54 protein-coding genes, 5 pseudogenes and 1 riboswitch (1 of these 60 running past the window's edge) are annotated in these 56,348 nt (G+C 69.7%); of the genes and pseudogenes, 30 read left to right on the forward strand and 29 right to left on the reverse strand.

All coding sequences use genetic code 11. The features are described from left to right. The 3 genes and pseudogenes from M2271_RS38515 to M2271_RS38525 form a co-directional block, all read left to right on the forward strand. Positions 1 to 95 (forward strand): annotated as a pseudogene (locus M2271_RS38515) (undecaprenyl-diphosphatase); the annotation flags it as partial. 252 nt (positions 96 to 347) lie between these two features. Beyond that, positions 348 to 502: pseudogene (rocD, locus tag M2271_RS38520) on the forward strand (ornithine--oxo-acid transaminase); the annotation flags it as partial. 29 nt (positions 503 to 531) lie between these two features. Then, on the forward strand, positions 532 to 981 hold the full coding sequence (locus M2271_RS38525; RefSeq protein ID WP_280892117.1) for a group II truncated hemoglobin: 450 nt from the start codon (positions 532 to 534) through the stop codon (positions 979 to 981). Positions 982 to 1,566: 585 nt separating this feature from the next. Here M2271_RS38525 and M2271_RS38530 read toward each other — a convergent pair. Continuing rightward, on the reverse strand, positions 1,567 to 2,517 hold the full coding sequence (locus tag M2271_RS38530) for an SDR family NAD(P)-dependent oxidoreductase (protein ID WP_280892118.1): 951 nt from the start codon (positions 2,515 to 2,517) through the stop codon (positions 1,567 to 1,569). A gap of 399 nt (positions 2,518 to 2,916) precedes the next feature. Between M2271_RS38530 and M2271_RS38535 the strand changes: the two genes are divergently transcribed. Next, positions 2,917 to 3,096 (forward strand): hypothetical protein, encoded by a 180-nt coding sequence (locus M2271_RS38535; RefSeq protein WP_280892119.1) that lies wholly within the window; start codon positions 2,917 to 2,919, stop codon positions 3,094 to 3,096. Between the two features lie 116 nt (positions 3,097 to 3,212). Here M2271_RS38535 and M2271_RS38540 read toward each other — a convergent pair. Next, a pseudogene (locus M2271_RS38540) lies at positions 3,213 to 3,943 on the reverse strand (SDR family oxidoreductase). A gap of 182 nt (positions 3,944 to 4,125) precedes the next feature. Here M2271_RS38540 and M2271_RS38545 point away from each other — a divergent pair. Continuing rightward, entirely contained in the window at positions 4,126 to 4,629 is a 504-nt protein-coding gene (locus tag M2271_RS38545) for a nuclear transport factor 2 family protein (protein WP_280892120.1), read from the forward strand. Between the two features lie 70 nt (positions 4,630 to 4,699). Next, positions 4,700 to 6,286 carry an apolipoprotein N-acyltransferase gene (gene lnt, locus M2271_RS38550; protein ID WP_280892121.1) on the forward strand — a complete coding sequence of 529 codons (1,587 nt, stop codon included), beginning with the start codon at positions 4,700 to 4,702 and terminating at the stop codon, positions 6,284 to 6,286. Here lnt and M2271_RS38555 read toward each other — a convergent pair. Further along, positions 6,210 to 7,115 (reverse strand): Gfo/Idh/MocA family oxidoreductase, encoded by a 906-nt coding sequence (locus M2271_RS38555; protein ID WP_280892122.1) that lies wholly within the window; start codon positions 7,113 to 7,115, stop codon positions 6,210 to 6,212. The two genes, lnt and M2271_RS38555, sit on opposite strands and share 77 nt — an antisense overlap. A gap of 272 nt (positions 7,116 to 7,387) precedes the next feature. Between M2271_RS38555 and M2271_RS38560 the strand changes: the two genes are divergently transcribed. Both M2271_RS38560 and M2271_RS38565 read left to right on the forward strand, forming a co-directional pair. Then, complete coding sequence (locus tag M2271_RS38560) at positions 7,388 to 7,903, forward strand: DinB family protein (protein ID WP_280892123.1); 516 nt, start codon at positions 7,388 to 7,390, stop codon at positions 7,901 to 7,903. A gap of 112 nt (positions 7,904 to 8,015) precedes the next feature. Beyond that, on the forward strand, positions 8,016 to 8,510 hold the full coding sequence (locus M2271_RS38565; RefSeq protein WP_280892124.1) for a hypothetical protein: 495 nt from the start codon (positions 8,016 to 8,018) through the stop codon (positions 8,508 to 8,510). A gap of 75 nt (positions 8,511 to 8,585) precedes the next feature. Here the strand turns inward: M2271_RS38565 and M2271_RS38570 are convergent, their stop codons facing one another. The 7 genes from M2271_RS38570 to M2271_RS38600 all read right to left on the reverse strand — a co-directional run bounded on the left by M2271_RS38570 (position 8,586) and on the right by M2271_RS38600 (position 14,953). After that, positions 8,586 to 9,122 (reverse strand): hypothetical protein, encoded by a 537-nt coding sequence (locus M2271_RS38570; RefSeq protein WP_280892125.1) that lies wholly within the window; start codon positions 9,120 to 9,122, stop codon positions 8,586 to 8,588. A gap of 192 nt (positions 9,123 to 9,314) precedes the next feature. Next, positions 9,315 to 10,007 carry a uracil-DNA glycosylase gene (locus M2271_RS38575; protein ID WP_280892126.1) on the reverse strand — a complete coding sequence of 231 codons (693 nt, stop codon included), beginning with the start codon at positions 10,005 to 10,007 and terminating at the stop codon, positions 9,315 to 9,317. 119 nt (positions 10,008 to 10,126) lie between these two features. Next, a complete protein-coding gene (locus tag M2271_RS38580; RefSeq protein WP_280892127.1) occupies positions 10,127 to 11,716 on the reverse strand; it encodes an ABC transporter substrate-binding protein in 1,590 nt (529 codons plus the stop codon). A 219-nt stretch (positions 11,717 to 11,935) separates the two neighbouring features. Next, positions 11,936 to 12,703, reverse strand: a complete 768-nt coding sequence (locus M2271_RS38585) for an SDR family oxidoreductase (RefSeq protein ID WP_280892128.1) — start codon at positions 12,701 to 12,703, stop codon at positions 11,936 to 11,938. Between the two features lie 12 nt (positions 12,704 to 12,715). Then, positions 12,716 to 13,477, reverse strand: coding sequence for a 3-oxoacyl-ACP reductase FabG (gene fabG / locus M2271_RS38590; protein ID WP_280892129.1), 762 nt, complete (start codon positions 13,475 to 13,477; stop codon positions 12,716 to 12,718). A gap of 298 nt (positions 13,478 to 13,775) precedes the next feature. Next, the gene (locus tag M2271_RS38595) at positions 13,776 to 14,192 is read right to left on the reverse strand and encodes a DUF3037 domain-containing protein (RefSeq protein WP_280892130.1); all 417 of its coding nucleotides are present in this window, start codon (positions 14,190 to 14,192) and stop codon (positions 13,776 to 13,778) included. Then, positions 14,189 to 14,953, reverse strand: a complete 765-nt coding sequence (locus tag M2271_RS38600; protein WP_280892131.1) for a HipA family kinase — start codon at positions 14,951 to 14,953, stop codon at positions 14,189 to 14,191. The genes M2271_RS38595 and M2271_RS38600 overlap by 4 nt, the downstream gene beginning before the upstream one ends. Positions 14,954 to 15,108: 155 nt before the next feature. Between M2271_RS38600 and M2271_RS38605 the strand changes: the two genes are divergently transcribed. Beyond that, positions 15,109 to 15,606: a Rieske (2Fe-2S) protein gene (locus M2271_RS38605; RefSeq protein ID WP_280892132.1), complete on the forward strand. Its 498-nt coding sequence runs from the start codon at positions 15,109 to 15,111 to the stop codon at positions 15,604 to 15,606. On the opposite strand, the gene M2271_RS38610 is transcribed toward M2271_RS38605, so the two are convergent. Further along, the gene (locus M2271_RS38610) at positions 15,593 to 16,249 is read right to left on the reverse strand and encodes a cysteine hydrolase (RefSeq protein WP_280892133.1); all 657 of its coding nucleotides are present in this window, start codon (positions 16,247 to 16,249) and stop codon (positions 15,593 to 15,595) included. The genes M2271_RS38605 and M2271_RS38610 overlap by 14 nt on opposite strands. Before the next feature lie 135 nt (positions 16,250 to 16,384). On the opposite strand from M2271_RS38610, the gene M2271_RS38615 reads away from it, so the two are divergent. Continuing rightward, entirely contained in the window at positions 16,385 to 16,852 is a 468-nt protein-coding gene (locus tag M2271_RS38615) for a pyridoxamine 5'-phosphate oxidase family protein (protein ID WP_280892134.1), read from the forward strand. Between the two features lie 392 nt (positions 16,853 to 17,244). On the opposite strand, the gene M2271_RS38625 is transcribed toward M2271_RS38615, so the two are convergent. After that, on the reverse strand, positions 17,245 to 18,576 hold the full coding sequence (locus M2271_RS38625) for an aminotransferase class I/II-fold pyridoxal phosphate-dependent enzyme (protein ID WP_280892135.1): 1,332 nt from the start codon (positions 18,574 to 18,576) through the stop codon (positions 17,245 to 17,247). Positions 18,577 to 18,611: 35 nt separating this feature from the next. Between M2271_RS38625 and M2271_RS38630 the strand changes: the two genes are divergently transcribed. Beyond that, positions 18,612 to 19,295 carry a pyridoxamine 5'-phosphate oxidase family protein gene (locus M2271_RS38630; RefSeq protein ID WP_280892136.1) on the forward strand — a complete coding sequence of 228 codons (684 nt, stop codon included), beginning with the start codon at positions 18,612 to 18,614 and terminating at the stop codon, positions 19,293 to 19,295. 42 nt (positions 19,296 to 19,337) lie between these two features. Here M2271_RS38630 and M2271_RS38635 read toward each other — a convergent pair. Then, positions 19,338 to 19,562: pseudogene (locus M2271_RS38635) on the reverse strand (EamA family transporter); the annotation flags it as partial. Positions 19,563 to 19,902: 340 nt separating this feature from the next. Continuing rightward, positions 19,903 to 20,907 (reverse strand): EamA family transporter, encoded by a 1,005-nt coding sequence (locus M2271_RS38640; protein ID WP_280892137.1) that lies wholly within the window; start codon positions 20,905 to 20,907, stop codon positions 19,903 to 19,905. A 308-nt stretch (positions 20,908 to 21,215) separates the two neighbouring features. Here M2271_RS38640 and M2271_RS38645 point away from each other — a divergent pair, with 308 nt between their 5' ends. Continuing rightward, complete coding sequence (locus M2271_RS38645) at positions 21,216 to 21,644, forward strand: SRPBCC family protein (protein ID WP_280892138.1); 429 nt, start codon at positions 21,216 to 21,218, stop codon at positions 21,642 to 21,644. Between the two features lie 147 nt (positions 21,645 to 21,791). Here M2271_RS38645 and M2271_RS38650 read toward each other — a convergent pair whose 3' ends face one another. Continuing rightward, complete coding sequence (locus M2271_RS38650) at positions 21,792 to 22,418, reverse strand: PadR family transcriptional regulator (RefSeq protein WP_280892139.1); 627 nt, start codon at positions 22,416 to 22,418, stop codon at positions 21,792 to 21,794. A 252-nt stretch (positions 22,419 to 22,670) separates the two neighbouring features. Here M2271_RS38650 and M2271_RS38655 point away from each other — a divergent pair, with 252 nt between their 5' ends. Continuing rightward, on the forward strand, positions 22,671 to 23,345 hold the full coding sequence (locus M2271_RS38655; protein WP_280892140.1) for an SUMF1/EgtB/PvdO family nonheme iron enzyme: 675 nt from the start codon (positions 22,671 to 22,673) through the stop codon (positions 23,343 to 23,345). A gap of 57 nt (positions 23,346 to 23,402) precedes the next feature. Further along, a complete protein-coding gene (locus tag M2271_RS38660; protein WP_280892141.1) occupies positions 23,403 to 24,203 on the forward strand; it encodes a phosphotransferase in 801 nt (266 codons plus the stop codon). Positions 24,204 to 25,280: 1,077 nt separating this feature from the next. Here the strand turns inward: M2271_RS38660 and M2271_RS38665 are convergent. After that, positions 25,281 to 26,300, reverse strand: coding sequence for an ATP-binding protein (locus tag M2271_RS38665; protein WP_280892142.1), 1,020 nt, complete (start codon positions 26,298 to 26,300; stop codon positions 25,281 to 25,283). Beyond that, complete coding sequence (locus M2271_RS38670) at positions 26,297 to 27,838, reverse strand: transposase family protein (RefSeq protein ID WP_280892174.1); 1,542 nt, start codon at positions 27,836 to 27,838, stop codon at positions 26,297 to 26,299. Before M2271_RS38670 ends, M2271_RS38665 begins: the two co-directional genes overlap by 4 nt. Before the next feature lie 263 nt (positions 27,839 to 28,101). On the opposite strand from M2271_RS38670, the gene M2271_RS38675 reads away from it, so the two are divergent. Beyond that, entirely contained in the window at positions 28,102 to 28,275 is a 174-nt protein-coding gene (locus tag M2271_RS38675; RefSeq protein WP_280892143.1) for a hypothetical protein, read from the forward strand. 112 nt (positions 28,276 to 28,387) lie between these two features. Here M2271_RS38675 and M2271_RS38680 read toward each other — a convergent pair whose 3' ends face one another. Both M2271_RS38680 and M2271_RS38685 read right to left on the reverse strand, forming a co-directional pair. Then, positions 28,388 to 28,531: a hypothetical protein gene (locus M2271_RS38680; protein WP_280892144.1), complete on the reverse strand. Its 144-nt coding sequence runs from the start codon at positions 28,529 to 28,531 to the stop codon at positions 28,388 to 28,390. A 379-nt stretch (positions 28,532 to 28,910) separates the two neighbouring features. Continuing rightward, positions 28,911 to 29,807: an alpha/beta hydrolase gene (locus tag M2271_RS38685; protein ID WP_280892145.1), complete on the reverse strand. Its 897-nt coding sequence runs from the start codon at positions 29,805 to 29,807 to the stop codon at positions 28,911 to 28,913. A gap of 534 nt (positions 29,808 to 30,341) precedes the next feature. Between M2271_RS38685 and M2271_RS38690 the strand changes: the two are divergent. The 3 genes and pseudogenes from M2271_RS38690 to M2271_RS38700 form a co-directional block, all read left to right on the forward strand. Then, positions 30,342 to 30,607: pseudogene (locus tag M2271_RS38690) on the forward strand (integrase); the annotation flags it as partial. Beyond that, positions 30,576 to 31,622 carry a tyrosine-type recombinase/integrase gene (locus M2271_RS38695; RefSeq protein WP_280892146.1) on the forward strand — a complete coding sequence of 349 codons (1,047 nt, stop codon included), beginning with the start codon at positions 30,576 to 30,578 and terminating at the stop codon, positions 31,620 to 31,622. The pseudogene M2271_RS38690 and the gene M2271_RS38695, both read left to right, overlap by 32 nt. Then, positions 31,622 to 33,490, forward strand: a complete 1,869-nt coding sequence (locus tag M2271_RS38700; RefSeq protein ID WP_280892147.1) for a hypothetical protein — start codon at positions 31,622 to 31,624, stop codon at positions 33,488 to 33,490. Before M2271_RS38695 ends, M2271_RS38700 begins: the two co-directional genes overlap by 1 nt. A gap of 136 nt (positions 33,491 to 33,626) precedes the next feature. On the opposite strand, the gene M2271_RS38705 is transcribed toward M2271_RS38700, so the two are convergent. Further along, complete coding sequence (locus M2271_RS38705; RefSeq protein WP_280892148.1) at positions 33,627 to 33,995, reverse strand: hypothetical protein; 369 nt, start codon at positions 33,993 to 33,995, stop codon at positions 33,627 to 33,629. A gap of 462 nt (positions 33,996 to 34,457) precedes the next feature. Here M2271_RS38705 and M2271_RS38710 point away from each other — a divergent pair, with 462 nt between their 5' ends. Continuing rightward, on the forward strand, positions 34,458 to 35,108 hold the full coding sequence (locus M2271_RS38710; RefSeq protein ID WP_280892149.1) for a hypothetical protein: 651 nt from the start codon (positions 34,458 to 34,460) through the stop codon (positions 35,106 to 35,108). Positions 35,109 to 35,155: 47 nt separating this feature from the next. Here M2271_RS38710 and M2271_RS38715 read toward each other — a convergent pair whose 3' ends face one another. Then, positions 35,156 to 35,722, reverse strand: coding sequence for a TetR family transcriptional regulator (locus M2271_RS38715; protein ID WP_280892150.1), 567 nt, complete (start codon positions 35,720 to 35,722; stop codon positions 35,156 to 35,158). Positions 35,723 to 35,808: 86 nt separating this feature from the next. Here M2271_RS38715 and M2271_RS38720 point away from each other — a divergent pair, with 86 nt between their 5' ends. Beyond that, complete coding sequence (locus tag M2271_RS38720; protein ID WP_280892151.1) at positions 35,809 to 36,234, forward strand: nuclear transport factor 2 family protein; 426 nt, start codon at positions 35,809 to 35,811, stop codon at positions 36,232 to 36,234. 290 nt (positions 36,235 to 36,524) lie between these two features. Then, a complete protein-coding gene (locus M2271_RS38725) occupies positions 36,525 to 37,334 on the forward strand; it encodes a PhzF family phenazine biosynthesis protein (protein ID WP_280892152.1) in 810 nt (269 codons plus the stop codon). A 133-nt stretch (positions 37,335 to 37,467) separates the two neighbouring features. Here the strand turns inward: M2271_RS38725 and M2271_RS38730 are convergent, their stop codons facing one another. Continuing rightward, on the reverse strand, positions 37,468 to 38,268 hold the full coding sequence (locus M2271_RS38730) for a type II CAAX endopeptidase family protein (RefSeq protein WP_280892153.1): 801 nt from the start codon (positions 38,266 to 38,268) through the stop codon (positions 37,468 to 37,470). 196 nt (positions 38,269 to 38,464) lie between these two features. On the opposite strand from M2271_RS38730, the gene M2271_RS38735 reads away from it, so the two are divergent. Then, positions 38,465 to 40,240: a substrate-binding domain-containing protein gene (locus M2271_RS38735; RefSeq protein WP_280892154.1), complete on the forward strand. Its 1,776-nt coding sequence runs from the start codon at positions 38,465 to 38,467 to the stop codon at positions 40,238 to 40,240. Between the two features lie 238 nt (positions 40,241 to 40,478). Here the strand turns inward: M2271_RS38735 and M2271_RS38740 are convergent, their stop codons facing one another. Beyond that, positions 40,479 to 41,996, reverse strand: a complete 1,518-nt coding sequence (locus M2271_RS38740) for a glutamate-cysteine ligase family protein (RefSeq protein ID WP_280892155.1) — start codon at positions 41,994 to 41,996, stop codon at positions 40,479 to 40,481. A 564-nt stretch (positions 41,997 to 42,560) separates the two neighbouring features. On the opposite strand from M2271_RS38740, the gene M2271_RS38745 reads away from it, so the two are divergent. The 7 genes from M2271_RS38745 to M2271_RS38775 all read left to right on the forward strand — a co-directional run bounded on the left by M2271_RS38745 (position 42,561) and on the right by M2271_RS38775 (position 48,492). Then, entirely contained in the window at positions 42,561 to 43,145 is a 585-nt protein-coding gene (locus tag M2271_RS38745) for a hypothetical protein (protein WP_280892156.1), read from the forward strand. Positions 43,146 to 43,584: 439 nt separating this feature from the next. Next, a complete protein-coding gene (locus tag M2271_RS38750; protein WP_280892157.1) occupies positions 43,585 to 43,788 on the forward strand; it encodes a DUF5999 family protein in 204 nt (67 codons plus the stop codon). A 139-nt stretch (positions 43,789 to 43,927) separates the two neighbouring features. Continuing rightward, a complete protein-coding gene (locus M2271_RS38755) occupies positions 43,928 to 44,065 on the forward strand; it encodes a hypothetical protein (RefSeq protein WP_280892158.1) in 138 nt (45 codons plus the stop codon). 317 nt (positions 44,066 to 44,382) lie between these two features. After that, complete coding sequence (locus M2271_RS38760; RefSeq protein WP_280892159.1) at positions 44,383 to 46,338, forward strand: amino acid transporter; 1,956 nt, start codon at positions 44,383 to 44,385, stop codon at positions 46,336 to 46,338. 178 nt (positions 46,339 to 46,516) lie between these two features. Then, complete coding sequence (locus M2271_RS38765; protein WP_280892160.1) at positions 46,517 to 46,912, forward strand: helix-turn-helix transcriptional regulator; 396 nt, start codon at positions 46,517 to 46,519, stop codon at positions 46,910 to 46,912. Positions 46,913 to 46,956: 44 nt separating this feature from the next. Continuing rightward, the gene (locus tag M2271_RS38770) at positions 46,957 to 47,997 is read left to right on the forward strand and encodes an ABC transporter ATP-binding protein (protein WP_280892161.1); all 1,041 of its coding nucleotides are present in this window, start codon (positions 46,957 to 46,959) and stop codon (positions 47,995 to 47,997) included. A gap of 75 nt (positions 47,998 to 48,072) precedes the next feature. Continuing rightward, positions 48,073 to 48,492: a TOBE domain-containing protein gene (locus M2271_RS38775; RefSeq protein WP_280892162.1), complete on the forward strand. Its 420-nt coding sequence runs from the start codon at positions 48,073 to 48,075 to the stop codon at positions 48,490 to 48,492. Positions 48,493 to 48,622: 130 nt separating this feature from the next. Here the strand turns inward: M2271_RS38775 and gcvP are convergent, their stop codons facing one another. Then, complete coding sequence (gcvP, locus tag M2271_RS38780; RefSeq protein WP_280892163.1) at positions 48,623 to 51,508, reverse strand: aminomethyl-transferring glycine dehydrogenase; 2,886 nt, start codon at positions 51,506 to 51,508, stop codon at positions 48,623 to 48,625. Between the two features lie 184 nt (positions 51,509 to 51,692). Beyond that, positions 51,693 to 51,789, reverse strand: a riboswitch (glycine riboswitch). Positions 51,790 to 51,903: 114 nt separating this feature from the next. On the opposite strand from gcvP, the gene M2271_RS38785 reads away from it, so the two are divergent. Continuing rightward, positions 51,904 to 52,275 carry a PRC-barrel domain-containing protein gene (locus tag M2271_RS38785; RefSeq protein ID WP_280892164.1) on the forward strand — a complete coding sequence of 124 codons (372 nt, stop codon included), beginning with the start codon at positions 51,904 to 51,906 and terminating at the stop codon, positions 52,273 to 52,275. Between the two features lie 232 nt (positions 52,276 to 52,507). Here the strand turns inward: M2271_RS38785 and M2271_RS38790 are convergent, their stop codons facing one another. From M2271_RS38790 to M2271_RS38810, 5 genes are all read right to left on the reverse strand, one after another. After that, complete coding sequence (locus tag M2271_RS38790; RefSeq protein ID WP_280892165.1) at positions 52,508 to 53,857, reverse strand: DNA polymerase IV; 1,350 nt, start codon at positions 53,855 to 53,857, stop codon at positions 52,508 to 52,510. Positions 53,858 to 53,914: 57 nt separating this feature from the next. Next, a complete protein-coding gene (locus M2271_RS38795) occupies positions 53,915 to 54,559 on the reverse strand; it encodes a MerR family transcriptional regulator (protein ID WP_280892166.1) in 645 nt (214 codons plus the stop codon). Positions 54,560 to 54,818: 259 nt separating this feature from the next. Continuing rightward, a complete protein-coding gene (locus tag M2271_RS38800; RefSeq protein WP_280892167.1) occupies positions 54,819 to 55,292 on the reverse strand; it encodes a bifunctional nuclease family protein in 474 nt (157 codons plus the stop codon). A gap of 107 nt (positions 55,293 to 55,399) precedes the next feature. Then, positions 55,400 to 56,137: a MerR family transcriptional regulator gene (locus M2271_RS38805; RefSeq protein WP_280892168.1), complete on the reverse strand. Its 738-nt coding sequence runs from the start codon at positions 56,135 to 56,137 to the stop codon at positions 55,400 to 55,402. A 43-nt stretch (positions 56,138 to 56,180) separates the two neighbouring features. After that, positions 56,181 to 56,348, reverse strand: partial view of an FHA domain-containing protein gene (locus M2271_RS38810; RefSeq protein WP_280892169.1) — the end only. 792 nt of this gene lie beyond the right edge of the window; the window shows 168 of its 960 coding nt (coding positions 793-960); its start codon lies beyond the right edge, outside the window; it ends in the stop codon at positions 56,181 to 56,183.

Consider the following 56,348-nt stretch of genomic DNA (forward strand, 5'->3'; position numbering starts at 1 on the left):
CCTTCGTCTGGTACCGCATCGCCCTCGGCATCCTGGTGATCGTGCTGGTCAGCATGGGCGCGCTGAGCCCGCACGCGGCGGAGTCGTCCGGCTGAGGGCTGTTTGATCTCTGGTTACGCCCATCTGTGGCTGGAGGTATCCACAGGAGTTTGTAGGTGTTTCCGGGTCCCTGGGCTTGGTCATCTCCCACTTCTCTCCCGCCCTCCCCCGTTACGGCGACACCGCCCGCAAGTTCATCGACCTGAACTCCATCGCCGACCTGCGCTTCGAGTAGGCCGGCGCCTGCTACTGCGGCTGGGGCACCGCGCCCCGTACAGGCTGTAGACCTTCACCGTGTTGGGAGTGCTGGGCGCGGGCGGCAGCTCTCCGAGAGGCTGATGGGCCGGGGTGTGGTGGTCAAGGACACTTACCTTCGACGATCCGGATCGCTCCACCGTTGGTCATCAGCAAGGAGGACCTGGTCTGGGGACTGGATCAACTCCGGGCAGTACTGTATTCGTGAGTCAGCGGAGACATCCCCGGGGGCAGTTCATGACCAGTCTCTACACGCACGCCGGTGGCGACGACGCACTGCACCGGCTCGAGGAGATCTTCTACACGAAGGCCCTCGCCGATCCGGTGCTGCGATCCTTGTTCCCCGAGCGCCAGCCGCACCATGTCGAACATCTGACCTGGTTCACGGCGGAATCCTTCGGCGGGCCTGATCGTTTCAGTCGCGAGTTGGGCTTCGACCACATCATCCAGGTGCACCGCCACCTGAACATCACCGACGAGCAACGGCAGCGGTTCGTGGCACTCTACGTGGAGGCTCTCGACGAGGCCGGCCTCCCCGGCGATGAGCCGTTCCGCGAGGCGGTGCGCTCCCACGTCGAGTTCGGCTCGCAGGTCGCCCAGCAGAACTCACGTGCCGAGAGCGAGGCCGAGCTGCACCCCCTCCGCGAGGTTCCGCTGTGGACGTGGCCAGGAGCCGTCGAGGACTAGACCAAATGCCGCTGTTCAGGGCTGGACCTTGGGTTTTCGCTTGGTCGGGGCGGTCTTGGAGGCGGGGGTAATGGTGACCGCATCGGCGGGCGGTGCGGCGGGCTGGGGCCAGTTGCGGTGGTGGGGGCCTTTGAGACCCCAGTTGGACATCTTGCGCTTGACGACGCGGGGGAACGTGCGGAGTCCGCGGATCGGTAAGAGGCGGCGGGTGATCTCAGCGAGGGCTCGGTCCCAGGCCGCGGCGAGGCGCTCAGGGGGAAAAAGCCGCCTGGGCGGGGACCTGGCGGCGCACAGCGCGCAAGGAGCGGGTGAAGGACAGCCGGTCGGGATCGGTCCCGGTCTGTACAGCGGCCTGGTGCATGACCTGGCGGACGGCGTGGTGGACGAGGAGGAAGCCGTAGACCTCCTGCTCAACGCCATCGGGGTGCCTGGAGCGCAGGACCACGTCCCGGCCTCCACCTCCGCGCCTCGATGATCTGTATCAACGACCTCCTGCAAGCAACTGGTTGTGACCGAGCATCCCGGTTGGCCGGGCTGAACATGACAGTTGGCCACCGGATGGCCACCCTGGGCGCGGCTCCGCGCCTACAGAAAGCCGAGGTGCGGATCGGCGCCGACCAGCTCACTGCTGGCGGCCCACAGGCGTGCGGCGACGGCCGGGTCGGCCATATGGGAGGGGACGGGTTCCCGCCGTGGTGTGCCACGCAGGCCGAAGACCCTCGGCCCCCACAGCTGCCCTCCCTGCACCTCCGGATCGAGGACGGCACGGACGACGGGCCAGGCTCCGGCGTCCTTGCCCTGCACCAAGAGCCCGGCGGGCAAGGCGCGCAGCCGCTCGCCGGGGGTTGTCACGCGTACCGGCGGGCGGGGCGGGGTGAGGGAGTCCAGTGCGCCGCCGGGGTGGGCCACCACACTGAGCACCGTGCTACCGACGGCACGCAGGCGGCGATCGAGTTCGAAGCCGAAGCACATCTGCGCCAACTTCGACCGGCCGTAGGTACGCTCGGGCCGGTAGTCCTGGGCCGACTGCAGATCGTCCAGGTCCAGTCGCTCGGACCGCGCCGCGAAGCTTCCCACCGTCACGATGCGACCCGCCGACGCCGCGGACAGCAGCGGGGCCAGCCACTGGGTGAGCGCGAAGTGGCCGAGGTGGTTGGTGCCGAACATCAGCTCGTGGCCGTCCCCGGTCTCCCGACGCGGCGGGTCGTCGAGCGCGACCCCTGCGTTGCAGACCACCGCGTCGAGATGATCGAGGTCCAGCCTGTCCACGGCGGTCTTCAGAGACGGCAGGTCGGCGATGTCCAGTTGAAGGTGCCGCACCTGCGCCCCGGAGACGCGCGAGCGGATCGAGGCCATGGCACCGTCGGCCTTCGCGGCGTCCCGGCTACCGAGTACGACAACGGCGCCGGTGGCGGCAAGCTGCTCCGCGGCGAAGTAGCCGATCCCGGCGTTGCCCCCGGTGACCAGGAAGATCCTGCCCTCGGCAGAGGGCAGCCGGTGAACGTCCCACGGTCGGCTCTGGGATGTGGAAGACACGACGACAAGCTCCTTGCGCTGTGGGGCAGCGTGCTCATGGAGAGCACCAATGCGCCCAAGGTGGCAACCTCCACCGACATACCGCCGACAGATCACGGTCACCGCCGACAAATTCCCGACACCGTTCCTGAAGACTGAGTGGAAGTGAGTCCTGTCGCCAGGTCTCGTGCTCAGCCGAACGCCCCGGACGAGGGCCGGCAGGCCCCGTCGGACCGACCAGCCCCGGTACGCCACTCACACCCGGGAAGGCAGCAGCCCCGCTTTTCCCCGACTCCCCCTGCACAGCCGCGAGTTGGAACGTACCGATCGACGATCTCCTGCCCACCCGTGACCCATCACATACGAGTCGGGTAGCCGTCCAGTAGCGCACTGTCAGTGCTTGCCCCTAGGCTTGTACGCATGTCCACCAATTCCCTTGCTCCTGGCTTTGTGCGGTCTGCTGCCGAGGTGAACGAGCAGATCCGGGCACTCTGGATGCGCGCGGGCGGCACCCTCTCGGCCCAGGAGCGCGCGGAGTACGAGCTGTTGGTGGTCGAGTGGGCGGCAGCGATCCGCGGCGAGGTCGTCGAGGCGGCCTGAGCCCGACGAGGCCTCGCATCCTGGCGAATCCCTTCGGGAGCAGCTCCCGAAGGCCCTCCGGGGAAGCCCGGAGGGCTGAGCGCTCAGCCCTCCGGCAGCAGCTCCTCACCGACCTCTCACCGACCGCCCGACACCCGCAACACCGCACCCGTCGCGTACGACGCGTCCGGTGACATCAGCCAGGCGACCGCCGCCGCGATCTCCTCGGCCTGCCCCGGGCGCCGCAGCGGAATCGTGTCGGCCGCGCGCCGGGCCCGGTCCGGGTCGCCCATCGTCGCGTGCATCTCGGTGTCGATCACTCCCGGCGCGATCGCGTTGACCCGGATCCCGTCTCCTTGGCCAGCCCCAGGGTCAGTGCGTCGACGGCGGCCTTGGTCGCCGCGTAGTGCACGTACTCGCCGGGACTTCCGAGGGTCGCGGCGGCCGAGGACACGTTCACGATGACACCGCTCCCCCGGGCCGTCATGAGCTGCGCCGCTCGCCGCGAACACAGCAGTGTGCCCAGCAGGTTGACGTCCACGACCCGGCGCAGGTTTGCGGTGTCCGCGTCGGCCAGCCGCCCCAACGGCCCGGTGACCCCAGCGTTGTTGACCAGCCCCGTCACCGGTCCGAGCCGCTCCTCGGCCACGTCGAAAAGCCGCTCGACGTCCGTCTCGACCGCGGTGTCCACCCGTACGGCGACACTCCGCCGCCCGGCGTTCCGCACCCCCTCCGCCACGGCTTCGGCAGCGCCCGCGTCCCGGACGTACCCCACCACCACGTCGTGCCCGTCCGCGGCGAGCCGCAGACAGGTGGCCGCCCCGATCCCCCTGCTCCCACCGGTGACGACTGTGACGGAACCTGCCATGGAGACCTCCCCGAACGAGACAGCCAATGATCGATCATCGATCAGCTTAGGGTCGTGTCTGACCGGCCGTCGCGGACTTCTCCGGTTTCACCTCCGCGTTCGCGCAGGCCAGGCGGCTGACGGCAGCCGAATATCACCGCGCCCCCCTTGGCGCAGCCCCCGCCATGCCCAACACTGAGCCGATGACGCAGCGTGTGGAGCTTGCCGCCGTGCTGGACCGGCTGGCCGTGGACGGACTGATCACCGACTACGCGGTGGCCGTGGACGACGGTGACTGGGAGGCGTACAAAGGTCTGTTCACCGCCGACGGGCGGGCGGACTACCGCTCGGCCGGAGGTGTCGAGGGGAAGGCAGGGAAGGTCGCCCGGTGGCTCGAGGAGAGCCTGCGGGTGTTCGACATGCGCCAGCATCTGATCGTCAACCGCCGGTTCAGCTTCGGCGTGCTGGAGCACGGCATCGACGACACGGCACGGGTCCAGGCCGACTACCTCAATCCGATGCGCCTCGCCGAGGCCGGCGACGGCGACGGCGACGGCGATGGCTCGGGTCCTCCCGACTTCGTGTGCGGCGGGCGGTACGACTTCGGGCTGCTGCGCACCGACGACGGCTGGCGGCTGCGCGAGGTGATCGTCCGGGAGAAGTGGCGGCGCCTGCCGAGCCGGCCCCCGGCAGCTGTGGTCGACTGAGCCGATGTCCGCTGTCCCCGGGCCGTCGAGAGCACGCACACTGGGGCATCCACGGGGTAGGAGGCGCCCTATGATCTCTTTCGGCCGCTGGCTCGCCTCCCCGTGGCGGCGCTCGACGCTCGCCGTACTGGCCGGCGCCCTGCCCGTACTCGCCTTTCCCGCCCCGTCCCTATGGTGGCTCGCCTACGTCGCCCTCGTCCCCTGGATCACGCTCGCCCGGTCGGCGCCGACCGGGAAACGGGCGGCGTACGACGGCTGGTGCGGCGGGTTCGGCTTCATGCTGACGATGCACCACTGGCTGTTGCCGAGCCTGCACGTGTTCATTTTCGTGCTCGCCGCGCTGCTCGGCGCGCTATGGGCACCCTGGGGCTGGCTGGTACGGCGGTTCCTGGCCGGGACGCCCTCGCGGGGCCGGATCGCGGCCGCCCTCCTCGTTCTGCCGTCCGGCTGGCTCGGCGTCGAACTCGTGCGCTCCTGGCAGGGGCTTGGCGGACCGTGGGGCGTGCTCGGCGCCAGCCAGTGGGAGGTGGAGCCCGCGCTGCGGCTGGCCTCCGTGGGCGGGGTCTGGCTGCTCAGTTTCCTGATCGTGGCCGTGAACGTGGCGGTCGCCGTCCTGGTCGTGGTCCGCGAGTCGCGGATGCCGGCCGTGGCCGGTCTGCTGGCGACGGCCGCCGCGGCCTCGGCGGCCTGGGTCTGGTCGCCGCGCCCCGACACCGACGCCGGCACCGGCGACCGGGCCAGGATCGCGATCGTCCAGCCCGGCGTCGTGGACGGCGCCGACAGCATCGTCCGCCGGTTCGCCGTCGAGGAGCGGCTGACCCGGCAGCTCGTCGGTCAGGACGTCGACCTGATCGTCTGGGGTGAGAGCAGCGTCGGCTTCGACCTGGCCGGCCGGCCCGACCTGGCCCGGCGGATCGCGGCGCTCTCCCGCGACACCGGCGCCGACATCCTGGTCAACGTGGACGCCCGGCGCTCCGACAAACCCGGCATCTACAAGAGTTCGGTCCTGGTCGGCGCCGGCGGCCTCACCGGTGACCGCTACGACAAGATGCGGCTCGTCCCCTTCGGCGAGTACATCCCGGCCCGCTCCCTGCTCGGCTGGGCCACCTCGGTCGGCAAGGCGGCGGGCGAGGACCGCCGGAAGGGGTCCGAGCAGGTGCTGATGAACGTCGGGCACGGCCTGCGGATCGGCCCGATGGTGTGCTTCGAGACGGCCTTCCCCGACATGACCCGCCATCTCACCGAGGACGGCGCCGACCTCCTCGTCGGCCAGTCGTCGACGTCGTCCTTCCAGCACAGCTGGGCCCCGGACCAGCACGCCTCCCTCGCCGCGCTGCGCGCCGCGGAGACGGGCCGCCCCATGGTGCACGCGACGCTGACGGGCGTCTCCGCCGTCTACGACGCGAGCGGCCGACCCGTCGGATCGTGGCTCGGGACCGGCAGCAGCACCGCCCAGGTGTACGACGTACCGCTGGCGCGGGGCGTCACCCCGTACGTCCGCTTCGGCGACTGGCCGGTCCACGCGGCGCTGCTGATCCTCGCCGCGTGGGCCGTCACCGAGGGCGTACGGACGCGGCGGGTCAGGCGGCCCGCTCCTGAACCGCTCGCAGCACCCGCTCGCACAGCTCATGAGTCGCCAGCGCGTCCCGGGCGCTGAGCACGTCGCCCGTGCGCACGGCGTCGAGGAAGGCGAGCACCGCCTGCTCGATGCCGCGCTGCCGGGCCACCGGCACCCAGTCCCCACGCCGCCGGATGGTCGGCTGGCCCTTGTGGTCGATGACCTCGGCGAGGTTGACCACCTGGCGCTTGGTGTCCTGCCCGGACACCTCCAGGATCTCCTCGGCCGAGCCGCTGAGCCGGTTCATCACGCCGAGCGCGGTGAAACCGTCCCCGGCGAGCTGGAGCACGACGTGGTGCAGCAGGCCGCCCTCGACGCGGGCCCGCACGGTGACGTCGTCGACCGGGCCGGGCACCAGGAAGCGGAGCGTGTCGACGACGTGGATGAAGTCGTCGAGGATCATCGTGCGCGGCTCCTCCGGGAGCCCGATCCGGTTCTTCTGCATGAGGATCAGCTCGCGCGGATGATCGGCGCACTGCGTGTACCCGGGGGCGTGGCGCCGGTTGAACCCGACGGCCAGGCTCACGTTCCGCTCCTCCGCGAGGGCCACCAGCCGCTGGGAGTCGGCGAGTTCGTACGCCAGCGGCTTGTCGACGTACGTCGGTACGCCCGCCGCCAGCAGCCGCGTCACGATCTCGGGGTGCACGACGGTCGGCGCGTGCACGAAGGCCGCGTCGAGATCCTGTGCGAGGAGGGAATCCAGGTCGGTGTGGCGCTGGGCCGCGGGGATGTGGAAATTCTCGGCGACCCGGGCGAGCGTCGCGGGGGTACGGGTCTGCAGGTGCAGTTCGACCCCGGGCTGCCCGCCGAGCACCGGCAGGTAGGCCTTCTGTGCGATGTCGCCCAGCCCGATGCAGCCGACTTTCACGGGGACTCCCTCACTGCTTGCCTGCGCCTGCGCCTGCTTCCACGGCAGCATACGGCGGCGAAGGAGGCAGCCGGTCGGCGCTACCCGGTTGATGTTCCGTTGCGGCGCCGGGGCGTTCTGCGTGCGAGCGCCGGGCCTGGAGGAGGTACGGGCGGGGCCGGGGAGCTGCTGGACACTCCCCGGCCGGGGAACTGCTGGACGGAATACCCGGCGGCCGATGGAGGCGCGGAAAACCTGTGGTGGGGTCGGGCAGGTCAGGCGAAGATGCGGGTATGACGACGACCGAGCGCCACGAACCCGCCACCAACGCCGACGAACGCGCCATGCTGGAGGGCTGGCTGGACTACCACCGGCAGACCCTCGCGTGGAAGTGCGAGGGTCTGAGCGACGCCCAGTTGCGGACCCCGTCGGTGGAGCCCTCCGAGCTGTCGCTGATGGGGCTGGTGCGGCACATGGCAGAGGTGGAACGGGGCTGGTTCCGCAAGGTTCTCAAAGACGAGGCCGTGGGCCCGATCTACTACAGCGACGCCGACCCGGACGGCGATTTCCACCTCACGGACGCGGACACCTGGGACGAGGCGTACGCCACCTGGCAGGCCGAGATCGAGACCGCCCGGCGCCACGCGGCCGGGTTCGGCCTGGACGACATGTCCGAGGGCAAGCACCGGCGCAGCGGCGAGCGCTTCAACCTGCGCTGGATCGTCACGCACATGATCGAGGAGTACGCGCGCCACAACGGCCACGCCGACCTGCTCCGGGAGCGCGTCGACGGCGCCACCGGCGACTGACGTCAGCCGCACGGGGCCGGACCCCGCCGTACGGGGTCGGAGATCACCCGTGCGGGGCATTCTGAGCCGGTCCGTCGTCCTGGTGGGCGCCGTGGCCAGCAGAGTTGCGCGCGTGCATCGAACGACGACCACAGTAACCCTCCTGGTGACCGTCGCGGTCTCGGCCCTCTCCGGCTGTGTGACGGTCCAGCGTCCCCCTGAGTCCGGCCCGGCCGGGGCGCCGTCCCGGCCGTCGGACGTCCGGCCCGACAGCCGGGCGAAGCCGCGGATCGTGCAGGCGCCCGCCCGTGAGGCCCTGGGGAAGACCGGCCCGTCCCGCCGCCCGACACCCGCGGCGCCCCCGTCGCACGCAGCCGCCCCGTCGGATCCGGCGCAGACCCGGCACCAGCCGCCCCGCATGAAATCGGACCCTGCGGATCACCCGGCGCGTCCCCGCCCCCGGTACCCCGAGGCCGGTCATCCTCGGCAACCTCGCGTCGAGACCCCGGACGTGACCGGGACGGTCCCCCGGAACCAGCAGGACGTCTGCGCCCTCGGCAGGACGTACGGCGGCTGGCGCGCGGACAGCCCGGAGGCGACGATCTGCGACCAGGCGTATGGGCGTTGAGCGCGCCCGTACGGGCGTGAGCACGACCGTACGGGCATTGAGCGTCACGTTCCGGAGCGGGGGGCCGCGAGACTTTCAGGGCCGTCGGCCCGGCGGCCCCCACGCTCCCCCTCCGCCGGAGTCCCCCTCCCCCAGCCGCGACTCCAGTCGGCTGATCGCCGCCCGCACACCGTCGCCGTACCTGTCGTCCCCCAGCGCGTCGGACGCGCTCCGCGCCCGGCACAGATGGGTGCGGGCGGCCTCGGCGCGGCCGAGCTTCACATAGTCGGCCGCCAGGTTCAGGTGCAGTGTGGGGTACAGCGCCCGCACCGCGAGTACGTCCTCCGGCCGGCCTCCGTGGTACTCGGCGGGCCGGTCCTCCGCCAGCTCCTCCGCGGCCGTCAACGCCCGCAGGTCCCAGGCGAGTTCGTCGCACGGATCGTCGTGGGTGTCGGCCAGGTAGTGGGCCAGGGTGCAGCGGTGCAGGGCGTCGCCGTGCTCGCCGATCTCCGCCCACAGGTCCAGGAAGCGGTGGCGGGCCTCCTCGCGGTCCCCGGCGTGATGCAGCATGACGACCTGCCCGATCCGTGTCATCAGGACATCCGCGGCCGCCTGCCCCTGTCGCTCCGCCACCGCACCCTCCGCACCCTCGCCGGCTGTCCCTCCCGACGCTAACCGCCCCCACCGACAATCCCGGTCAGGCGGCACCGGACCATCCCGTGGGCAACGCCCCGGCGACAGCCGACCCGGGTGTATGCCCGACCAGCCACCACCGCGGCGGCACTCACCCCACCCGAGCCGCCACCCGGCCCCGCTCCGCCGAGGTCAGCCAAGATCAGCGAGATCAGGGATCCGCCAGTCGATGGGCTCGTGCCCCTGCCGCGCCACCGCCTCGTTGATCTGCGTGAACGGGCGGGAGCCGAAGAACCTCTTCGCCGACAGCGGGGAGGGATGCGCGCCCTTGACCACCACATGCCGTGTCTCGTCGATCAGCGGGAGCTTCTTCTGCGCGTAGTTGCCCCACAGCACGAAGACCGCCGGGTCCGGCCGGTCGGCCACCGCGCGGATCACCGCGTCGGTGAATTTCTCCCAGCCCTTGCCCTTGTGCGAGTTGGCCTCGCCACCGCGGACCGTGAGCACCGCGTTGAGCAGCAGTACCCCCTGCTGGGCCCACGGCATCAGATAGCCGTTGTCCGGGACGGGCAGGCCCAGCTCCTCCTTCATCTCCTTGTAGATGTTGCGCAGCGACGGCGGGGTCCGCACACCCGGCCGGACCGAGAAGCACAGGCCGTGCCCCTGCCCCTCGCCGTGGTACGGGTCCTGGCCGAGGACGAGGACCTTCACCCGCTCGTACGGCGTCGCGTCCAACGCGGCGAAGACCTCTTCGCGCGGCGGGTACACGGGACCATGCGCCCGCTCCTCCTCGACGAACTCCGTCAGCTCCTTGAAGTAGGGCTGCTGCAGTTCGTCGCCCAGAATCCCGCGCCAGGACTCGGGCAGCATGGCGATGTCGGTCACGTCGACTTCCTTACGGTGTGCGGTCGCTGCGGAGCGGTCACCGCGACGTGCGGCAGCCCCAGGCCACAGAACCTACCGGCGACCACTGACAATCGCCGCCGAGGACGACGAAACCGCCCCTACCAGCTGGGTTTCCGGTACAGCTGCCACACCGTCATGATCGTCGACGGGTCCAGCGCCCGCTCCGCCCCGGAGATGTCGTCGTTCGCCGCCACGTACTGCCGGCCCTGCCACAGCGGCAGCAACCGCACGTCGTCGACGAGGATCTGCTGGGCTTCCTCGAAGTCTTTCGCCACGTCGGCCCGGTTGCTCTCGCCGCGCGAGCGGGGCAGCAGCACGCCGGTGATCTTGGGCGCCGGGTAGGGCGTGCCGAGCGCGTTCTTGTTCCCGACGAACGGGGCGATGAAGTTCTCCGCATCGGGGAAGTCGGGGAACCAGCCACGCCCGAACACCGGGTACTCGCCCTTCTGGTAGCCCTCGACGTACGTCTTCCAGGGACGGCTCTTCAAGGTGATCGTGAAGAGGCCGGAGCCGTCCAGCTGCCGCTTGAGCTCCTGGAACTGCTGGGCGGTCTCGGAGCCGTAGCGGTCGGTCGTGTACCAGAGGGTCAGCGGAACGCGCTGGGTGATGCCGTCGTCGGTGAGGATCCGGCGGGCCTTGGACGTGCTGGGCTCGCCGTAGTAGTCGAAGAAGCCCGTGGTGTGACCCGTGAGCCCCTTCGGGACCATCGAGTACAGCGGGTCCACGGTGTCCTTGTAGACCTTGTGCGCGATCGCCGCCCGGTCGACGACCTGGGCCACGGCTTTGCGTACGGCGGGCTTGTTCGCCCACGGGTCCTTCGGGTTGAACACCAGGTAGCTGATGTCGGTGCCCGAGCCCTCGACCAGTTGGAGGTTCTCGTCCTTCTTGCTTTCGAGGGAGACGATGTCGTCGGCCGCGAGACCCCGGTAGGTGAGGTCGATCTGCCGGCCCCGCAGCGCCTTGACCATGGACGAGGAGTTGTGGAAGTAACGGATCGTCACCGCGTCGTTCTTGCGCTGCGCGAAGCCCTTGTAGCTCTTGTTCGCGACGAGCTCGGCCTTCTTGCCGTCGTCGTTCGCCCGGAGCGCGTACGGTCCGGACCCGGACACCTTGCCGTCCTTGCGGAGCGAGCGGGCGGGGTAGTCGGCGGGTTCGACGATCGACATGGCCGGGGTGGCGAGCACGAACGGGAAGGTGGCGTCGGGCTGGTTGAGGTGGAAGACCACCTCTCGGTCGCCCACCGCCTGGACCCGGTCCAGGCTGCCGAGGAGCCCGGAGGGGCCGCTCGGTGCCTTGATGGCTCTGATCCGGTCGATCGAGTACTTCACCGCCTGCGCGTCGAGCGCGTGCCCGTCGGAGAACGTCACACCCTCGCGCAGTTCGCAGCGGTACGTCCGGCTGGAGCTGTCGGTGAACGCGCAACGCTCGGCGGCGTCGGGCTGGGGCGTGGTCGCGCCGTTCGGGTAGGCCAGCAGGGTCTGGTAGATGTTGCGGAACAGCTCCCAGGAGCCGTCCCAGGACGCGGCAGGGTCCAGCGTGCTGGGGGCGCTGGTGGTGCCCACCACGATCGGCCGCCCGGCGTCGTCGGAGGAGCCGGACGACAGGACCCCGCATCCGGTGGCCAGGGCCGACAGGGACGCGAAGGCCGCCACGTGTTGCCGGCACCGTTTCCGGTTGAACACGCGCACGCTCCTCGATCTGCCGTACCAAGAGTCGGCAGACCATATCGCAGCGTCCCGCGGGCCGAAACCTCCCAGTGAAAGGCCTTTTGACCGGCCGGTCGATGACGACGTTGTCATCGACCGGCGAGCGTCCCGTGCGTCGACACGGGCGCCGTTTCCGACAACCGGCACCCGTGTCCATGGGCCCAAGCTCAGGCCACGCCGAAGCTCAGGCCACGTCGAAGCTCAGGCCACGCCGGCGTTCAGGAAGATGCCGCCGTCGACGACGAGGGTCTGGCCGGTGATCCAGTCGGACTGCTCCGAGGTGAGGAACGCGGCCGCGCCGCCGATGTCGTCGGGCACCCCGAGCCGGGCCAGCGGGTAGCCCGCGGCGGCCTCCGCCTCCCGGCCCTCGTACAGGGCCTTCGCGAACTCGGTCTTCACCACGGCCGGGGCGATCGCGTTGACCCGAACCCCGGGCGCGTACTCGTGCGCCAGTTGGAGGGTCAGGTTGATCATCGCGGCCTTGCTGATGCCGTACGCGCCGATGAAGGGGGAGGCGGAGACGCCCGCGACGGAGGCGATGTTGACGATCGCGCCGCCGTTGTCCTTCTGCCAGGCGTGCCAGGTCTTCTGGGCGAAGCCGAGCGCCGAGACCACGTTGGTCTCGAAGACCTTGCGGGCGATGTCCAGGTCCAGGTCGGCGATCGGCCCGAACACCGGGTTCGTGCCGGCGTTGTTGACCAGGAAGTCGACGCGGCCGAAGGCCTCGATCGTGCGCTCGACGGCGACGGCCTGATGTTCCTCGTCGTGGGCCTTGCCCGCGACACCGATGACGCGGTCGGCGCCGAGCTGCTCGACGGCCTCCTTCAGCGCGTCCTCGTTGCGTCCGGTGATGCAGACGCGGTCGCCGCGTGCGATCAGTGCCTTGGCGACGCCGAAGCCGATACCGCGGCTGGCGCCCGTGACGAGTGCGGCCTTGCCCGAAGGCTCGGGGAGTTCCACCGAAGTCATGTTCCTGGTCCCCTAGTCGAGCGGTCCGCCGGCGACGTACAGCACCTGACCGGAGACGAAGCCGGCCGCATCGCCCGTGAAGAAGGCGATCGCGTCGGCGACGTCCGCGGGCTCACCGACGCGGGCCACCGGGATCTGGGTGGCGGCGGCGGCCTTGAAGTCCTCGAAGCCCATGCCGACGCGGTCGGCGGTGGCCTTGGTCATCTCGGTGGCGATGAAGCCGGGGGCGACCGCGTTGGCGGTGACGCCGAACTTGCCGAGTTCCTTGGCGAGGGTCTTGGTGAAGCCCTGCAGACCGGCCTTGGCGGCGGAGTAGTTGACCTGGCCGCGGTTACCGAGCGCGGAGGACGAGGAGAGGTTGACGATCCGGCCGAAGCCCGCGTCCACCATGTGCTTCTGGCAGGCCTTGGACATCAGGAAGGCGCCGCGCAGGTGCACGTTCATGACGGTGTCCCAGTCGGCGACGCTCATCTTGAACAGCAGGTTGTCGCGCAGCACGCCCGCGTTGTTCACCAGGATGGTCGGCGCGCCGAGTTCCTGGGCGATCCGCGCGATGGCCGCCTCGACCTGCGTCTCGTCCGAGACGTCACAGCCGACCGCGAGGGCCGTACCGCCGGCCGCGGTGATCTTCTCCACGGTGTCCTTGCAGGCGGCCTCGTCGAGGTCGATCACGGCGACCGCGCGACCCTCGGCGGCGAGTCGTACGGCGGTGGCGGCGCCGATGCCACGCGCTCCGCCGGTGACCACGGCTACCCGCTGCTCAGTGGTGGACATTGCTGGTTCTCCTCGCCCTCGAGAAGGACGCCCATCAAGTGAGCGACCGCTTAGTACCTTCAGCAGACGTGACGCTAGAAGCCCTGGCACCCGGTGTCAACGGCAGGCCGGGGTGTGTGATCCATTACCTGCGGGGCAGCCCTCGGTCCGGACCGGCCCCGTCGTCATCGTCCCCCACCGGCGCCCGTGCGGCCGGCTATGTCGTGAAGCATCGGCGAGCCCGACGACCGGCCCGCGGCGACGCGGGGCACGGAGACGCGGGGCACGGAGACGCGGGGCACGAAGACGCGGGGCACGGTCACCGCACGAGCAGGTCGAGCAGCCGGTCGGCCTCCGCGGCGGGATCGGCCGTCAGACCGGTGTGGACCGGCCCCGGCTGGACGATCGTCGAGCGCGGCGCGATCAGCCAACGGAAGCGGCGGCCGGGATCGTCGGGCGCGGCCTGCCCGGCCGCCTCGCCGCCCGCGCAGACGCCCTCGACGGCCGCCAGGGCCGCCCGTACACCGGGCACGTCCGCGTCGGGGTCGAGGGCGAGCAGCTTCGCCTCGTCGAGGTGGGTGCGGACGCCGACGTAGCTCTTGGCCCGGCAGTACACGAGGACGCCGGCGTTGACGCACTCGCCACGCTCGACGCGGGGCACGACCCGCAGCAGGGCGTACTCGAAGACGTCACGGTCGCTGCGGCGGCCGCCCCTGATGATGTGGCGCTCGCTCACTCGGCTCCCTCGATGCCGTTGACACGGTCATGGACGACGGCGGCCCGGGCGACCAGCGGCCGGGCGTAGGCCCGTCGAAGGTCGTCCGGCGTCTCGAAGCCGGGTTCGTCGGCGAGCCATATGTCCGGGACCAGCGCGGTGACCTCGGCCAGGAGGTCCTCGGTCACCAGCGGCGCCAACGCGGCGGCGGCTGCGGTGATGTCCGGCGAGAAGGACGCGAGGACGTGGTCGGAGGCGTCGTAGGGGCGGGCCGCCGAGGCCTCGGCGCCAGGCCAGTTGTGGTGCCAGATCATGGTCGCGCCCTGGTCGATGAGCCACACCTCGCCCTGCCACCTCAGCAGGTTGGGGTTGCGCCAGGACCGGTCGACGTTGTTGACCAGCGCGTCGAACCAGACGATCCGCCCGGCCTCCTCGGGGCTCACCGCGAAGGCGAGCGGGTCGAATCCGAGGGCGCCGGAGAGGAACTCCATGCCGAGGTTGGTACCGCCGCTGGACTTGAGCAGCCCCTGCACCTGCGGATCGGGTTCACCGAGGCCCAGATCCGGATCGAGGTCGACGGTCACCAGCCCGGGCACGCGGAAGCCGAGCCGCCGGGCGAGTTCCCCGCACACCACCTCGGCGACCAACGTCTTGCGGCCCTGCCCGGCGCCGGTGAACTTCAGGACGTAGATACCGAAGTCGTCGGCCTCGACGAGTCCCGGCAAGGAACCGCCCTCACGCAGTGGTGTGATATAGCGGGTCGCGGTGACTTCCTTGAGCATCGCCCCAGGTTACCGGCCGACGGCGAAGCGACAGCTGTGGCTTACCCTCCTCCGACCTCGAACACGTTTAGATCTCTACAACGCCTGAACAACCGGTGCCCTCAGGCCGTACCCCTGGGTAGATTCACGAAGCTTGCAATGAAGGGAACGTCAGCATGACGACCAGCGAATCGCTTCCCCCCGCCATGGCGCCCGCCCGTCGTACCGTCGTGGCGGCGGTCGGCGCGGCCGGACTCGCCGTCGCGCTGACCGCCTGCGGATCCTCCGACGACAGCTCCTCGTCCGACTCCTCGAACGCCGAGACGGGCGCGAACGCGAGCGGCGGCGACGCGGGGGCGGGCAGCAGCGCCTCGTCCGGCTCCGGCGGCTCCGCCCTGGCGAAGACCTCGGACATCCCCGAGGGCGGCGGCAAGATCTTCAAGGACCAGGGCGTGGTGGTCACGCAGCCGACAGCCGGCACCTACAAGGCGTTCTCATCGAAGTGCACGCACCAGGGCTGCGCGGTGAGCAGCGTCGCCAACGGCGTGATCGTCTGCCCCTGCCACAAGAGCGAGTTCTCCGTGACCGACGGCAGTGTGAAGAAGGGTCCCGCGACGCAGCCGCTGCCCGCCGAGCAGATCAGCGTGAGCGGGGACTCGATCACGCTGGCGTGACGCGTGCGCGCCGAGGCCGCGTGAAGCAGCCCAGCACCTCGTCCGTGGTCGCGACCGTGGCGACCAATGCGAGGGTGTTGCGGATCATCACCGGGGTGTATTCGGAGGGTACCCCGGCGATGGCGTCCGTCGGCACGACGGCCGTGTAGCCGCGGTTGACGGCGTCGAAGACCGTGTTGGGGATCGCCACGTTGGCGGACACGCCGGTCACGACCAGCGTGCGGCAGCCGAGGTTGCGCAGCAGCGCGTCGGCCTCGGTGCCCTGGATCGGCGACAGTCCGTGCAGCCGTCGTACGACGAAGTCCTCCTCGGTGACCTCGATGGGGGCCGCGACTCGGACCGCCGTGGTGCCGGACAGCTGCTGGACGGGCAGCCGTTCGGCGGCGCGGAAGAGTCGGGCGTTGCGGCTGGCGCCCCTGCCGTCCGGGCGGCGCTCGGCGATCGCGTGGATCACCTGGACGCCGTTCTCGTGCGCGCCGGCGACCAGGCGGGCCACGTTGGCGAGGGCGCCCGAGGAGCGCGCCTCCTCGGCGAGTGCGGGCAGAGCGCTGTCGGGTCCGACGACGCCCTGCTGGCACTCGACGGTGAGCAGGACCGTGGTCACGGGATCGAGGAGTTCGCGGAGCTGTTCGTAGGACGGCACGGCTCACCCCTGGCCTTCGACGGTGTGGGCGGCGACACTAGCCAGCGTTGCGTGGGGACGGAAGACTGCTCATCCTTTTCTGACGTGATGTCAGAGGATTTCCTCTGACACGACGTGAGAGAAAGAGGGGGTCGCATGACCGTCACGCAGCGTCGGGGCCGGAAGATCATGATGACGCCGGGCGAGCTGGACGAGTTCCTCACCAGTCAGCGCACCTGCCGGGTCGCCACCGTGTCCGCGAGTGGCGCCCCCCATGTGAGCACTCTCTGGTTCGCCTGGGACGGCACCTCGATGTGGCTCTACTCGGTGGTGCGCAGCAAGCGCTGGACCGATCTGCGGCGCGATCCGCGGGTCGCGATCGTGGTCGACACGGGTGAGGAGTACGACGAACTCATGGGCGTCGAGCTGTCCGGGGCCGTCGACTTCGTGGGCGAGGCCCCGCGCACCGGGGAGCTCTGTGCGGAACTCGATCTTCCGGAGACGCTGTTCGCCCGGAAGAACTTCCGCCTGGAGGAGATGCCGCACGACGGCCGGCACGCGTGGATACGACTGACGCCGGAGAAGATCGTCTCCTGGGACTTCCGGAAGCTGGGCCCCGCGTAGCTCAGCAGGTCCTCAAGGCCGCCTGCAGCAAGGCCGCCACCGGCGGTCGGGTCCAGCGGTCGGGTCCAGCGGTCGGGTCCAGCGGTCGGGTCCGGCGGTCGGGTCCGGCGGTCGGGTCCGGCGGTCGGGTCCGGCGGTCGGCGTCCGCGCACCACACCGCGTACGCGTACCGGCGGTGGACGCGGTGTCGCACCGGCACGGCCCAAGCACGCCCCGGCCGCATCGGATCGCGCCCGAACCGGAACGCCTGCTTCATCCCGGTCGTCGCGAGACCGCCGGTGTCGCGATCCTCGGCGAGTCGCCGCGCCGGCCGACGCCGGTCGGCGCGGCGACTGTGCCGCGGGCGCGGTGCGCCCCCGGGTCAGGCCGAAGGCCGGTCCGCAGCTCACGCCCTAGACGTAGCTGCGGACCGGGGCCGGTCTCACGGCGGAGGCGATCGCGTCCGCGAGCGGACCGGTCTCCTCGGCTGTGAGGGTCGAGACGGTGACCCGGATGCCGGGCGGCGCGCTCATCCGGAAGCGGGCGCCGGGTGCGACGCCCCAGCCGGAGTGCAGGAGACGGGCCACGGCTCCGGTCTCGTCGGGAACGGGGACCCACACGTTCATGCCGCTGCGTCCGTGGGCGGCGACGCCGCGCTCGGCGAGGGCGTCGATCAGCGCCTCCCGCCGGCTCCGGTACGCGGCCGCCACCGCCGGTCCGTCCACGGCACCGTCGGCCCACAGCCGGACCACGGCCCGCTGCGTCAGCAGGCTCACCCAGCCGGGCCCCAGGCGCTGCCGTCCGCGCACCCGGTCGACCGTGACGGTGTCTCCGGTGAGCACGGCGAGCCGCAGGTCGGGGCCGTAGGCCTTGGCGACCGAGCGGACGAAGGCCCAGTGGCGCGTCACGCCCGCCAGCGGGTGCAGCGGCAGGTCGACGATGCCGTGGCCGTGGTCGTCCTCGATCAACAGGGTCTCGGGGTGCTCCCGGACGACGGCCCGCAGTGCCCGAGCCCGCGGGGCGCTCACCGACGCCCCGGTGGGGTTCTGCGCGCGGTCGGTGACCACCACGGCACGCGCGCCCGCCACCAGGGCGGTGCGCAGGTCGTCGGGCAGCGGTCCCTCGTCGTCGACGCCGACGGGGATCGTACGCAGCCCGAGCGCCGGGACGAGATCGAGGGTCCGGCCCCAGCCCGGGTCCTCGACCGCGACGCCGTCGCCCGGTTTGAGGTGCGCCGCGAGGACGCGCTCGACGGCGTCCAGCGATCCGGAGGCCACGGTGAGCGGTCCGGCCGGCACACCGTCCGCGTCGAGGCCGGCCCGGGCGAGCCGCGCCAGCTCCGGCTCCACGGGCTCGGCCCCGTACAGGACCGGCTGCCGGTCGCCCTGCTCGGCCGCCGCCGCGAACGCCCGCGCGAGCGGCGGCAGCAGGGCGGGGTCGGGATTGCCGTCGGCCAGGTCACGCACCCCGGCCGGTACGTCGGCGCGCGTCTTCTCCCGGCCCGTCGTGGCGGGTCTGGGTCGCACCCGGCTGCCCCGGCGTCCGGCGGTCTCGATGACCCCACGCTCACGCAACGTGCGATAGGCGGCGGCGACCGTGTTCGGGTTCACCCCCAGCGTGGCCGCCAACTCCCGCATGGGCGGCAGCGGTTGACCCGACTCCAGCGCACCGGCGCCCACCGCACGCTCGATACTCGCGGAGATGTCCGCTGCACGCCGCCCTGCGATCCTATATTCTCCTAGCACAAAGACGATTATGCACTAGTGCAATGGAGACCGCCATGCAGGGGACCCCGCAGCCGACACCACCGCCCGCCGCCTACGCCTCGACCGACCGTACGGTCCCCACGCGCTCCCCCGACCGGGCCTCCTACGACCAGGACCTGGTGCACGCGATACTCGACGAGGGGTACGTCTGCCACCTCGGCTTCGTCCGCGACGGCGCGCCGGTCGTCCTGCCGACGCTGTACGCCCGGGTCGGCGAGCGGCTCTATGTCCACGGCTCGACCGGCTCGCGTCCGCTGCGGATGACGGGACGCGCCGACGCGGGCCTGCCGGTGTGTCTCACCGTCACCCATGTGGACGCGCTGATCCTGGCCCGCTCGGCCTTCCACCACTCGCTCAACTACCGCTCCGTGGTGGTGCACGGCGTCGCCCACGACGTGACCGATCCCGAGGAGAAGCGGGCCGCCCTGGACGCGCTGGTCGACCATGTCGTCCCCGGCCGGGCCGCCGACTCCCGGCCCGCCGACAGGAAGGAACTGGCGGCCACCGCGGTGATCCGCCTCGACCTCGAAGAGGTCTCCGCCAAGCTCCGCACCGGCGGCGTCAACGACGAGCCCGCGGACCTTGCCCTCCCGCACTGGGCCGGCGTCGTCCCGCTCCGCAAGGGCTACGCCGCACCGGTCGCCGACGCCGACCTGGCCCCCGGCACCGAACTCCCGGACTATCTGGCGATGCTGTGAGAAACGGGGCCCCTTCAAGCGCACGCGAAGGGGCCCCTCCCGTCACCCGCGCACCGGTTCCTCGTCCGCCGCACCTCCCCGCGTCTCCGCCAACGCGAGTCCCGCGACCGACCCGAGCATCAGCACGGTCCCGGCGAGCGTCGGGGCGGTGAGCCGCTCCCCCAGCAGGGCGACGGCCAGCACCGCCGCGCCCACCGGCTCCAGCATCATGATCACGGACACGGTGGCGGGCCGTACAACGGCGGCGGCCGCGAAGTACAGGGCGAAGGGCCCGATGTCACTGACTCGGTAGGCCAGGGAGCCGACGGCACCCGCGGTGCCCCAGGCGACACCGGCGACGATCAGATAGGAGAGGCCCCGCCCGACGGGCAGGCCGACAGCAGCATTCGACACGTGATTCTCTCCGCAGACGCGCGCGGGGCGCGTCCTTCGCAGAGGCACGCCTGGCGCGGAAGTTCGGGAAGGACGCCCGCTCTGCGGGGTCCACGGAATTCTTCTGCGAGCAGCACCGTCACGCCCCGCGACGCGCGGGGCGTGGTTTCCGGAGGGCTCGCCTCAGGCGGCCGGCGGCGGAAGGACGAGTGCGTCGGAATACATGATCGACAGCCTACGCGGCGGTTCCCCGGGCCGACAGTTGCTTTTCGCCGCCACCGCCCGTCACCGGCTCCGCGGAGCCGGTGACGGGCGCCGACGACTGCGCGATGAACGCGCCGGCCAGGACGATCACACCGCCGATGATCTGCGGCGCCGAGAGGTGCTCGCCGAGCAGGATCCAGGCGAGCACGGTCGCCAGGACAGCTTCCAGACAGGCCACGACGCCCGCGACCTGCGGAGAGAGCCGGCGCACCGACAGCACGCCCGTGACGTAGGCGAGGACCGTGCCGACGAGCACGATCCAGCCCAGGAGCAGACCGGCCGCGACCGGAGTGCCGTCCATGTCGGCGGTGTGGGCGAGGAGAGACCAGTCCATGTTCCAGGGGCGCGCGACGGCGCTCAGCACGGCGGTGCCGACGAGGAGGCCGTAGGCGATGACCCCGAGCGGGTCGGGTGCCTCGTCGCCCGAATCGCTGCCCTGGTCGGACAGCACGAAGTAGCCGACCTGGCAGCAGGCGGCGCCGAGCGCGAGCAGGAGGCCGAGGGCGTCGAAGCTCAGGCCCGACCAGACCTCGACGACACAGGCAAGGCCGGCCACCGCGAGGACCACCCCGAGCGCGGCGGCCCGCGTCACCGGCCGCCGCTGCACGAACCGCACCCAGCCGAGCACGAGCGCGGGCGCGAGGTACTCGACGAGCAGGGCGACCCCGACGGGGATGCGGGAGATCGCGACGAAGTAGCAGGCCTGGACACCGGCCACGGCGAGCAGACCGAATCCGGCGAGCAGCGCGGGACGGCGGCGCGGCAGCCCGCGGTGGCGGACGGCGACCGGCACCATCACCAGGGCGGCGCCCGCCACGCGCAGCCACACCACGTGGAGCGGGTCGAGTCCCGCCTCGATCAGCGGCTTGGCCGCGACTCCGGACCCGCCGAAGGCGAGCGCGGACACCAGTGCGAGACCGAGCCCGACGCCCCTTCCCCGGTGGCTCTGACTGCTCTCAGACGTATGCACCGGCACATGATGACAGGCAACGACATGAGCTTCACCCCCGTTGACACCTGTCTCAGCGACTGGACCCGGCACGTGCCTCAGTGACGGGACCGGACCCGCCCGCTGCGCGCGGCTGACACTCGGACGGCCCGCCGTAAGCGTCGCGGGCATCCACGAAAGGAAGCATTTACGCCCCCGAGAGCGCGCTGCTCGTCGGCTGAGGACGCCTCGCTCCGCAGATTCTGACGGTTCATCAGTATTGAATGTTGCGGGCCCTGCGGCTACGTTCCGCGACACCGTAGCCCGCCCGTAGCCCGACACGAAGAGGTGGTCGCATGGCCGAAATCAGCGCGGAGGCCCGTCTCCCGGCGCCCCCGGAGAAGATCTGGGACCGGCTCACCGACTGGCCCCGGTACGGCGAGTGGAACGCGACCCACACCAGTTTCCCCAAGGGCGGTCCGGAGACCCTCGCCGTGGGCGGCACATTCCAGGAGAACATGAAGCTCATGGGTTTCCCGGCCGAGGTGGAGTGGACCATCGAGGAGCTGGAGCCGGCCCGGGTGTTCGCCATCCGCGGCAAGGGCCCGATGTCGGTGGTCGTCGCCACGCGCTACACCCTGACCCCCGAGGGCGACACGACGACCGTACGCATCGACGGCGAGTTCACCGGTGCCGCGGTCTCTTTGATGGCGGGCAAGCTGAAGGACTCGGGGACGGCCGCGCTGAACGAGTCACTGCGCAAGCTGTCGGGGCTGGTGGGCTGACGGCCTCCGACCCGGAGGCAGTCCACACGAAGGTGCCCCACGGATCGCTCCGCGGGGCACCTTTTCCGTCGCCTTCTTCCGTCGCCTTCGCCTGACGCCGTCTTCTTCCGTCGCCTTCTGACGCCGCCTTCTGACGCCGAAGGACGGTCAGTCCTCGTCGGCGAGGATGAGGTACAGCTTCTTGCGGGCCTCATTGATGACGGCGACGGCCTTCTCGCGCTGCTCCTTGCTGCCCGTCTTCCACACCTGGCCGAAGGCCTCCATCAGACCGAAGCCGGCCTGGCGGATCTCACCGAGGACCTCCCAGTCGACACCGCGGGAGGCTTCCTCCCAGGGCGCGTCGGGCCCCTCCTCGGCCGCAGTGCGACCGGCGTCGGTGAGCGAGAACAGCTTCTTGCCGCCCTCGGTCTCACTGACGATCAGCCCCTCGTCCTCCAGCAGTTGGAGGGTGGGGTACACCGAGCCGGGGCTGGGCTTCCATGCCCCGCCGCTGCGCTCGGCGATCTCCTGGATCATCTCGTAACCGTGCATGGACCGGTCCTTCAGCAGGGCAAGGATGGACGCGCGCACATCGCCGCGCCGCGCCCTCCCCCGCGGTCCGCCTCGACCCCTGGGACCCCAGGGGCCCGGCCCGAAGCCGGGCCCGCCGAAGCCGGGGCCCCCGGGACCACCCGGCCCGAAGGGCCCGAAGGCACCACGCCGGCCCTCGAAACCACCGCGGCCGCCCGGGCGACCTGCACCACCGTGTCCACGCTCGTATCCGTGGGAACGCATCGCCATCACTCCATTCCATCGTTGATCTGTCGCGATACTTCAACGATATATCGGAAGCACTCGCAAGACAACCCCCTCCATGCCACGCGTCGCCGACCTGTGCCAGTGAACGTTGATCGATTGCCACTGAAGGGTGATCGATGGCTGTCTGTGTCAGTGAAGGATGACGACTTGCAGGTTCGTGCCAGCCAAGGACGACCGTTGGTGGCTCTGTCGTTTGGCACTGGCAGGTCTCGTTAGGATCTTCTGATCATGGACGTGATGACGGGGAACGAGATGATCGCCATCCCGCCGGGGCAGGTGACGCTGTCGGACCGGCGGACACAGCGCAGTTGGTCGGTCGAGCTTGCGCCCTACCAGCTCGCGGCATCCCCGGTCACCCAGGCGTTGTACGCACAGATCACAGGCCAGCGGCCGAGTACCACCGCTGGCGACCAGTTGCCCATCGAGTGCGTCTCCTGGTGGGACGCGGCGCGGTTCTGCAACGCCCTGTCCCAGTGCGCCGGCCTCACGCCCGCGTACCACTTCCGTGCCGAGACCAAAGACATCGAGTGGGACACGTCCGCCGACGGGTATCGACTGCCGACCGAAGCCGAGTGGGAGCACGCCTGCCGTGCTGGGACGACCGGGCCGCGCTACGGGGAGCTCGACGAGATCGGCTGGTACCGCGGCAACTCGCACGAGCGCATCCACGAGGTGGGCGGCAAACGCCCCAACTCGTGGGGGTTCTACGACATGCTCGGCAACGTCTGGGACTGGTGCTGGGACGTCTACGACGCCGAGGTCTATGGCGCCTATCGGGTGCTGCGTGGCGGTGGTTGGTTCGATGAGCACTGGAGTTGCCGGGCCTCCGCGCGGCGCCGCAGCCACCCGACTTTCCAGGTCGACGACGTGGGATTCCGCGTCGCGCGTTCCGTCATGAGCTGATCCACGTCGTGTGCGGCCCGGCCCGCGCGGGGTCGATCGGGCGATAGCGTGATCCTCATGACGGCTGAAGACGAGGCGCTGGTCGGCGGCATGGCGAACCCGGGGGCAGTCTTCCGCCGAGGGGAGTTGGTGGAGCGACCGGCACCGCGCAACGCGCGCGCTCTCCATGCCTATCTCCTTGCGCTGAAGGAGCACGGCTTCGACGCGGCGCCGACCCCTGTCGGTCTCACTGCGGATGGCCATGAGCTGCTGACTTTCATCCCTGGCGACGTGGCTCTGCCGCCGTTCCCGGACTGGGCGATGACAAGTTCTGCCCTCGAATCGGTGGGGAGCCTGCTGCGGCGTCTGCATGAGACCAGCGCGGCCGTCGCGGTCGACACCCATGCCGAGTGGCCCCCGGACCTCGCCGACCCGGAGGGGGGAACGATGTTGTGCCACAACGATGTGTGCCCGGAGAACGTCGTCTTCCGCGACGGTCGTGCCGCAGCTCTGATCGACTTCGACCTGGCGGCCCCGGGCCGTGCTCTGTGGGACATCGCCATGACCGCGCGCTACTGGGTGCCCATGCTTGATCCCGAGTCCACGGCCGCCCTCCATCCCGAGGGGCTGGATGCGGCCGCACGGCTGCGGATTCTCGCCGACGGCTATGGCCTCGCGGCGGAGGACCGCGCCGAGTTGCCCGGCGTCATCGAGCAGGCCACGGAGGTCTGCCGAGCCTTCGTCGCCCGCCGCGTGGCCGGCGGAGACCCCGTCTATCTCCAGGCGTTGGCCGAGCGTGGTGGATGGGAACGCTGGGACCGCATGCAGACCTGGCTGGTGGACCACCGTCAGACGTTCACAGCTGCCCTGCTGCACTGACCGGCTTGGACGTTCGAAAACAGATTCACAAAAGCATCGCCTTGCGTTGGCGGTATGACTTCTGACGGCAACGCTGGGAGCACGTCCGGCGCTGTGGCCTGCTGCGTCCTTCGGGTAGGGGGCCCGAACAGACTGTGCAGGGCGGCGTTTCCACGGCTTCGTTGCGGGTCGGGGCGAGGGCGTCAGCCCTCACCCCGACCGTGGTGGGTGAAGCCGCGGGTTCGAGCGGTGGGTTGGGGTCCGGGGACGCTGGGGCTGTCTGTTGAGTGTGGTGTTCTTCGGATGGATGGGTGCGCCAGCGGTGGGCTCTTTGGCGACACCGTGCTGAGCATGTGCGGCGTCGTGACTGTCCGGGGCCGGGAGGCAGCGGGTGCCCGCAGACTTCGCATGTCCCCAGGGGTGTCGGTGTCGGGTTCCGGGGTTGGGCCGATGGGCGAGTTGGACGCGGTGGTGTCGTCCGCCAGCGATGTGCCGCTTGTCGGCAGCGTTGAGAACACGTGCGGCGCCCGCTCTTGGCAGCGTTCGGCGGCAGGGGGACTTCGCAGATCAAGCAGATCGGTGATGCGTCGACTCGCGGTCCGGAAGGTGCTTCGGGCTGTGGCGTGCGTCGCTGTTGCCGTTCGAGGTAGGCGGCTCGTCGGCAGGCCGACGAGCAGAGAGGGCGGCGCTGTCCGATACGCATCCGCATGATTTTCCTGCAGATCCGGCAGCGTTCCCGGCGCCACTGGCTGGCGGGGTGGCGCTTTCGGTATCTCTTCTGTCGGCAGGCCCTCGAACAGGTCAGCGGCTTGACGCCGAAGCTCGCTTTGGACTGTATGGGGGCCCCGCATTCCTCGCAGTTGACCGTGTTCAGGATCTGCCGGAGCTCGGCCGGGTCGCGGCCCGCGGCGGCGGCAACGCGGGGCCAGGTCGGACTGCCCCGGTGCATGGGCGGTTCAGCGAGGTATTTCCGCAGGTAGGCGGGAGGAAGGTAGTTCGCCTTAGCGAGGCGGGTGATGAACGAGGCGACTCCTTCTCCCTATCGTGGACGGACCTTGAACGGAAGGCGGGCGACATCGGTGTCCGGGGCCGACGACGTCATCCGTCGGTGCCGGGCTGCTTGCGGCGGGAGGCGATGTCGAGGTCGACGGCCAGCAGTCCTGCTTTGGTGATCATTTCGGTGCCGGTGAGGATGGCGTCGACGGCGGCCCCGCGGAGCTGGTGGGACAGGGTGCCGATCATGCCGCCGGTGCGGGTGTGCAGGAACCGGTCCAGGCGGGTGAGGGTGCCAGGCTTGTGCTGGTGCAGCAGGAGGTTCGCCTCCAACTGGGCGACCAGGGCCTTCCATTCCGCGTTGTAGGGGAAGGGGTGGGTGTCCACTGCCGTGAACCGGGCGGCGATCTGGTCGCCGCGGGTGCCGGTCAGGAGACTGCTGTCCTCGATGTCGATGCCCGCGTAGGCGAAGGTCGCCGGAATCCGCTCGGAGAAGTACTTGAGTGTGTCGGACGCGTCGGCTCCGGTGCGGGTCTGCAGCGAGATGTTGTGGATCTCGTCGACCAGGACGAGGCCGGTGCGGGCCTTGGTGCAGACGCCGACCACGGCTTCGGTGAGGTCGGTGATGTTGGAGCTTCGCAGGACCGGGAGACCGAGGAAACGGGCGAACTCGGCGGCGATCATGCGGGGTGTCGCGGCGGGCGGAACGGTGATGTAGATGACCGGTATGCGCTCGTCCTGCCCGGGGTGCCGGCGACGGTCCTGGAGTTCGTGGGCCAGGCCGAGCTGGGTCAGAGCAATCGTCTTGCCGGTGTTGGCCGGACCGGTGACGATCAGGCCCCGGCGTGCGCTGATGGCACCGCGGTTGAGGACGGTCAGGCGACGTCCGCAGGTGACGGTGCGGCGGACGGTGGAGGTGGCGACCACCTGGAGACGGGCGTGGTGGTCGAGCCGGTCCTCGTCGTAGTCGTACTTTTCCTCTTTGCTCAGGGTGTCGTACTCGTTCTTCGTCAGCACGGTCATCGTGGTGCTGGTCGTCGACGCGACAAAATGCTGCCAGCCCGGCAGGACGGTCAGGTACTGGCCGAAGTCGTCGTGCGGGCCGCTGTCGGGCATCGTCGTCATGATCTCTTCCAGGGGTCCTCGAGCGGGTCGAAGAGCCCCAGCGGGATCACCTCGGCCATGGTTTCGTCTTCCTCCGCCGGCTCGTGCGGGGCGGGTTCGTTCTGCGTGCTCGGCGGTGGCGGTGTTGTGGCCGCCGTCGGCGTGGTGGCCTTGGTGCGGGCCGCGACGCGGCGGTCCTTCTTGGCCGTTGCGGCTTTCCTGCTCTTCTTCGCCGTCGGCCGGGCAGGACCGGTGTGTGCGCGGGTGAGCAGGGCGGCGACGGCCTCGGCGAGTTCTTCCTCGGTGGCTTTGGGCAGTTGGTGGCTGACGTGGTCCCAGGCCAGGTCGCCGAAGGGGACCGGAGCCCGGTTCAGGTACTTCCAGGTCGCCTGGACCCATTCGCCGCGGTGATTGCGTACCCAGACGCGGGAGACGTCGTAGGGGTCACGGTGGACCTCCCAGAGCCCGCGTTTGGCGGTGATGCCCGAGTCGCGCCGTCGCATCGGCCCGAGTTCGGGGGCGTCGTAGGTGCGGTTGTTGATCCGGATGCCGTAGGAGTTGACGGCCCGCCAGGCCGCGGGCAGGAGTTCGATGTAGTCCTGGCCGCTGAGCGCGACCGGGACGTAGCCGCAGGCCTCGACCAGGGCGGCGTACTTCTGGTTGGGGGTGAACAGGCGTCCCGGGTGGTCGGGATCACGCAGCCCCTCGTGCGGGCGGTTCTGCCACTTCGCGACGATCCACTCGTCCAGCAGGTCCTGGAGTTCAGGCAGTGACCACAGGTTCTCCTCCTCCGGGTGCCGGCCGCGGTGGTCGGTGTTGCGGCCGGTGTAGCCGGGGAGGAACTGGGCGAACATCGTCGCGACGGAGCCCAGCATCTTCTCGATGTGACCCTTCTCGAAGGGCGAGCCTTTGTGCGTGGGCTGGAAGTCGATCTCCAGGAACCGGCAGGAAGCCCGGAAGTTGTGCGAGACGAACACCTTGCCGTGATCGCAGACGATCATCTCCGGGACGATCACCGGCTTGGCCGCGGCGTGATCGAGGCGTTCGTCGATGGTCAACAGGCGGCGGTGCGGCAGCACCGAGCGCGACATCTTCAGTGCGTCGATCCAGCCCGGCCGCATCAGTTCCGGCGTGACCGTGCGGGCCAGCAGCACGCTGGCGTCGACCGACTTCGTGGTGGGCCTGAGCACCGCCGCGGTCAGCGTCCTGGACGCGACGTCGATCATGCCGGTCAGTTCGACCTTGCCGACCACTCCGTCGTCGAGGCGGACCATGACGTCCAGCGGAGTGGAGTCGATCTGCATGACCTCGCCCGGAGCCGACACCGTCAGCTCTCCGAACGGGGCAGCGGCCCCGTGGGCCTTCGACCTGCGGGTGACCGCCGACCCGGTCGTGTGCGTGCCCACCGCCAACCGGTCCAGCAGGCGGTAGAGCGTTCGCCGCGACGGCAGTTCGGCCAGGTCCCCGCCGTCCTCCCGAAGAATCTCCCCCGTCCTCCAGATCAGGTAGGCCCCGTTGCGTGTCGAGGTCTCGACGCCCTCTTTGATCGCCTGCCGCATTGCCGCGACGACGGCGTCAGGTGCGTCACCGAACTCCTTGCGCTTGCGGACCGAACGGTGGTCTCCGGTGGTGGTACTCAAGGACAGCGCCGGTATCCCGACCGGGTCAGATCAACCTCCGCGGCCTGCACCCGCTCCTGAGAGCCGAGATCCAGTGGGGACTGTTCGTCCACGCCCGTGGATCGGGCAGGCGCTGGGAACTCACCCAGATCCAGAGCCTGGCGGACTACTGCCGCGACCACGGATTTCACTCGCTCACCGACTTGACTGCCGACAGCGTGGACCCGGACGGGGAAGGGGGTCGGCTGACCACAGCCGGCCGGGATGCCTCCTACCTCGCCCGGATCCTCATCGACCTGCTCACCCCGCTCTATGTGACGCCGGAGCAGACCCGCGAGCAGGGTTACCTGAACACCGAGCACTTCGGCGCAGGCTGAACAACCGGTCGCCACGCATCGACCTGACCCCGATATCTCAGCGATGACTCCGAGACCTGGCCTGGGATCATTTCGCCGCGATACTGCGATCCCCGAGCTGCCCGCGCTCAGGTCACACCTTCGACGGCACCCGGAGAGCCTGCACCGAACTCAGCGCCTTCCTGGAGATCCAGGCCCCGGCGGCGGTCACGACCCACGGCTGCTTCGGCCGCACCACGTTCATGACTTCGCTGCTGACCTCCTGGAGTTCCCTCATTCGATCAGGTAGTCGGCCGCACAAGCGAAAGCTAAGAGCTCGTAACGCAATCTTGGTGACATGTGCTGGTAAAGCATGTGCGGTGTGATGATCCGGCCGTTGATGGCCGTGTCCAGGGCATCCTGTACGTCTTGGCCAGCAAACTTTCGCCTTGCTCCAGCAGTTCAAACGCCTCGCTGTCCGTCGCGAACGGCTCCTCGAACTCCACGACGCCTTCGTTACGTTGGCCTGCAGCCTGATCTGGAGACGGCTCAAGAACGTCAACTCATGACCCTGTGGCGAGCTCATAGGGCGTGGCGGCGGCGTGGCCCCTTGTTGGATGGGGGCAGCCAGCTGGCTGCCCCCATCCAACGCTAGATAGTGGTTTATGCCTTCTGGGTCAGAGGGTCAGTTGATCGAGGATGCCGGCCACCTCCGCCGACTTGAGCAGAAACCCGACGTGGCTGGTGGCCAGCGTGTGCACGTCGTACGGGTTGCCAGGCGTCAAGGCATCTGCTTCAGCGATCAGGCGGTCCTGCATGGCCACGGGAAGCGACCGGTCATCGGTGAGACGGATGTATGTGCGGGCAATGCTGCCCCAGGTGTCGGCGTGACCACGCGCGTCGGCCATCATCACCGCCAGGGACTCGTCCGGCTGCAGGATGTTGAGGAATGCCCGGAACTGTTCATCGGTGCCGTCCGCCATCATCGCCGCTTTGAGCCCGGCCAGCATGACCGGGTCGGCGGTGCGGTAGTTGGCCCGGCCAACGCCGAGTTCGGCGGGATCGCCGACGTTCAGCGCAGCCAGCGGTGCGAGCAGGTTGTCGCCGAACTCGGGCTCCTGCATGTACTCGATGGGGTTGGAGCGTTGCACGCACGACCAACCGGAGATGTAGACGAGCCGGCTCACCAGGTCTGGGACGATGTTGCCCACACCGGTGATGGTGGTTCCACCGAGGCTGGCGCCCACCAGTACCACCGGCCCGTGCTCGGCCACCCGCCGGACGACATCGACGACCATGTCGACGTTGTCCTGCAGGGTGATCCCAGCCAGTTTCGACGGCTCGGCCGCCCACGCATCGAGATCCTGCGGCGCCTGGTAGGCGGCCGGGTACTGCGCGTCAAAGCCATGCCCCGGGAGATCGACGGCGAAGCTGCGGTGGCCGAGCAGCGCCAGTTCGCGCTGGACAGGAGCCCACATCAACGAACTGGAGCACACGCCGTGCACGAGCACGAACGTCGCATCCGCATCGCGGGCCTGGCGCGGACGGGCAGAGTTGCTGGAGACAGATGTCATACGGGTCAGTCCAATGTCCGGTGGGCGGCGCGGCAGGCATGTCTGAAGGCTGATGCCTACGTGGTGCGCCGCCGAAGCTGAAGAGAGAAACGAGCGCGCCTGTCACCAGGCGCAGCGCGGTTCAGAGCCGGGCGCACGCAAGCCGACGGCAGCGATCATCCTGCGCACGCCACCTGGTCAGGGGCAGCACGCAAGGCGGATGCGCTGACCGGCAGCGGTGCGCGTCGGCGGTCAGGGCCGAGCGACACCCGCAAGGCAGTGCCGTGAGACGCGATGGTCTTCTGCGGGTTCCTCGGCTGGCGCCCGTCGCTGAGCGACTGCGGCGGCAGACGTCTTAGGCGGTCCGAAGCCGGACGAACATGTAGGACATGACGAGCACCCTACCTGATCACCGCCAAGGCCGATCCCGTCCCAGCTGTGGAGAGCACGCCTCGAACTCCGCACGTCTCAGGTCTCGTTGGACGGACCATCGACAGACTGGGACACGGCTCCTTCTCTTACCTCCTGCATAGACCCAATGATTGGTTCGGAGAAGCGACGCTGCTTGAATCCTGCGGATACGTGCCAGTGCCGCTCGGCGGTGAGGACTACGTCGAGTTGCTGCCCGAGCGCTGGCAGGCAATCAACGCCTACGGGATCCGCATCAAGCACCGCACCTACGACAGCCGTTCTGGAAGCACCTGCACCGCGTCGGAGTCCCCTTCGGTGAGCTGGCCTGGGACCACGCTCGCGCCCAGGTCCCCGGCGGCACCGAGGAACAGATCGCAGATGCGGCCGCAGCCCTGCTGCGCCGGGCCCACGTATCTGCTCGTGGACCATCTGCGGTGGCTGGAGCGGAAGTGCTTGGCCTTCGATTCGGTCCAACTGCGGCACCTTGAGCGGTACATGGGCATCGTCGGCGCCGAGGTTCGCATGCCGCTGGGTAAGCCGTGGCGGGTCGGGAAACACCCCTACGGACGGTCCGCGCTGTCGACCGCGGCGGCTTGCCTGAAGGGTTTCTACCTGCATCAATCTTCCCTCGGCGTGAACGGTGAACTCGGCAGGAGGCTCGATACGTCCCGGCTGCCGTCTCGGGTGGACAAGCGCCGCTCGTTCCTCGGGCACGTGAAGAACGCCCTGCCCACCAACCCGCTCGCGCCCTCGGGGCCGCACCGTCGGCATCCGAAGATGCCGCCGGACGGGGCGAGGGAGAAGCTGCTGGCCACGGTGAATGCCGCCCGGGACCGGCTGGTTGTCGACTGGCTCGCCGACGGGGGTCTACGGATCGGTGAGCTCTGCGGGCTTCACCTTGTCGACCTGCACCTGCGTGAGAACGCGGTCTGCGGCGAGTGCCGCACCCCGCACCTGCACGTCTGTCACCGTCCGGGCAATCCGAACCGGGCCGAGGCGAAGACCAAACACCCCTGGCACATCGAGCGCGGCACCGTGACCGGCGGGCTGATCAAGCGGGTCAGCCCGGCGATGGTGCACAGCTACTTCGAGTACGTCACCACCGAGTACCCGCGCGGGGCCGGGCACGGCATGCTCCTGGTCCAGCTGCACGGCGCCGATGTTGGGCAGCCGTGGGCGCCGGTCGGGGCCCGGCGGATGCTCGGCCGGGCTGGGAAACGCGCTGGTCTGGGGCTGGTGAAACCCCATGCCTTCCGGCACAGCTTTACCTCGGCGGTTCTCGACGCTGCTGACGGCAACCTGCTGATCACCGGGATTGCCGGCGGCTGGGCGTCGGCCTCGATGGTCGACGAGGTCTACGGGCACGTGGATGTCCACGATCCGGCGTTCGATGCCGCACTGCGCGCGGTCTGCGGTGAGGCGTGATGCGGCGGCAGGAGTACCTTCGGCCGCTGTTCGCTGAGCGTCCGGACCGGGTCGGCCGCGACCGGCTGGAGATCCTGACCGCGCTGATCGGAGGGCCGTCCTTCGACCCGGTCTACCGGCCCGACATCATCGAGATCCCGCGCGGCCACGCGATCTACCGGTGGGAGTGCGTCGTCAACAGCTGTGAACGCACCCGGACGGGCGGGTCGGACCTGTGCTCGGAGCATCAGCGGCAGTGGGTCTGCGACAGCGAGAACGGCGTGGGCCGAGCCGCCTTCGTGGCCGCCGCCCAGGGGCTGGAGCGACACGTCGGAGCGGAAGAGGCCATCTGCCAGATCTGCCCTGAACGGCCTGCGGCACACAGCGACTTGCGGCTGTGTCAGCGGCATCTGAGCCGGTGGACCATGCGCAAGAAGGAGGGAGATGACAGCGACTCCTTCGCGGCCTGGGCCAGCGGCGAACAGACGTACCCCGGCTACGGACCCTGCGGCGCGGTCGTCTGTCCGAACCTGGCCGACTCCCCGCTGGGGTTGTGCTCGTGGCACGGCAGCCGCTACCGCCGTGACGGCAGGCCCGGTGGCGCCGCGATGCCGCACAGCTGGTGGCAGCGATACGAGAAGTTCGGGAAGACGGTCCCGATTGAGTACGGCGACCAGGCGGCATTCCGACGCTGGTACACCGCCGTCCCCGCGCATCCGTGGCCGGGGCAGATCAACCTGCGCGGGCTACGGCCCCTGGTGCGGGCCGAGATCCAGTGGGGACTGTTCGTCCACACCCGCCGGGCCCGGCCCAGCCGGTGGGATCTGGGCTGGATCCGGTCGCTGGTGACCACGTGCCGCACGTTGGAAGTGAACTCGCTGATCGACTTCGAGTTCGGGACCGGCGGTTCTGCCGGGTTCACCGGCGCGATCGCCAAGAAGATCCTGCACGAGCTGAGACTCGTCTATTTCACTCCGGCCGAAGCCAAGGAGGCCGGCTTCCTGGAGACCGAACACTTCGGGGTGCTGTTCCCGCATCGCATGAGCCACTTCGACCTGTCGAGTATCCCGCAGCGCTGGTTGCTGGACCTGACCTGGGACTATCTGGCTGATCTGCTGCGTTCGCCACGTTGTCCGAGGTCGGGTGGCCCGTTCGACGGTTATCGTCGGGCCGCGCTGGAGTTGGGAGTGTTCCTGGAGCTTGAGGCTCCGGACGGTGGCCATGACCCCGCCGTCCTTCGAGGTGAGCACGCCCAGCGGTTCGTCGCCGATCAGCGGCACCGTGAACGCGAGGGTCTGGAATCGCTGGCGGTCAAACGGCCGGGCGGGGCCGCAGGCATCGTGACCCCGACCACCCGGTCGGTGGTGTTCAACGCGATCCGCAAGCTGCTGCGTGACGCGTTGGATACCGGTGTCGCCGACAAGCTGGGTCTGGAAAGAGAGTTCATCACCGCGCTCCCGACCGCCGGTGCCACCACGGGCAGGACTGCACGCCGTCCCTTCCCTGACGAAGTCGCCCAGGCGCTGGCCGCCGAGACCAACCTCGCCGAGTTCGCGGCCACCTATGACCTCAATGACAACGGGGCCCGTGACATCTGGGAGACCACCGTCACCACCGGCCGTCGCATCGGCGAGGTGATCAAGGTGCGGTGGGACTGCATCGGCCGCTACGGCGGCCTGGCGATGTTCTGGCACGACCAGACCAAGGTCGGCAATTACGACGTCGCGATCCGGATACCCGAACGCCTCTACGAGATCCTCGCCGAACGCCAGCGCAAGACCCTGGACCGGTTCACCGCCCGTTACGGCTACCGGCCGACCGGTGCCCAACGCGCCGGGCTGGCCCATTTTCCACGGTCTACCGCAGTCAGGACGGGACGGTGTCGCTGACCCATCAGTGGTTCTATAGCCGGTTCCGGCCCTGGGTGGACGCCATGGACCTCGGCCACTACGTCCCCCACCAGGCTCGCCATACTCTGGCCACCAGCCTGTTGCGCCACGGGGCGACTTTGACCCACATCCGCCGCTATCTGGGACAGGTCAGCAGGCTCAAGCTCTGGCGATCGACCTGTCCCGCCGAAGTACCCCGGCCGAGGGCGGGTTCTGCACCTTCCAGCCCGTCGTCGGCGGCGGCGCCTGCCCCTGGAATCTCGACTGCCACAACTGCGACAAGTTCGTCCTCTCCGGCGCCGACCTCCTCTACTGGCAGCGAAAGCGTGAACAGTGGCGGCTGCTGGCCGAGGGCGCCCCCGACGACGCCACCGCCGACTACCTCCACCGCTACTTCGATCCCACAGCCCGCGCCATCGACGGCCTGGAGAAGGCCCTGGCCGGCCTCGGCCTCCTCGACGACGCCCTCGCCCTGGACCTGCGCAAACCCCAGGACTACTTCCACCGCGTGTGGTCCACCGCCTTCCGCGCCGCCGACCTCGCCGACGCGGCGCAGAACGACGGCGAGTACAGCGATACGCGCACAACCGAGGACACCGACCCCGAACAGGACGTCGCATGAGCACCGGCACGGTCCGCGAACCCCGCACCGCCGCGGCCTTGGCCGCCCGCCGCCGCAAAACCGAGACCGCCCTCCAGCGCGTTCATGACGCCATAACCCGCCTCCGGCGCGAGAAAGCCCAGGTCAGCGTCGCCGCAGTCGCCCGCCGAGCGGACGTCTCGCGCACCTCTCGCCGCCGCGGCCGGAGTCCGCCAACGCGCCCTGGGACTGGCCCTGCCCGAATTCCTCGACGCCGACGTCGACGCCACCGACAAGCCCGGCACCATCGGCCGTCCGCGCTCAGCCCTGCACACCGCCATCCAGCGTCCCGCCTGCCGCCGTTGCACCCACGCCGCAGGCATCACCATGACCGTGACCTGCTGGACCACTCATGGCCGCAACGTCTGTCTCCGCCACCGACTCTGGATCGGCAACGGCATCGCCAACGCCGACGAGCAAGTCGACATCAGCAGGCTCCCCGACACGCTACGAGCCCAGAGACACCACCGAAACCTGGTGGCCCGCCACGGCCGCCGCTGGGTTCGCAACGCCTATCCGGATGCGCGAAAAATGTACTTCGCCTGGCTGCAGCAGTCCGCTGACCCGTTCGATCTGCTCGACACTGCACGCCGCATCCTCACCGACGGCACCGGGAAACTCCCCTCTCCCGACCTGACGCTCACGATGGTCTTCCACCCTCAAGTCGTGACGCTCGCCGGACTTCTCGCCGGCCGGGAGTGGGAACGCCGCGCTGTCGCCACCGGCCACGTCACCCGGCTCGTCGAGCAGATCACCGTCCGCAACATCCTTCTCGGCTACGTCCCCAAGGACCGCAAGGACCCCCTGATCCAATGGGTTGAGCAGCACTCCTCCACCCACAAGTTCGTCGCCTTCCACCGAAGCCCGAGGATCTACGACGCGTTCTTCCCTCGCGAAACGATCCCGCCACCGCGCCAGCCCGATGAAGCCGACGCGGAAACACGGTGGAGCCCGTTCCACCCCTACTACCGCTGCTGAGCCCGAGTACAGCCTGCTCACATTCCGAGCGACGGGGACATTGGGATTCACCCCGGTGGTCCTGCCAGGGCCTTGATGGCCGGGCGCAGCAACGCGGCGATGTAATCCGCAGGAGCCTCACGAAGCGCGGCCAGGCCGAGGAGCTGATGGCCGATGGTCACGCCCAGCAACGCGGTGACGACGAGTGCGGCGCGCAGTTCGGGATCCTCGGCAGCGGGCAGGGCGGCACCGACGCTGTCGATCTGCCGGCCGAGAGCGGCACGGACGTGATCGGCTGCCGCCTGGTCGGTGAGCATCGACCGCATCATCGCCAGCATGCCCTCGGGAAGACCGCCGAGCTTGAGGCCGAGCGAGGCCAGCAACTGATCGACGAGCTCGTCGGCATCAGTGGCCGTCAGCGGGGCGGGCAACGCCTGCACGGCTTGGCTGAACAGCTCCCGCTTCGAGCCGAAGTACTGCATGACCAGAGCCGGATCGACGCTCGCTGCGGTCGCCACGGCGCGAATGGTGGTGCGCTCGAATCCCTTCTCGGCGAACAACTCCCGGGCGCTGTCGAGGATGCGCACCTCGGTCGCTCGGCGGCGGTCGGCGCGGGACTGGCGGAGAGTGGACACCAATTCACTCTACAGCCGTTGACCGAACTTCCAGCCGACCCTACGGTGAGTGGGTCAACAAATGTTGAGCGAATGGAATGACCCCCGTGTCACATCTGAATACACCTCCTGTTCGCACCCCTCACGAGGTGCTGACCTGCTACTACCAGGCCATGCTCGACAAGTCCCCAGACGATCTCGCCGATCTCTACACCATCGACGCGGTGCACGAGTTCCCGTTCACCTCACCCGGCTTCCCCTCATGCCTCGAGGGTCGTGAGGCCGTGCGCGCCGGATACCGGGGAGCCTGGGGCGCCAGCCCCGTCCAGGTGAAGGAGGTCAGGAGGGTCGCGGCCTACGAGACCGCCGATCCCGAAGTGATCGTCGCCGAGCATGTCGTGGTCGGAACGCTGCCGACCAAGGCCACCACGTTCACCGTCCCAGGTCTCCTGATACTCCACGTCCACAACGGACTGATCACGCGAGTCCGCGACTACATGGACAGCTTGGGCGTCGCCAGCGCCAGAGCGTGAAGGCCCCAAGCAGTACAGCGACTGCCCGACCCGAGACGGGACGGCACTCAGCCCGTTCGCCTCTGGCCCCGACGTCTGTCTCAACGAATCAAGTCCCCACGTCTCAGCCAATCCAGTCCACACAGGTCAGCGCAGGAGTGGACGACCAACTTCGTTGAGACAGGACAGTCGCCGACCTGCCTCGGTGGTCACCGGTTTGGAGTCAGCCGCCGCCGGCCGGTCTCCGGATCGGGCCAGCGGCTCTGGATTGGCCTTGGTCCATCACTTCACCCAGCGCCTAGCGTCGAGGTATGCGCATCCGAATTGTCGACGCCTTCACCGACCGCCCCTTCGCCGGCAACCCGGCCGGGGTCCTGCTCCTTGACGCCTTCCCGGACGACGACCGGCTCCAGAAGGTGGCCCTGGAGATCAACCACCCGGAGACCGCGTTCGCCCACCCGCTACCCGAAGGCGGCGAGGCCGACTGGGCGCTGCGCTGGTTCTCACCCGCCGCCGAGATCAACCTGTGCGGCCATGCCACCCTCGCCACGGCCCACGTCCTGCACACCACCGGCGCCCACGAAGGCCCGGTACGGTTCGCCACCCGCAGCGGCGTCCTGATCGCCACGCCCCGCGAGGACAGCTCGATCACCCTGGACTTCCCGACCGCGCCGCTCACACCCGTCGCCCTCCCGGACGGGGTGACCAAGGCCCTCGGCGTCGAGCCGCTCGCCGTCTTCGACACCGGCCAGAGCATCGGCGACCTGCTGGTCGAGGTCTCCGACGAGAAGGCGGTCCACGCCCTCGACCCGGATATGAAGGCCCTGGGCGCCTGCTCCGAGCGCGGCGTCATCGCCACCGCCCGCGCCGAGGACCCCACCCGGGGCTACGACTTCGTCTCCCGCTGCTTCTTCCCCAACGTCGGCATCGACGAGGACCCGGTCACCGGCAGCGCCCACGCCGCCCTCGCCCCGTTCTGGTCCGAGCGCCTCGGCCGCGCCGAACTCACCGGCCTCCAGGCCTCGGCCCGCTCCGGCCGCGTCCGCACCGAACTGCGCGGCGACCGCACCCTGCTGAGCGGCAGCGCGATCACCGTCATCGAGGGCGAGCTGCTCGTCTGAACCGTGCGGGACGGGCGTACTCGAAGAGCACTACGCGACCGGCGCACAAGATATACAAGGCATACAAGGCATACAAAAGGGTGTACAAGAAAAAAGGGCGTAGGAGATCGCCCTACGCCCCTCCCGCACAGCCTCACGCGGTCGGCAGCCAGCCCACCTTCCCGGCCAGCAGCGCGTAGCCGACGAACGCCCCGATGTCGAGCAGGGAATGCGCCACCACCAGGGGACCCACCCGACCCCAGCGGCGGTAGAGGTACACGAACACCACGCCCATCGCCATGTTGCCGATGAAGCCACCGATGCCCTGGTAGAGGTGGTACGAGCCGCGCAGTACCGAACTGGCCACCAGCGCCGTGCCGGGCGTCCAGCCCAACTGGCCCAGGCGGCGCAGGAGATAGCCGACGACGATGACCTCTTCGAGGATGGCGTTCTGCATCGCCGACAGGACCAGCACCGGGTACTTCCACCACACGTCCGGCAGCGCCTCGGGCACCACCGTGAGGTTGAAGCCCAGACCGCGCGCAGCCAGGTAGAAGGCGATTCCGGTACTGCCGATCACCGCCGCGATCCCGGCCCCGCGGCCGAGGTCCGGCCACGGCCGGGTCCGGTCGAAGCCGATCGTGCGCAGGCCCTGCCCCTCACGCAGTAGAAGGTGCGCGACCAGCGCCACGGGCACCAGCGCCGAGGCGATCCCGAACAACTGCCAGGCGAGATCGAGCCAGGGACGACCGGGTGCCGCTGATGCGTTGAGAGTCGCCGCCTGATCCTTCAAGCCCCCCGGTTTGGTGACCGATCCGACAAAGCTGATCAGGGCGGACACACCGCTCGCACCGAGCGAAAGCCCCAGAACGAGCAGCGTCTCGTCCCGGAAAATCCGTCGCGAGAACCGCTCCGGAGGAAAAGAACCGGCCACCAGGCCCGCCTCCGACTGCACACCTGCCTCCAGTTGAGTAATGCCGCCGCATCCCCGCCGCGGCCCCGCTAGGGTCTCGAAAGAAGTTACGAAGATCGTGCGCGACTGGCCGTCGGGGGGTGGACGCCGTGCAGGCGTACCTCCCCCCCTTGTTTGCATGCCGTACGGCCGGCGTCGGCACGAGGTTCAGCAGGCAACAGGGAGGGGCACCACCGTCATGGGACGTCACAGCTTGCCCGATCAGTATGGTGCGGGCGACAGCGACCCCCGTCCACGCGCCCGCCGCCGCGTGGTGGCCTTGGCGACAGCCCTCGTGCTCACCGTGGCCGGCGGCACGGTGGCCGCCATCCAGGGCGGACTGCTCTCCTTCGGCTCCTCCTGCCAGGACGACCCCGTACGGCTGAGGCTCGCCGCCTCGCCCGACCTGGCGCCCACCCTCGCGGCCGCGGCCGAGCGGGCCCGCGACGACGACCTCACCTCCGACGGTCGCTGCGTCGCCGTCACGGTGACCGCGCGCGACGCGTACAAGGTCACGGACACGCTGCTGGCCGGTGAGAAGACCGGCGTCCAGGTGTGGGTCCCGGACTCGGACCTGTGGCTCAGGCGGCTGGAAACGGACAGCGGCACGGCGGACGTGTCCCAGGTGGGCAACGTCGCCTCCACGCCCGTCGGGATGGCGATGGTGCCGACGGCCGCGAAGTCGCTGGGATGGCCGAACGAGACGTACAACTGGCTGGAGCTGGCGGGCGCCGCACTGCAGGGCGATTCCCTCAGGCTCGGCGCGGCCGACCCCGTGCGCAGCGCGACCGGGCTGCTCGCGCTCACCCGGCTGAGTTCCGCCGCCCCGCAGACCGAGGCCGGGGACACCCAGGCCGCGGCGATGATGAAGACGCTGTCACAGCGCACCACGGACAGCGACGGGCAGCTCCTGGAGACCCTGCCACGCGACGCCTCGGGCGCCGAGCAGGGCAACCCGAAGCGCAATCAGGCGCTGATCCTGTCGGAGCAGGCCGCGTTTACACACAATTCCTCGGCCGACGGTGGCAACAGCCTGGACCTCTTCTATCCCGAGGACGGTGCGCCGCGGCTCGACTACCCGTACACACTGGTCGACCAGACGGGGCTGACCACCGACGAGAGCCGGGCCGCGATCCGCTTCCTGAGCTATGTCCGACAGCCGGAACAGCTCCGGCTGCTGCAGCAACGCGGCTTCCGGACGTCGGACGACGAGGTGCCGGACACACTGGTCGCGAAGGCCGGCGGCAGCCGTCCGCAACCGTACCGGGAGCCCGCCGCCGAACCGGCCGCCGAGGAGACGCTCCAGGAGGCCCTCGGCGTGTGGACGATCACAGTGCAGAGCGCCCGGATCACCACGGTCGTGGACGCCTCCTCGTCCATGTCGGAGAAGGCCCCGCGCACCGGCCGGTCGCGGATGGACGTCACCAAGGCCTCACTGCTCCAGGCCCTCGCCACATTCACGCCCGAGGACGAGATCGGGCTGTGGGACTTCGCCACCAAGCTGGACGGCGACAAGGACTACCGCGTGCTCGTGCCGACCGAACGCCTCGGCGACCGGGTGGGCGGCGGCACCCAGCGGGACCGGCTGACGGCGGCGTTCAGCAACCTGGCGCCGGCGCCGAACGGTGCCACGGGCCTGTACGACACCACGCTCGCCGCGTACAAGGCAGCCACGTCCTCCTATGGGAAGGGGAAGTTCAACGCCCTGGTGGTGCTCACCGACGGGGTGAACCAGGACCCGGGCAGCATCTCGCGCGGCACCTTGATCTCGGAGCTGGAGAAGCTCACCGACCCCGAACATCGGGTGCCGCTCATCGCGATCGCCGTGGGTCCTGACGCCGATCGCGCGGAGGCCGAGCAGATCGCCCGAGCGACCGGCGGATCGGGGCAGGAGGTCAGTGATCCCGCCCAGATCCACTCGGTGATTCTGAAGGCGATCGTGGCGGCCGGCGCACGGGCAGCGGGCCAGGGCTGACGCATCTCACCCGGCCGGCGGGTGACGCGATGTGCCGGCCGTTGACGCGACGTGGCCGCCGTCGGCTGACGCGATGCGCCGGCCGTTGACGCGACGTGGCCGCCGTCGGCTGACGCGATGCGCCGCCGTCGGCTGACGCGACGTGGCCGCCGTCGGCTGACGCATCATGCCCGCCCTCCCGCTTCGCCGCACCGACCCCTCTTACCGCCGTCCCGCCCTCGCCGCACGGACGCCTCCCTCAGCCCAGCGGCACCGGCTCCGGCAGGCCCACCGGCCAGGTGTGCACGGGCTCGCCCTTGTGCATCAGCTCGCAGTAGCGACGGGTCGTCGCGGCCAGCGCGGCGTCCCGCGACAGCCCGCCCTCAAGGGCCCGGTGGAAGGTCGCCGCCTGCCAGGACGCGCCGTTGACCCGACGTCGGCACCGCTCCTCGATCACGCCGAGGTACAGGTCGCGATCGGCGGGCTCCACTCCCCACGCCTCAAGACCGGCCTCGGCGAGCGGCAGCAGTTCCTCACGTACCAGGGTCACGGCGTCGACCTCGACCGTGCCGCCGTGACGGCCGCGCCGGGGCCAGGTGAAGCGGGCGTCGATGCCGTGCTTGCAGGCGGCGTCGAAGTTGGCGGCGGCGGCCTCGAACGGCAGCCTGGTCCACACCGGCCGGGACTCCGCGGAGAGGGCGCGGACCATGCCGTAGTAGAAAGCCGCGTTGGCGATGACGTCGGTGATCGTGGGTCCAGCGGGCAGCACCCGGTTCTCGACACGCAGGTGCGGGACGCCGTCGGCGATGCCGTAGACGGGGCGGTTCCAGCGGTAGACGGTGCCGTTGTGCAGGACCAGCTCGGCGAGGGTGGGGACGCCGCCCGCGGCGATGACCTCCAGCGGGTCCTCGTCGTCGCAGATGGGCAGCAGGGCCGGGTAGTAGCGCAGGTTCTCCTCGAAGAGGTCGTACGCGGAGGAGATCCAGCGTTCGCCGAACCAGGTCCGCGGGCGCACCCCCTGGGCCTGGAGTTCGGGCGGGCGGGTGTCGGTGGACTGCTGGAACAGCGGCGGCCGGGACTCGCGCCACAGCTCGCGGCCGAACAGGAACGGCGAGTTGGCGCCCACGGCGATCTGCGCCGCTGCGACGGCCTGGGCGGCGTTCCACACGTCGGCGAAGCGGTCCGGGGTGACCTGGAGGTGCAGTTGCACCGAGGTGCAGGCGGCCTCGGGCGCGATGGACTTGGAGGTGCAGGTGAGGCGCTCCACACCGTCGATGTCGAGGGCGAAGTCCTCCCCGCGGGCGGCCACGATCTGGTCGTTGAGCAGGGCGTAGCGGTCGACGTCCGAGAGGTTGGAGGAGACCAGGTCGTCCCTGTCGAGGGTCGGCAGAATGCCGATCATCATGATTCCCGCGTCGAGTTCGCCCGCTTTCCGGTCGGCGTATGCCAGCGAGGTGCGGAGTTCCTCGGCGAGCCGGTCGAATACACTCCCACTCAATCGGTGTGGAGCTATGTTGACTTCCAGGTTGAACATGGCGAGTTCTGTTTGGAAATCTCGGCTTGCGATGCGTTCGAGCACCTGCGCATTGAGCATTTTCGGCATGCCGTCAGAGCCCGTGAGATTCAATTCGATCTCCAGCCCCATGAGGTTCTTCGGGCGATCGAACCGCTCCTCGACCAGGAGTCGCTCCAGCCCCGTCAGGCACTGTCGGAGCTTGTCGCGGTAGCGCTGGCGATCGGACAGGTCGTACTGGCCTGCCGCGACCTTTTCCCCCATCGAAGGGTCCTCCTTCATCGGGCGGGCCGTGGATCCGGCCGCCGGTGTCCGGGTCAGGTGGGATGATGCCCAGCCGAGACGATCGATAACGCCCCGGACGGGCTCGGCAGCCGCTACTCTGGCAGATGTGACCGGTGGCACATTCGCCGGGCATGGTGCACGCTGCGGTTTCGGGTTCCCTGAAGAACTCGTGAAAAACGCCGATGAGAATGGGCCGTCCGTTGCCCGGGCATTTTCCGAGGTCATCGCCGTGCGATCGCCCCGGAATCGGGAGGATTCCCGCGAAATCGCCGACCGATTGAAGTCTTGCCCTACTCGTGAGAAACGGCTAGACGAAACACAGTCTGAACATATGTCGTATAAACTCCGCGAACAAGGCAGAAGGCTGGCATCCGCGGCCCTCGATCCTGCCGTCAGGTGACGTGCGGCAGGCCTCACCCACATCCCCGGTATCGGACCACGGCCCCCACCTCTCTTGCCCCGCGAGCAGACAGCGCCGTCCGCCCCGCGCCACCCCGCCCCGCCCTCGCGCCCCTGTGCCTGTCGAATGAGAGGCGACCCACCATGCCGCTGCATGTCCCGCCGGCTCCCGCGCCAGCCCTTCGCACCGTCCTCACTGCCCTCGGTTCTCCCACCGCGGTAAAAGAGGCCCGAACTCCGTCCCTGCTGCACGCCCAGGGGCCCACCACGGCCGAACTGCCTCTGCCCGTGCACGTCCTGGACGGGATCGACGCCTCGGGCATCCCCGTCACCCGGCTGACCGGCTGGCGTTTCCTGATCCGCTGCGCCGACCGCGCGGTGGCCGCGGCTGAGACGATGCTGACCCCCGACGGGTGGGCGTTCTCCCACTTCTTCGAAGGCCCGTACATCGCCTCCACCGAGCGTGCGCTGCGCCAGGCCGAGACCATGACCCAGCCCTACCAGCCGCGCCTGCTGTCGGTCCCCGGCCTGTACATGCTGACGTTGTGGTTGCACGGTGACTGCGCCGCCGACGGCGCGACCGGTCACCCCGCCGCCACCGACCTGCTCGTCCCGCTGGCCCCCGCCCCGCCCGGCATCGCGGCCCACCGACCGCACCGGGTGGCCGAACTCCTCCCGGTGCTCACCCATCGGGTGACTCCCACGCCGCTGCTCAGCTCACCCGCCTGAAATCCCTCGCCTGAGCGACCTTCGTACCCCGTTCCCGCATTCCGGGCAGCGGGGTACGACGCGTTTTGCACCACGATTTCCAGTGCTCAATTGGCGCACAGTCGCTCACGCTCGCTCGTACCCGCTCACCCTTGCTCGTACGAGCACTTTATGGCTCGTGCGAGCCGGACGGAGCCCCTGACCCGTCCGGACTAGCCCTATCCGGCCACTGCGAACCATCCGAAGTGACAGTGCAGTTGGGATGAACCGTCTGGGCGGGTGAGGCGTCATCAACCTGTGAGAAGCGGCGCTGCTAAATCCCTGCGGATTGACGTCCGTGGGGCAACACTTGGTTCAGACCGACTTATCGTTACGGGGGGCGGCCATGAACGACGCTTCAAGCCGCGGAACAGACACGACAGCCATTTCATCCGTCAGGACAGAGCGAAAGATCCCACCAATGTGCCAGCACCAGCCGCCGTGCCCTACAGCCGACTCCGCCGACCGGGAATCCGCCCGTCTCGTGGCGCACCACCCGGAACAGGGATGGAGCCTGCTGTGCAACGGCGTCCTGCTCTTCGAGGACACCGGTGAGCTCCTGCCGGACGGCCGGGTCATCGCCCCGCACCGTCCGCTGGCGAGCCAGGTGATGACGGCTGCCTGAGCCTGACCGACCGGGCGGTCCACCGCGCCGCCCGGAGTACCTGAGGGGCTGGCTCGCAGCGTCGACTGCGCACCGGCCCCGACGTATGTCCGGGGTCGGTCACTCCCCGTAGTCCCTTGTGCGGGCTGCCGTCACGGAGGTGTCGCGGGACAGCGACATCCATCCGTCGATGTCCCGCGGCCTGCTCACGTACGGCACTCCCGCACTGCATCGGGTCACCCGACAGATCGACCGGGAGACCGCGCTGACCGTGTTCAGGATCTCCGCCCTGGAGTGACCGGCCCTGACCCCGCAGGCGCACGGGACAGATGGCGAGCCGCCGGGAATCGCCGTACGCCATGACGCTGGGTGTCCGCCCTGTCGCCCGCCCCGATCCCTCGCACAGCCCGGCCCCTGCACCTGGCCCCCACGCCTGTCAGCCCGCTGACCTCCGCTTGACGTGCTTCTGGCTCCCGCCGCATCAGTCTTAACGCAAGCTTGACGGCCTCCGCCCCCTCATCCGCAGGCCCGGGCGTCACTCTCCGCTTACGCTGGTTGCGCCGAATGCGTGATGGCCGGATCCACACGCCGACCCGCATCTCAGGAGCACGCCTGATGGCCACCACCGAACACCCTCCTGCCAGTCGTCTGCGCTCCTGGATGCTGGAGGACCTCTCCGACATGGGCCGGGACGGCGGCCACCAGGGCCCGCACGCCACACCCGAACCGGCACACAAGGGCCAGCGATGGTGGCGGGTGATGTGCCTGACCGGCGTCGACTACTTCTCCACCCTCGGCTATCAGCCGGGCATCGCGGCACTCGCGGCCGGTCTGCTGTCGCCGGTGGCGACCATCGTGCTGGTGATCGTGACTCTGGCGGGCGCCCTGCCCGTGTACCGCCGTGTGGCCGAGGAGAGCCCGCGCGGCGAGGGCTCGATCGCGATGCTGGAGCGGCTGCTGTCCTTCTGGAAGGGCAAGCTGTTCGTCCTGACCCTGCTCGGCTTCGCCGCCACCGACTTCCTGATCACCATCACGCTCTCGGCGGCGGACGCCTCGACCCACCTGGTCGAGAACCCGCACCTGACCAGCACCCTGCACGACAAGCAAATGCCGATCACCCTCGTTCTCGTGGCGCTGCTCGGCGCGGTGTTCCTCAAGGGGTTCCTGGAGGCGATCGGCGTCGCCGTCGTCCTGGTGGGCATCTACCTCGCACTGAACCTCGTCGTCGTGTCCGTCGGTCTGTGGCACGTCGTCACCGCGAGCCATGTCGTCACCGACTGGGCCGGCGCCCTGACCGCCGAGCACGGCAACGTCTTCGCCATGGTCGGCGTGGCCCTGCTGGTCTTCCCGAAGCTCGCGCTCGGTCTCTCCGGCTTCGAGACCGGCGTGGCCGTGATGCCGCACGTCCAGGGAGACCCGGACGACACCGACGAACAGCCCACCGGCCGGATCCGGGACACCAAGAAGCTGCTCACCACCGCTGCCGTGATCATGAGCTGCTTCCTGATCACCACCAGCTTCATCACCACCCTGCTGATCCCGGAGAAGGAGTTCGAGTCCGGCGGCCAGGCCAACGGCCGCGCCCTCTCGTACCTGGCGCACAACTACCTCGGCAGCGCCTTCGGCACGGTCTACGACGTCGCGACCATCGCCATCCTGTGGTTCGCGGGCGCATCCGCCATGGCCGGGCTGCTCAACCTGATGCCCCGCTATCTGCCCCGTTACGGCATGGCACCGCACTGGGCCCGCGCCGTGCGCCCGATGGTCATCGTCTTCATCCTCATCGCCTTCCTGGTCACCTGGATCTTCGACGCGGACGTCGACGCGCAGGGCGGCGCCTACGCCACCGGCGTGCTGGTGCTGATCAGCTCCGCCGCGATCGCGGTCACCATCGCCGCCCGCAAGGCAGGCCAGCGGAAGGGGGCCATCGGCTTCGCGGTGATCTCGGCGGTGTTCCTCTACACGACGGTCGTGAACGTCATCGAGCGTCCCGACGGTGTGAAGATCGGCGCCTGCTTCATCGCCGGCATCATCCTGGTTTCCCTGCTGTCCCGCCTGGCCCGCGCCTTCGAGCTCCGCGTGACCAGCGTGACGCTCGACGACATGGCGGAACGTTTCATCCGGGACATGGCCAGCCGCAAGATACGGTTCATCGCCAACGAGCCCGACCGGCGAGACAAGGCCGAGTACCGCGACAAGATCGAGCAGATCCGGGCCGACAACGACATGCCGGAACAGGAGGACTTCGTCTTCGTCGAGGTCACCGTCCTCGACCCCTCCGAGTTCGAGGCGGGCCTGACCGTACGCGGCGAGGTCCTGCACAACCGCTACCGCGTGCTGACCCTGGAGTCCGCCGCCATCCCCAACGCCCTGGCGGCCCTGCTCCTGCACGTCCGCGACGCGACGAAGTGCACCCCGCACATCTACTTCGAGTGGACCGAGGGCAACCCCTTCGCCAACTTCCTGCGCTTCTTCCTCTTCGGCCAGGGCGAGGTCGCCCCGGTCACCCGAGAGGTCCTGCGTGAAGCGGAACCCGACCGGGCACGACGACCTCGCGTCCACACGGGCTGAGCGAGTCGGGCGGGGTGGGGTCGGGGCGCCGGAGCACGGGCATCACCGGGCCGATCCGCTGGGGCAGGGAGACGAAGCGGACATCCACAGGCCGATCCTCTTTGGTGCGGCGCCGACGCGGAACCCACCGGCCACCCCCCACCCGCGGTTCCCCGACAGCGCCCCTATCGTGACCGGCATGCAGTCCTACACAATCGGCCAGGCAGCACGGCTCCTCGGCGTGAGCCCCGACACCGCGCGCCGCTGGACGGACGCGGGCCGGGTGGCGACCCACCGCGACGACAGCGGCAGAAGGGTCGTCGACGGGCGGGACCTGGCCGCGTTCTCGGTGGCACTCGCCAAGGCCGGAAGCGACGAGGAGGACACACCGTACACCTCCGTCCGCAACGCCTTCCCCGGCATCGTCACGGCGATCAAGCTCGGCGATGTCGCCGCCCAGGTCGAGATCCAGGCCGGCCCACACCGGCTCGTCTCCCTCCTGACCCGCGAGGCCGTCGAGGACCTCGGTCTGGAGGTCGGCATGGAGGCCACGGCACGAGTGAAGTCGACGAACGTCCACATCGACCTGGCCTGACCGGCGCTCCCCGGAGACAGTCACTTCCACAGAGACGCACATGCGTGCCACATCGTGCGGGCCTCGACGCCCGTCTCGTCGTCGATCACGGCACCTTCCGCCTCGACGTCACCCTCACCGCCGCCCCCGGTGACGTCGTCGCCCTCCTCGGCCCGAACGGTGCAGGCAAGACCACCGCCCTGCGCGCCCTCGCCCCACTCACCGACGGCCGTCTATGCCTGGACGGCGCCGCGTTGGACCGTACGCCCCCCGAATCCCGCCCCGTGGGCGTCGTCTTCCAGGACTACCTGCTCTTCCCGCACCTGTCCGCCCTCGACAACCTGGCCTTCGGCCCGCGCTGCCACGGCGTGACCAAGGCGGCGGCCCGTGCACAGGCCGCCGAATGGCTGGACCGCATGGGCCTCACCGACCACGCCGGGACCAAGCCCCGCAAGCTCTCCGGCGGTCAGGCCCAGCGCGTCGCCCTCGCCCGCGCCCTGGCCACCCACCCCCGTCTGCTGCTCCTGGACGAGCCCCGCGCCGCTCTGGATGCCCGCACCCGCCTGGAGGTCCGCGCCCAACTCCGCCGCCATCTGGCCGAGTTCGAGGCCGTCGCCGTCCTGGTCACGCACGACCCACTGGACGCCATGGTGCTGGCCGACCGACTCGTCGTCATCGAGCACGGCCGGGTCGTCCAGCAGGGCGCCCCCGCCGACATCGCCCGCCATCCCCGTACGGACCACATCGCGCAACTGGTCGGGCTGAACCTCTACAAGGGCCAGGCCGAGGGTCACACGGTCCGCCTCGACGCAGGACCCGCCCTCACCACCACCGAGGACCTCGCCGGCCCGGTGTTCGTCGCGTTCCCACCGAGCGCCGTGACCCTCTACCGCGACCGGCCCACCGGCTCCAGCGCCCGCAACCTGTGGCGCCGCGAGGTGGCCGGTCTCAAGACCCACGGCGACCAGATCCGGGCGGACCTCACCGGCGAACTTCCCCTCGCCGCCGACCTCACCACGGTTGCCGCGGCCGAACTCGACCTGCACCCGGGCGCACCGGTCTGGGCGACCATCAAAGCGATGCAAACTCATGCATACCCGACATAAGACCCATCGACGGCTACGGTGGGGACCCCTGGCCCCTCGGACCCCTGGTCCCTCCCCCCTCTGCGAGGCCTCGCCGTGAGCCTGAGCATCCGCAACCAGCTCCCCGGTACCGTCACCGCCGTCGCCCCGGGCGAGGTGATGGCCACAGTCACGGTCCGCCTCGACGGCGGTCAGGACCTCACCGCCGCGATCACCCTGGAGGCAGTCGAGGAACTGGGCCTGGCCGCGGACTCACCCGTTCGCGCCCTGGTGAAGGCGACGGAGGTCTCCCTCGCCACCGCTCCGGTCGACGGGCTCTCCATCCGTAACCAACTGGCCGGCGTTGTCCAGGAGATCGCGACCGGCGGCGCCATGGCCTCCGTCAAGATCTCCGTCCAGGGTGCCGACCTCACCTCGGTGATCACCAGGGACGCCGCCACGGACCTCGCCCTCGCGGCAGGCACCCCGGTCGTCGCCCTGATCAAGTCGACCGAGGTCTCCCTGGCGACCGTCTGACACCTCAGACACACGGAAGGGCTCCACCGGCACACGACCGGACGGAGCCCTTCTCACTTACAACGTCTCAGCCCTCGTATACGACATGTCAGGGCTCGTATACGACAGGTCAATGCTCATCCATGACGTGTCAGCCCTCGTACGCGTCCAGCGGCGGGCAGGAGCAGACGAGGTTCCGGTCCCCGAAGGCCTGGTCGATCCGGCGCACCGGCGGCCAGTACTTGTCCGCCACGGACACACCGGCAGGGAAGACGGCCTCCTCGCGGGTGTACGTGTGTTCCCACTCGCCGCCCAGCGCGCCGGCGGTGTGCGGAGCGTTGCGCAGCGGGTTGTCGTCCGCGGGCCATTCACCCGAGCCGACCTTCTCGATCTCCGCGCGAATGGCGATCATGGCCTCGCAGAACCGGTCGAGTTCGGTCAGGTCCTCGGACTCGGTCGGCTCGATCATCAGCGTCCCGGCCACCGGGAACGACATCGTCGGCGCGTGGAACCCGTAGTCGATGAGCCGCTTGGCGACATCGTCGACACTCACCCCGGTCGCCTTCGTGAGCGGCCTCAGGTCGATGATGCATTCGTGCGCGACCAGCCCGCCGGGGCCGGTGTAGAGCACGGGGTAGTGCGGCTCGAGCCGCTTGGCGATGTAGTTGGCGCTCAGCACCGCCACCTGCGTGGCCCGCTTGAGTCCCTCACCGCCCATGAGCCGTACATACGCCCACGAGATCGGCAGTATGCCGGCGGATCCCCAGGGCGCGGCCGAGACGGGGCCGACACCGGTCTCCGGTCCGGCCGCGGGCTGCAGCGGGTGGTTGGGCAGATACGGCGCCAGGTGCGCGCGCACACCGACCGGGCCGACGCCCGGCCCGCCGCCGCCGTGCGGGATGCAGAAGGTCTTGTGCAGGTTCAGGTGCGAGACGTCACCGCCGAAGTGGCCCGGCTTGGCCAGCCCGACCAGCGCGTTGAGGTTGGCGCCGTCGACGTACACCTGCCCGCCCGCCTCGTGCACCTGCGCACAGATGTCGGCGACATGCTCCTCGAACACACCGTGCGTCGAGGGGTACGTGATCATCAGCACCGCCAGCTCGTCGCGGTACTCCTCGATCTTCGCCCGCAGGTCCTCGACGTCGATCTCACCGTCGTCGGCGGTCTTCACGACGACGACCTTCATCCCGGCCATCACGGCGCTGGCAGCATTGGTGCCGTGCGCGGACGACGGAATCAGACACACCGTCCGCTGCTCGTCCCCGTTGGCCCGGTGGTATCCGCGTACGGCCAGCAGTCCGGCCAGCTCGCCCTGCGAACCCGCGTTGGGCTGGAGCGAGACCTTGTCGTATCCGGTGACCTCGGCGAGACGTTCCTCCAGCTCCCGGATGAGCGTGAGGTAGCCCTGGGCCTGCTCGGCGGGCGCGAACGGGTGCAACTGCCCGAACTCGGGCCAGGTCACCGGCTCCATCTCGGTGGTCGCGTTGAGCTTCATGGTGCAGGAGCCCAGCGGGATCATGCCGCGGTCGAGCGCGTAGTCGCGGTCGGCGAGCCGGCGCAGGTAGCGCAGCATCGCGGTCTCGGAGCGGTGCTGGTGGAAGACGGGGTGCGTAAGGTAGTCGTCGGTGCGCGACAGCGCGGCCGGCAGGGAGTCCGCGGTGGCGGCGTCGAGCGCCTCGATGTCACCCTCGACCCCGAACGCGGCCCACACGGCAGCCAGCTGGGCCCGCGCGGTCGTCTCGTCACACGCGATCGACACCTGGTCGGCGTCCACGAGCCGCAGGTTGACACCGTTCTCGCGGGCCGCCGCGACGATCTGGGCGGCCTTCGCGGGCACCCGGGCGGTCAGTGTGTCGAAGTAGGAGCCGTGCACGACCTCGACCCCTCCGGCCATCAGCCCCGCGGCGAGGATCGTGGCGTACCGGTGGGTGCGCCGCGCGATGGTCTTCAGGCCCTCGGGCCCGTGGTACACCGCGTACATACCGGCCATCACCGCCAGCAGCACCTGCGCGGTGCAGATGTTACTGGTCGCCTTCTCCCGCCGAATGTGCTGCTCCCGCGTCTGCAGGGCGAGCCGGTAGGCCTTGTGCCCGTCGGCGTCCACAGAGACACCCACGAGCCGCCCGGGCAGGCTGCGCGCGAACTTCTCGCGCACGGCCAGGTATCCGGCGTGCGGTCCCCCGAACCCCATCGGCACACCGAACCGCTGGGTCGTCCCGACCGCGATGTCCGCCCCGAGCTCCCCCGGGGACCTCAGCAGCGTGAGCGCCAGCAGATCGGCGGCGACGGTCACGAGCGCGCCGAGCTCGTGGGCCTGGTCGATGAGGGGCTTGATGTCGCGTACGGCCCCGGAGGCGCCCGGGTACTGGATCAGCAAGCCGTTGATCTCACGTCCGGCGATCTCCGCCGGGATGCCGGCACTGAGGTCGGCGACGACCACCTCGACGCCGGTCGGCTCGGCACGCGTCTCGATCACGGCGACGGTCTGCGGCAGCGTGTCCGCGTCGACCAGGAAGAGACCCTTCTTGTTCCTGCCCATGCGCCGCGACAGCGCCAGGGCCTCTGCCGCCGCCGTACCCTCGTCGAGCAGCGAGGCACCGGAGGTGGGCAGCCCGGTGAGCTCGGCGACCATGGTCTGGAAGTTCAGCAGGGCCTCGAGCCGCCCCTGGGAGATCTCCGGCTGGTACGGCGTGTAGGCCGTGTACCAGGCCGGGTTCTCCATCACGTTCCGCAGGATGACGGGCGGCGTGAAGGTCCCGTAGTAACCGAGCCCGATCATGGAGTCGAGAACCTGGTTCCGGTCGGCCAGCGAACGCAGCTCGGCCAGCACCTCGGCCTCCGTACGCGCACCCGGCAGATCGAGCGCGTCGGCGTTCTTGATCACGTCCGGCACCGCGGCGGCGGTGAGCTCGTCCAGCGAGCCGTACCCGACCTGGGCGAGCATCTTCGCCCGCGCCTCCTGGTCGGGCCCGATGTGACGCTGCTCGAAGGGAATGCCCTGCTCGAGTTCGGAGAGCGGAATGCGATAGGCGGTCATACGGAGGCCTCCTGGTCTGACACGACCTTCGAGGGTCACCACGGCGCGGGTACCCGGACGGCCTCCCCCTCTGTCATCTCAACCTGAGAGCTTCACCGGGCCTCCCGAAGGTGCCCGGCTTTCACCGTCGGTGAGAGCGGAGGCCGTCGACGCCGTCGACACCCGCCCTGCTTTCCAGAGTGGCCTCGTCCGTGCGGTACGTGTGCCTGAGAGATTCCGGGGAGGATTTGCTCCTTCGGCGCCTCCGGGTGGTGTCCGGAGGACTCTCCCGCACGGGGTCAGCAGCCGGTAGCCAGCCTACCAGCGAGAGAGACGACCGGGCGTTCGAGTGGCCGCCTCCCTGATTGTGCTCTTTCGTAGTGCTTACGGATGAGTTGCGACCAAGTGGAGGGCCCGTGCGCACCGACATCGATCCGCGCAACCTGATCGGCCGCAAGGCGTTCGACCGCAACGGCACCAAGATCGGCACGATCGACGAGGTCTACCTCGACGACGCGACCGGCGTACCGGAATGGGCGGCCATACGCACCGGCCTCTTCTCCAGGGACGCCTTCGTCCCCCTGCAGCCCAGCGAACTGATCGAGGGCACCCTGCGCGTCCCCTTCGACCGCGCCCTCATCAAGGACGCCCCCGACTTCGGAGTGGGCCGCCACCTCTCCCCCGAACAGGAACTCCAGCTCTACCACCACTACGGTCTCGACATCTCCGCTCCGCCCCCGCTCCCGGACCGCGACTTCGGCAACCTGGCAGGCACGGACGACACCTGACAAGCAACGCACCGGACGCACCGGACGTCCCCGACGCCACACCCCCCAAGCCGCACCCGCCGACACCACCGAGCCCCCACAAGGACCACCCGGACCGACAACGAACCCAGCACGCAGGCCACGGAGGGGAACCCGGAACGCGGATAGGAACCCGGAGCGCGAAGGGGAACCCGTAACGCTCATGGCAACCCGGCGCCGCCCGAAGGCCGCGTGCCCAAGGCACCCGCCCCTGTCACGCCTGCGCCAAACTCCCCGGCACCAACGGCAACGGTTCCGCCACCTCCAAGTCAGGATCATCGGTCCGAAACGTCCGCACCCGCCCCGGGTCCGAGTCAGGCGTCTCGAACCGCACCGTCACCCGTCCGAGCCCACTCCCCTGCACCCATCCGTGCCCGTACCGGACATGCCGCACATCGTGCCCCGAGGGCCACCGCCGCTCGACCGGCGCCTCCGGCTCCGCCTCAATCGCGTCCTCGGCCTCCTCCACCGAACCGGCGTCCACCTGCTCCTCCGCGGCCTGCGCGAACAGGTCCTCCTGCGTGTAGTCGGCCAGCCCACTGACACCCACCCCGAGCAGCCGTACTCCCCCGGTCGTATCCACGGAGTCCAACAACCGCGCGGCTGCCTCCCGCACCACCGCCGGGTCGTCCGTGGGCCCTCGCAGGGTCTCGGACCGGGTCAGCGTGGAGAAGTCGTACCTCCGCACCTTCAGTACGATCGTCCGCCCCGACAGCCCCGCCCCACGCAACCGCCGCACACACCGGTCCGCCAGCCGTTGCACTTCGAGCCCCACCCGGGTCCGATCATGGATGTCGACGTCGTACGTGTCCTCCACCGACACCGACTTCGCCTCCCGCTCGGCCACCACGGGCCGCTCGTCGCGCGCCAGCGCCATGGCATACAACCCGTGCCCATGGGCCTTCCCGAGCAGCCGAACGAGTTCGTCCTCGCCCGCCCCGGCGATCTCCTCGACCGTGGTGATCCCGGCTCGCCGCAGATGGTCCCCCGTCGCCGGGCCCACCCCCGGCAGCGTCCGCACGGGCAACGGCCCCAGCATCGCCCGCTCGGTCCCCGGCTCGATCACCACCAGTCCGTCCGGCTTGGCCTGCTCCGAGCCGATCTTCGCGAGCATCTTGGAGGCGGCGAGCCCCACGGACCCCGTCAGTCCGGTCACGGCCCGTATGTCCCCCCGTAGCCTCACGCCGACGAGCCGCGCCGACTCCTCGTCCCCGGCCGCTCCGCCGGCCTCCAGGTCCACGAACGCCTCATCCAGACTCAACGGCTCCACCAGCGGCGACAGAGCCCGCAACAGGCCCATCACCTGCTCACTGATCGCCCGGTAGAACGCGAAGCGCGGCACGAGATACGCGGCGTTCGGTGCGAGCCGCCTCGCCTGGGCCATGGGCATCGCGGAATGCACCCCGAAGACCCGCGCCTCGTACGACGCCGTGGCCACCACCCCACGCGGCCCCAGCCCACCCACGACGACGGCCTTCCCGCGCAGGCTCGGCTTCGACGCCTGCTCCGCCGAGGCGAAGAAGGCGTCCATGTCGAGGTGCAGGATCGTCGGCGCGCTTCTCACATCTCCGATGCTGCCCTACGCCACTGACAATGCCCCGCCCGAAGAGCGGAGAGGCGCTCAGACCGCCCGGTTGCGCCGCCGCGCCAGCTCGTCCGTGGGATTGTGCCCGACGAGAGTCTCCCCCGTGTCTACCCGCTCCCCGTGCAGCTGCGAGAGGGCGCTCTCGACATCCCGCCACACCACACCGACGGCGATCCCGAAGACGCCCTGGCCGCCCTGGAGCAGCGCGTGGACCTCGTCGGGCGTGCTGCACTCGTAGACCGTGGCGCCGTCGCTCATCAGCGTCATGCGCTCCAGATCGCTGAAGCCGCGCTCCCGCAGGTGCTGGACCGCGGCGCGGATGTTCTGCAGCGACACACCGGTGTCGAGGAAGCGCTTGACGATCTTCAGGATGACGACGTCCCGGAAGCTGTACAGACGCTGTGTCCCGGAGCCGTAGGCGGGCCGCACACTCGGCTCGACGAGGCCGGTGCGGGCCCAGTAGTCCAGTTGCCGGTAGGTGATACCGGCGGCTGCGCAGGCCGTCGGACCGCGGTAGCCGATCTGCTCGGACGCCATGGACGTCGCCCCTCCGCTGCTCGGCACGGCCGTCGGTCGCTGCGGAGCGTGATCGGCCGCGTTGCTGTGAAGCGGGTACGGACCGCTCTCCCCGAAACCGCGTCCGGGGGCACCCCCAGCCGTACCGTCGCCGCTGATTCTCACGCCGACCTCCGTCCTTGACCTGCCTCCTCGAAGGTAGGCAGTCACCAGGGGTGCGTCAACGATCGCCACACTCGCCACGCCGAGTGATAATCACCCTAAGAGTGGTTTCCCGTGCCCCACCGCGGGGAAAGGCTAGCCGAATGCGCCCGGGGCGGACCGCAGGGCGCTCTCCCGGACCGTTGGCACAAGCCGGCACGTGAGGCGTCAACGGACGAGAACGGCCCGGCGAGGACTGTTCCTCACCGGGCCGCCATGAGTCTCACTGACTGCTGGTGCCGAAGTCCTCGGGCGAGATCTGGTCGAGGAACTCGCGGAACTTCTCCACCTCGTCCTCCTGCTCGTCCGGGATCGCGATACCCGCATCGTCGAGCACACCGTCGCTGCCGTAGATCGGCGTTCCGGTGCGCAGGGCCAGCGCTATGGCGTCGGACGGACGAGCACTCACCTCCACCCCGCTGGCGAAGACCAGCTCCGCGTAGAAGACGCCCTCACGCAGCTCCGTGATGCGCACTTCACTGAGTTCCTGACCGACGGCCTCCAGCACGTCCTTGAACAGGTCGTGGGTCAGCGGTCGTGCGGGGGCCATGCCCTGCTGGGCGAAGGCGATCGCCGTAGCCTCCCCAGGCCCGATCCAGATGGGGAGGTAGCGGTCGCCTCCCACTTCACGCAGGAGCACGATCGGTTGGTTGGAGGGCATTTCGACCCGGACACCTACGACATCGAGCTCGTTCACACAGCAACCCTAGGCCGTGCCCGGGACGTTTGGGTAGTCGGGCAGGAAACGGGGGGCCGATCCGGCCTCCGCGGACCGGCCCGATCCGGGACAGGCGCAGGCGCGTCTCAGGGAAGCCGCACCCCGAGAGCCGTCTGCACCAGCGCCGCATGCAGTTTCACCGCCAGTGAGGCCAGTTCCTTCGTACGGGCTTCGGCATGCGCCCTGGTCTGCGGGTTGCGGTGGCGCCTGAGCGGGGCCACGACCTGGTCCACCAGACCGGCCTCACGATCGGCGGCGGCCTTCATCACCCGCAGATGCCGCGGCTCGATCCCGAACCGCCCCAGCTCGGCGACGAGGGAGGCCACCGTCACGGTCTCGACGTCATAGGCCCCGTCCGGCATTGGAGCGATGAGCCCGTACGACTCCCACTCCTGCAGCTCCTCCTCACCGATCTCCGCGGCGGCCAGCAGCTCGGATCGCCCGATCCGAGCCACCGTGGGCCCTTCGACGGCCTCCGGCGCGGCCCCTCCGTCCCCATGACGACCCAGGACCGGCAGTTGTACGGCCTCGCCGCGCTCCATGGCCTCCAGGTGCTCACGGATCACCTTGAGCGGCAGATAGTGGTCCCTCTGCATCCTCAGGACGTGCCCCAGGCGCTCCACGTCATGGGCGCTGAACTTGCGATACCCGGAGGGGGTCCGCTGCGGCTCGATGAGCCCCTCCGACTCCAGGAAACGGATCTTGGAGATGGTGACTTCGGGAAACTCGTCGCGCAGCACGGTCAGCACCGTGCCGATGCTCATCAGACCACCGTCCGCGGCGGCGGTGCCGTGTCCGGCACCGCCCCTCGGTGTTTGAAGCATGGACCTTCCCTCGGGGTCCCCCCGGACGACGTCCGGAGGAGGCTCAGTAGCCCCGCTGGCTCGCGTAGAAGACCAGGCGGTACTTGCCGATCTGTACCTCGTCGCCGTTGTTCAGAGCGACCTGGTCGATCCGCTCACGGTTGACGTACGTGCCGTTCAGGCTGCCCACGTCGGCGACCGTGAACGAGCCGTCCTGACCGCGACGGAACTC

The organism is Streptomyces sp. LBL (assembly GCF_029893585.1).
GTDB lineage: Bacteria > Actinomycetota > Actinomycetes > Streptomycetales > Streptomycetaceae > Streptomyces.

Bases quoted from the DNA above. Each gene is read 5' to 3' on its own strand.
- M2271_RS38700 (WP_280892147.1), top strand. From the start codon at position 31,622: ATGCGGCGGCAGGAGTACCTTCGGCCGCTGTTCGCTGAGCGTCCGGAC.
- M2271_RS38695 (WP_280892146.1), top strand. From the start codon at position 30,576: ATGCGGCCGCAGCCCTGCTGCGCCGGGCCCACGTATCTGCTCGTGGAC.
- M2271_RS38560 (WP_280892123.1), top strand. From the start codon at position 7,388: ATGACGACGACCGAGCGCCACGAACCCGCCACCAACGCCGACGAACGC.
- M2271_RS38630 (WP_280892136.1), top strand. From the start codon at position 18,612: ATGCAGGGGACCCCGCAGCCGACACCACCGCCCGCCGCCTACGCCTCG.
- M2271_RS38660 (WP_280892141.1), top strand. From the start codon at position 23,403: ATGACGGCTGAAGACGAGGCGCTGGTCGGCGGCATGGCGAACCCGGGG.
- lnt (WP_280892121.1), top strand. From the start codon at position 4,700: ATGATCTCTTTCGGCCGCTGGCTCGCCTCCCCGTGGCGGCGCTCGACG.
- M2271_RS38710 (WP_280892149.1), top strand. From the start codon at position 34,458: ATGACCGTGACCTGCTGGACCACTCATGGCCGCAACGTCTGTCTCCGC.
- M2271_RS38760 (WP_280892159.1), top strand. From the start codon at position 44,383: ATGGCCACCACCGAACACCCTCCTGCCAGTCGTCTGCGCTCCTGGATG.
- M2271_RS38655 (WP_280892140.1), top strand. From the start codon at position 22,671: ATGGACGTGATGACGGGGAACGAGATGATCGCCATCCCGCCGGGGCAG.
- M2271_RS38805 (WP_280892168.1), bottom strand. From the start codon at position 56,137: ATGCTTCAAACACCGAGGGGCGGTGCCGGACACGGCACCGCCGCCGCG.
- M2271_RS38600 (WP_280892131.1), bottom strand. From the start codon at position 14,953: ATGCTCAAGGAAGTCACCGCGACCCGCTATATCACACCACTGCGTGAG.
- M2271_RS38745 (WP_280892156.1), top strand. From the start codon at position 42,561: ATGCCGCTGCATGTCCCGCCGGCTCCCGCGCCAGCCCTTCGCACCGTC.
- M2271_RS38685 (WP_280892145.1), bottom strand. From the start codon at position 29,807: ATGACATCTGTCTCCAGCAACTCTGCCCGTCCGCGCCAGGCCCGCGAT.
- M2271_RS38525 (WP_280892117.1), top strand. From the start codon at position 532: ATGACCAGTCTCTACACGCACGCCGGTGGCGACGACGCACTGCACCGG.
- M2271_RS38605 (WP_280892132.1), top strand. From the start codon at position 15,109: ATGACGACCAGCGAATCGCTTCCCCCCGCCATGGCGCCCGCCCGTCGT.
- M2271_RS38735 (WP_280892154.1), top strand. From the start codon at position 38,465: ATGGGACGTCACAGCTTGCCCGATCAGTATGGTGCGGGCGACAGCGAC.
- M2271_RS38535 (WP_280892119.1), top strand. From the start codon at position 2,917: ATGTCCACCAATTCCCTTGCTCCTGGCTTTGTGCGGTCTGCTGCCGAG.
- M2271_RS38765 (WP_280892160.1), top strand. From the start codon at position 46,517: ATGCAGTCCTACACAATCGGCCAGGCAGCACGGCTCCTCGGCGTGAGC.
- M2271_RS38670 (WP_280892174.1), bottom strand. From the start codon at position 27,838: ATGCGGCAGGCGATCAAAGAGGGCGTCGAGACCTCGACACGCAACGGG.
- M2271_RS38545 (WP_280892120.1), top strand. From the start codon at position 4,126: ATGACGCAGCGTGTGGAGCTTGCCGCCGTGCTGGACCGGCTGGCCGTG.
- M2271_RS38615 (WP_280892134.1), top strand. From the start codon at position 16,385: ATGACCGTCACGCAGCGTCGGGGCCGGAAGATCATGATGACGCCGGGC.
- gcvP (WP_280892163.1), bottom strand. From the start codon at position 51,508: ATGACCGCCTATCGCATTCCGCTCTCCGAACTCGAGCAGGGCATTCCC.
- M2271_RS38665 (WP_280892142.1), bottom strand. From the start codon at position 26,300: ATGACGACGATGCCCGACAGCGGCCCGCACGACGACTTCGGCCAGTAC.
- M2271_RS38650 (WP_280892139.1), bottom strand. From the start codon at position 22,418: ATGCGTTCCCACGGATACGAGCGTGGACACGGTGGTGCAGGTCGCCCG.
- M2271_RS38645 (WP_280892138.1), top strand. From the start codon at position 21,216: ATGGCCGAAATCAGCGCGGAGGCCCGTCTCCCGGCGCCCCCGGAGAAG.
- M2271_RS38750 (WP_280892157.1), top strand. From the start codon at position 43,585: ATGTGCCAGCACCAGCCGCCGTGCCCTACAGCCGACTCCGCCGACCGG.
- M2271_RS38680 (WP_280892144.1), bottom strand. From the start codon at position 28,531: ATGAGGGAACTCCAGGAGGTCAGCAGCGAAGTCATGAACGTGGTGCGG.
- fabG (WP_280892129.1), bottom strand. From the start codon at position 13,477: ATGTCCACCACTGAGCAGCGGGTAGCCGTGGTCACCGGCGGAGCGCGT.
- M2271_RS38740 (WP_280892155.1), bottom strand. From the start codon at position 41,996: ATGGGGGAAAAGGTCGCGGCAGGCCAGTACGACCTGTCCGATCGCCAG.
- M2271_RS38725 (WP_280892152.1), top strand. From the start codon at position 36,525: ATGCGCATCCGAATTGTCGACGCCTTCACCGACCGCCCCTTCGCCGGC.
- M2271_RS38585 (WP_280892128.1), bottom strand. From the start codon at position 12,703: ATGACTTCGGTGGAACTCCCCGAGCCTTCGGGCAAGGCCGCACTCGTC.